This window comes from Arthrobacter sp. ISL-28 (genome assembly GCF_018613875.1).
Lineage (GTDB): Bacteria > Actinomycetota > Actinomycetes > Actinomycetales > Micrococcaceae > Arthrobacter.
Genome location: NZ_JAGGPJ010000036.1, coordinates 1 through 56,094, shown reverse-complemented (window position 1 = coordinate 56,094; position 56,094 = coordinate 1). Strand labels below are relative to the sequence as shown.

56 protein-coding genes and 3 pseudogenes (1 of these 59 only partly in view) are annotated in these 56,094 nt (G+C 65.1%); 27 read left to right on the top strand and 32 right to left on the bottom strand.

Features of this window, described 5'->3' with window-relative positions; genetic code table 11:
- Both J7E80_RS20810 and J7E80_RS20805 read right to left on the bottom strand, forming a co-directional pair.
- Positions 1 to 6, bottom strand: partial view of an acyl-CoA dehydrogenase family protein gene (locus tag J7E80_RS20810; protein ID WP_215054116.1) — the start only. 1,287 nt of this gene lie to the left of the window's left edge; 6 of the gene's 1,293 nt are visible here — the first part of the coding sequence; it begins with the start codon at positions 4 to 6; its stop codon lies off the left edge, out of view.
- Positions 7 to 23: 17 nt separating this feature from the next.
- Positions 24 to 848, bottom strand: coding sequence for an SDR family oxidoreductase (locus J7E80_RS20805; protein WP_215054115.1), 825 nt, complete (start codon positions 846 to 848; stop codon positions 24 to 26).
- A gap of 125 nt (positions 849 to 973) precedes the next feature.
- Between J7E80_RS20805 and J7E80_RS20800 the strand changes: the two genes are divergently transcribed.
- Positions 974 to 1,675 carry a TetR/AcrR family transcriptional regulator gene (locus J7E80_RS20800; RefSeq protein ID WP_215054114.1) on the top strand — a complete coding sequence of 234 codons (702 nt, stop codon included), beginning with the start codon at positions 974 to 976 and terminating at the stop codon, positions 1,673 to 1,675.
- A gap of 326 nt (positions 1,676 to 2,001) precedes the next feature.
- On the opposite strand, the gene J7E80_RS20795 is transcribed toward J7E80_RS20800, so the two are convergent.
- Both J7E80_RS20795 and J7E80_RS20790 read right to left on the bottom strand, forming a co-directional pair.
- Positions 2,002 to 2,949, bottom strand: a complete 948-nt coding sequence (locus J7E80_RS20795; protein WP_215054113.1) for a zinc-binding dehydrogenase — start codon at positions 2,947 to 2,949, stop codon at positions 2,002 to 2,004.
- A gap of 127 nt (positions 2,950 to 3,076) precedes the next feature.
- Positions 3,077 to 3,529 (bottom strand): MaoC family dehydratase, encoded by a 453-nt coding sequence (locus J7E80_RS20790; RefSeq protein ID WP_215054112.1) that lies wholly within the window; start codon positions 3,527 to 3,529, stop codon positions 3,077 to 3,079.
- Between the two features lie 848 nt (positions 3,530 to 4,377).
- Between J7E80_RS20790 and J7E80_RS20785 the strand changes: the two genes are divergently transcribed.
- Entirely contained in the window at positions 4,378 to 4,881 is a 504-nt protein-coding gene (locus tag J7E80_RS20785) for a MarR family winged helix-turn-helix transcriptional regulator (protein ID WP_251037183.1), read from the top strand.
- 347 nt (positions 4,882 to 5,228) lie between these two features.
- Here J7E80_RS20785 and J7E80_RS24035 read toward each other — a convergent pair whose 3' ends face one another.
- The 23 genes from J7E80_RS24035 to J7E80_RS20675 all read right to left on the bottom strand — a co-directional run bounded on the left by J7E80_RS24035 (position 5,229) and on the right by J7E80_RS20675 (position 27,431).
- Entirely contained in the window at positions 5,229 to 5,357 is a 129-nt protein-coding gene (locus tag J7E80_RS24035) for a hypothetical protein (RefSeq protein ID WP_311380901.1), read from the bottom strand.
- A gap of 139 nt (positions 5,358 to 5,496) precedes the next feature.
- Positions 5,497 to 6,582, bottom strand: a complete 1,086-nt coding sequence (locus tag J7E80_RS20780) for an MBL fold metallo-hydrolase (protein WP_251037170.1) — start codon at positions 6,580 to 6,582, stop codon at positions 5,497 to 5,499.
- A gap of 159 nt (positions 6,583 to 6,741) precedes the next feature.
- On the bottom strand, positions 6,742 to 7,065 hold the full coding sequence (locus J7E80_RS20775) for a hypothetical protein (RefSeq protein ID WP_215054111.1): 324 nt from the start codon (positions 7,063 to 7,065) through the stop codon (positions 6,742 to 6,744).
- An 87-nt stretch (positions 7,066 to 7,152) separates the two neighbouring features.
- Positions 7,153 to 8,058: a 3-methyl-2-oxobutanoate hydroxymethyltransferase gene (gene panB / locus J7E80_RS20770; RefSeq protein WP_215054110.1), complete on the bottom strand. Its 906-nt coding sequence runs from the start codon at positions 8,056 to 8,058 to the stop codon at positions 7,153 to 7,155.
- A 2-nt stretch (positions 8,059 to 8,060) separates the two neighbouring features.
- Complete coding sequence (gene panD / locus J7E80_RS20765; protein ID WP_215054109.1) at positions 8,061 to 8,489, bottom strand: aspartate 1-decarboxylase; 429 nt, start codon at positions 8,487 to 8,489, stop codon at positions 8,061 to 8,063.
- 14 nt (positions 8,490 to 8,503) lie between these two features.
- Positions 8,504 to 9,127: an adenylate kinase gene (locus tag J7E80_RS20760; RefSeq protein WP_215054131.1), complete on the bottom strand. Its 624-nt coding sequence runs from the start codon at positions 9,125 to 9,127 to the stop codon at positions 8,504 to 8,506.
- Between the two features lie 89 nt (positions 9,128 to 9,216).
- Positions 9,217 to 10,038, bottom strand: coding sequence for an enoyl-CoA hydratase/isomerase family protein (locus tag J7E80_RS20755; RefSeq protein WP_215054108.1), 822 nt, complete (start codon positions 10,036 to 10,038; stop codon positions 9,217 to 9,219).
- Entirely contained in the window at positions 10,035 to 11,270 is a 1,236-nt protein-coding gene (locus J7E80_RS20750) for a CaiB/BaiF CoA-transferase family protein (RefSeq protein ID WP_215054107.1), read from the bottom strand. The genes J7E80_RS20755 and J7E80_RS20750 overlap by 4 nt, the downstream gene beginning before the upstream one ends.
- 2 nt (positions 11,271 to 11,272) lie before the next feature.
- Positions 11,273 to 12,772, bottom strand: coding sequence for an aldehyde dehydrogenase family protein (locus J7E80_RS20745; RefSeq protein WP_215054106.1), 1,500 nt, complete (start codon positions 12,770 to 12,772; stop codon positions 11,273 to 11,275).
- 64 nt (positions 12,773 to 12,836) lie between these two features.
- Entirely contained in the window at positions 12,837 to 13,613 is a 777-nt protein-coding gene (locus tag J7E80_RS20740; protein ID WP_215054105.1) for an enoyl-CoA hydratase, read from the bottom strand.
- Complete coding sequence (gene mmsB / locus J7E80_RS20735) at positions 13,610 to 14,536, bottom strand: 3-hydroxyisobutyrate dehydrogenase (protein WP_215054104.1); 927 nt, start codon at positions 14,534 to 14,536, stop codon at positions 13,610 to 13,612. The genes J7E80_RS20740 and mmsB overlap by 4 nt, the downstream gene beginning before the upstream one ends.
- A 76-nt stretch (positions 14,537 to 14,612) precedes the next feature.
- A complete protein-coding gene (locus J7E80_RS20730; protein WP_215054103.1) occupies positions 14,613 to 15,677 on the bottom strand; it encodes an enoyl-CoA hydratase/isomerase family protein in 1,065 nt (354 codons plus the stop codon).
- 2 nt (positions 15,678 to 15,679) lie between these two features.
- Complete coding sequence (locus J7E80_RS20725; RefSeq protein ID WP_215054102.1) at positions 15,680 to 16,816, bottom strand: acyl-CoA dehydrogenase family protein; 1,137 nt, start codon at positions 16,814 to 16,816, stop codon at positions 15,680 to 15,682.
- A gap of 126 nt (positions 16,817 to 16,942) precedes the next feature.
- On the bottom strand, positions 16,943 to 17,878 hold the full coding sequence (locus tag J7E80_RS20720) for a cytochrome b/b6 domain-containing protein (protein WP_215054101.1): 936 nt from the start codon (positions 17,876 to 17,878) through the stop codon (positions 16,943 to 16,945).
- 47 nt (positions 17,879 to 17,925) lie between these two features.
- Complete coding sequence (locus J7E80_RS20715) at positions 17,926 to 18,900, bottom strand: electron transfer flavoprotein subunit alpha/FixB family protein (protein WP_215054100.1); 975 nt, start codon at positions 18,898 to 18,900, stop codon at positions 17,926 to 17,928.
- A 15-nt stretch (positions 18,901 to 18,915) separates the two neighbouring features.
- Positions 18,916 to 19,689 (bottom strand): electron transfer flavoprotein subunit beta/FixA family protein, encoded by a 774-nt coding sequence (locus J7E80_RS20710; RefSeq protein WP_215054099.1) that lies wholly within the window; start codon positions 19,687 to 19,689, stop codon positions 18,916 to 18,918.
- A 225-nt stretch (positions 19,690 to 19,914) separates the two neighbouring features.
- Positions 19,915 to 21,036, bottom strand: a complete 1,122-nt coding sequence (locus J7E80_RS20705; RefSeq protein ID WP_215054098.1) for a thiolase family protein — start codon at positions 21,034 to 21,036, stop codon at positions 19,915 to 19,917.
- Positions 21,033 to 21,287 carry an OB-fold domain-containing protein gene (locus tag J7E80_RS24755; protein WP_396020825.1) on the bottom strand — a complete coding sequence of 85 codons (255 nt, stop codon included), beginning with the start codon at positions 21,285 to 21,287 and terminating at the stop codon, positions 21,033 to 21,035. Before J7E80_RS24755 ends, J7E80_RS20705 begins: the two co-directional genes overlap by 4 nt.
- Positions 21,288 to 21,409: 122 nt before the next feature.
- The gene (locus J7E80_RS20695) at positions 21,410 to 23,011 is read right to left on the bottom strand and encodes an AMP-binding protein (RefSeq protein WP_215054096.1); all 1,602 of its coding nucleotides are present in this window, start codon (positions 23,009 to 23,011) and stop codon (positions 21,410 to 21,412) included.
- On the bottom strand, positions 23,011 to 23,493 hold the full coding sequence (locus tag J7E80_RS20690; protein WP_215054095.1) for a Zn-ribbon domain-containing OB-fold protein: 483 nt from the start codon (positions 23,491 to 23,493) through the stop codon (positions 23,011 to 23,013). The genes J7E80_RS20695 and J7E80_RS20690 overlap by 1 nt, the downstream gene beginning before the upstream one ends.
- Entirely contained in the window at positions 23,490 to 24,659 is a 1,170-nt protein-coding gene (locus J7E80_RS20685; protein ID WP_215054094.1) for a thiolase family protein, read from the bottom strand. The genes J7E80_RS20690 and J7E80_RS20685 overlap by 4 nt, the downstream gene beginning before the upstream one ends.
- Positions 24,656 to 25,789, bottom strand: coding sequence for a hypothetical protein (locus J7E80_RS20680; protein WP_215054093.1), 1,134 nt, complete (start codon positions 25,787 to 25,789; stop codon positions 24,656 to 24,658). The genes J7E80_RS20685 and J7E80_RS20680 overlap by 4 nt, the downstream gene beginning before the upstream one ends.
- Positions 25,790 to 25,838: 49 nt before the next feature.
- Complete coding sequence (locus J7E80_RS20675; RefSeq protein ID WP_215054092.1) at positions 25,839 to 27,431, bottom strand: class I adenylate-forming enzyme family protein; 1,593 nt, start codon at positions 27,429 to 27,431, stop codon at positions 25,839 to 25,841.
- Between the two features lie 131 nt (positions 27,432 to 27,562).
- On the opposite strand from J7E80_RS20675, the gene J7E80_RS20670 reads away from it, so the two are divergent.
- Both J7E80_RS20670 and J7E80_RS20665 read left to right on the top strand, forming a co-directional pair.
- On the top strand, positions 27,563 to 28,741 hold the full coding sequence (locus J7E80_RS20670) for a CaiB/BaiF CoA-transferase family protein (RefSeq protein WP_215054091.1): 1,179 nt from the start codon (positions 27,563 to 27,565) through the stop codon (positions 28,739 to 28,741).
- A gap of 1 nt (position 28,742) precedes the next feature.
- Entirely contained in the window at positions 28,743 to 30,014 is a 1,272-nt protein-coding gene (locus tag J7E80_RS20665; protein WP_215054090.1) for an acyl-CoA dehydrogenase family protein, read from the top strand.
- A gap of 755 nt (positions 30,015 to 30,769) precedes the next feature.
- Here the strand turns inward: J7E80_RS20665 and J7E80_RS20660 are convergent.
- The 4 genes and pseudogenes from J7E80_RS20660 to J7E80_RS20645 all read right to left on the bottom strand — a co-directional run bounded on the left by J7E80_RS20660 (position 30,770) and on the right by J7E80_RS20645 (position 33,836).
- Positions 30,770 to 31,521 (bottom strand): annotated as a pseudogene (locus J7E80_RS20660) (SDR family NAD(P)-dependent oxidoreductase).
- A gap of 233 nt (positions 31,522 to 31,754) precedes the next feature.
- On the bottom strand, positions 31,755 to 32,240 hold the full coding sequence (locus J7E80_RS20655) for a hypothetical protein (protein WP_215054089.1): 486 nt from the start codon (positions 32,238 to 32,240) through the stop codon (positions 31,755 to 31,757).
- Positions 32,241 to 32,262: 22 nt separating this feature from the next.
- Positions 32,263 to 33,060 carry an enoyl-CoA hydratase/isomerase family protein gene (locus J7E80_RS20650; RefSeq protein ID WP_215054088.1) on the bottom strand — a complete coding sequence of 266 codons (798 nt, stop codon included), beginning with the start codon at positions 33,058 to 33,060 and terminating at the stop codon, positions 32,263 to 32,265.
- 5 nt (positions 33,061 to 33,065) lie between these two features.
- Entirely contained in the window at positions 33,066 to 33,836 is a 771-nt protein-coding gene (locus J7E80_RS20645; protein ID WP_215054087.1) for an SDR family NAD(P)-dependent oxidoreductase, read from the bottom strand.
- 160 nt (positions 33,837 to 33,996) lie between these two features.
- Here J7E80_RS20645 and J7E80_RS20640 point away from each other — a divergent pair, with 160 nt between their 5' ends.
- From J7E80_RS20640 to J7E80_RS20605, 8 genes are read left to right on the top strand one after another with little or no spacing between them, the layout of a single operon-like run.
- A complete protein-coding gene (locus J7E80_RS20640; RefSeq protein WP_215054086.1) occupies positions 33,997 to 35,145 on the top strand; it encodes a thiolase family protein in 1,149 nt (382 codons plus the stop codon).
- Positions 35,142 to 35,921 carry an enoyl-CoA hydratase/isomerase family protein gene (locus J7E80_RS20635; RefSeq protein WP_215054085.1) on the top strand — a complete coding sequence of 260 codons (780 nt, stop codon included), beginning with the start codon at positions 35,142 to 35,144 and terminating at the stop codon, positions 35,919 to 35,921. The genes J7E80_RS20640 and J7E80_RS20635 overlap by 4 nt, the downstream gene beginning before the upstream one ends.
- 13 nt (positions 35,922 to 35,934) lie before the next feature.
- Positions 35,935 to 37,086, top strand: coding sequence for an acyl-CoA dehydrogenase family protein (locus J7E80_RS20630; protein WP_215054084.1), 1,152 nt, complete (start codon positions 35,935 to 35,937; stop codon positions 37,084 to 37,086).
- A gap of 40 nt (positions 37,087 to 37,126) precedes the next feature.
- The gene (locus J7E80_RS20625; protein ID WP_215054083.1) at positions 37,127 to 37,888 is read left to right on the top strand and encodes an SDR family NAD(P)-dependent oxidoreductase; all 762 of its coding nucleotides are present in this window, start codon (positions 37,127 to 37,129) and stop codon (positions 37,886 to 37,888) included.
- Entirely contained in the window at positions 37,888 to 38,673 is a 786-nt protein-coding gene (locus tag J7E80_RS20620; protein ID WP_215054082.1) for an enoyl-CoA hydratase/isomerase family protein, read from the top strand. The genes J7E80_RS20625 and J7E80_RS20620 overlap by 1 nt, the downstream gene beginning before the upstream one ends.
- A complete protein-coding gene (locus J7E80_RS20615) occupies positions 38,670 to 39,746 on the top strand; it encodes a phosphotransferase family protein (RefSeq protein ID WP_215054081.1) in 1,077 nt (358 codons plus the stop codon). The genes J7E80_RS20620 and J7E80_RS20615 overlap by 4 nt, the downstream gene beginning before the upstream one ends.
- A complete protein-coding gene (locus J7E80_RS20610; RefSeq protein ID WP_215054080.1) occupies positions 39,743 to 40,558 on the top strand; it encodes an enoyl-CoA hydratase/isomerase family protein in 816 nt (271 codons plus the stop codon). Before J7E80_RS20615 ends, J7E80_RS20610 begins: the two co-directional genes overlap by 4 nt.
- A gap of 43 nt (positions 40,559 to 40,601) precedes the next feature.
- Positions 40,602 to 41,339 carry an SDR family oxidoreductase gene (locus J7E80_RS20605; RefSeq protein WP_215054079.1) on the top strand — a complete coding sequence of 246 codons (738 nt, stop codon included), beginning with the start codon at positions 40,602 to 40,604 and terminating at the stop codon, positions 41,337 to 41,339.
- Here the strand turns inward: J7E80_RS20605 and J7E80_RS20600 are convergent.
- Positions 41,291 to 41,932 carry a TetR/AcrR family transcriptional regulator gene (locus J7E80_RS20600; protein ID WP_215054078.1) on the bottom strand — a complete coding sequence of 214 codons (642 nt, stop codon included), beginning with the start codon at positions 41,930 to 41,932 and terminating at the stop codon, positions 41,291 to 41,293. The two genes, J7E80_RS20605 and J7E80_RS20600, sit on opposite strands and share 49 nt — an antisense overlap.
- Positions 41,933 to 42,104: 172 nt before the next feature.
- On the opposite strand from J7E80_RS20600, the gene J7E80_RS20595 reads away from it, so the two are divergent.
- The 15 genes and pseudogenes from J7E80_RS20595 (at position 42,105) to J7E80_RS24750 (ending at position 56,092) form a co-directional block, all read left to right on the top strand.
- Positions 42,105 to 42,974 (top strand): branched-chain amino acid ABC transporter permease, encoded by an 870-nt coding sequence (locus J7E80_RS20595; protein WP_215054077.1) that lies wholly within the window; start codon positions 42,105 to 42,107, stop codon positions 42,972 to 42,974.
- Positions 42,971 to 44,908 (top strand): branched-chain amino acid ABC transporter ATP-binding protein/permease, encoded by a 1,938-nt coding sequence (locus J7E80_RS20590; protein WP_215054076.1) that lies wholly within the window; start codon positions 42,971 to 42,973, stop codon positions 44,906 to 44,908. The genes J7E80_RS20595 and J7E80_RS20590 overlap by 4 nt, the downstream gene beginning before the upstream one ends.
- Positions 44,905 to 45,633: an ABC transporter ATP-binding protein gene (locus tag J7E80_RS20585; RefSeq protein WP_215054075.1), complete on the top strand. Its 729-nt coding sequence runs from the start codon at positions 44,905 to 44,907 to the stop codon at positions 45,631 to 45,633. The genes J7E80_RS20590 and J7E80_RS20585 overlap by 4 nt, the downstream gene beginning before the upstream one ends.
- A 64-nt stretch (positions 45,634 to 45,697) precedes the next feature.
- Positions 45,698 to 46,891, top strand: coding sequence for an ABC transporter substrate-binding protein (locus J7E80_RS20580; protein ID WP_215054074.1), 1,194 nt, complete (start codon positions 45,698 to 45,700; stop codon positions 46,889 to 46,891).
- 830 nt (positions 46,892 to 47,721) lie between these two features.
- A pseudogene (gene panD, locus J7E80_RS20575) lies at positions 47,722 to 48,145 on the top strand (aspartate 1-decarboxylase).
- 43 nt (positions 48,146 to 48,188) lie between these two features.
- A complete protein-coding gene (locus J7E80_RS24030) occupies positions 48,189 to 48,431 on the top strand; it encodes an ABC transporter permease (protein ID WP_251037168.1) in 243 nt (80 codons plus the stop codon).
- A gap of 103 nt (positions 48,432 to 48,534) precedes the next feature.
- On the top strand, positions 48,535 to 48,744 hold the full coding sequence (locus J7E80_RS24025; RefSeq protein WP_251037167.1) for an ABC transporter permease: 210 nt from the start codon (positions 48,535 to 48,537) through the stop codon (positions 48,742 to 48,744).
- 6 nt (positions 48,745 to 48,750) lie between these two features.
- Positions 48,751 to 49,542, top strand: coding sequence for a tyrosine-protein phosphatase (locus J7E80_RS20565; protein WP_215054073.1), 792 nt, complete (start codon positions 48,751 to 48,753; stop codon positions 49,540 to 49,542).
- Positions 49,543 to 49,620: 78 nt separating this feature from the next.
- The gene (locus J7E80_RS20560) at positions 49,621 to 50,061 is read left to right on the top strand and encodes a TetR/AcrR family transcriptional regulator (RefSeq protein WP_215054072.1); all 441 of its coding nucleotides are present in this window, start codon (positions 49,621 to 49,623) and stop codon (positions 50,059 to 50,061) included.
- Between the two features lie 577 nt (positions 50,062 to 50,638).
- Positions 50,639 to 51,297, top strand: a pseudogene (locus J7E80_RS20555) (GntR family transcriptional regulator).
- Complete coding sequence (locus J7E80_RS20550) at positions 51,290 to 52,810, top strand: MmgE/PrpD family protein (protein WP_215054070.1); 1,521 nt, start codon at positions 51,290 to 51,292, stop codon at positions 52,808 to 52,810. Before J7E80_RS20555 ends, J7E80_RS20550 begins: the two are co-directional and overlap by 8 nt.
- The gene (gene prpB / locus J7E80_RS20545) at positions 52,811 to 53,764 is read left to right on the top strand and encodes a methylisocitrate lyase (RefSeq protein ID WP_215054069.1); all 954 of its coding nucleotides are present in this window, start codon (positions 52,811 to 52,813) and stop codon (positions 53,762 to 53,764) included.
- Positions 53,745 to 54,881, top strand: coding sequence for a bifunctional 2-methylcitrate synthase/citrate synthase (locus tag J7E80_RS20540; RefSeq protein WP_215054068.1), 1,137 nt, complete (start codon positions 53,745 to 53,747; stop codon positions 54,879 to 54,881). Before prpB ends, J7E80_RS20540 begins: the two co-directional genes overlap by 20 nt.
- A 471-nt stretch (positions 54,882 to 55,352) precedes the next feature.
- Complete coding sequence (panD, locus tag J7E80_RS20535; protein ID WP_215054067.1) at positions 55,353 to 55,778, top strand: aspartate 1-decarboxylase; 426 nt, start codon at positions 55,353 to 55,355, stop codon at positions 55,776 to 55,778.
- Positions 55,779 to 55,816: 38 nt separating this feature from the next.
- Positions 55,817 to 56,092 (top strand): hypothetical protein, encoded by a 276-nt coding sequence (locus J7E80_RS24750; RefSeq protein WP_396020822.1) that lies wholly within the window; start codon positions 55,817 to 55,819, stop codon positions 56,090 to 56,092.
- Positions 56,093 to 56,094: the final 2 nt, after the last annotated feature.

The window sequence follows — 56,094 nt, the reverse complement described above, 5'->3', positions numbered from 1 at the left end:
TGTCATGTATTGTCCTTTCGAAATCATGCTGTGCCGCCGGCGCACAAAAGACCGCCGTCAAGCGTGATGATCTGGCCGGTGATCCAGGCCGCGTCGGAGGATGCGAGGAAGGCCACGGCGGCGGCAATGTCAGCCGGTACGCCGAGCCGGCGAAGGGGATATTGGGCAGCGACTTCGGCTTCCTTGCCTTCGTAGAGTGCTTTGGCGAACTGTGTTTTGACGACCGCCGGAGCAACCGCATTGACACGGATGTCCGGTCCCAGTTCAACGGCCAGGGTGCGGGTCAGCTGCGCGATCGCGGCTTTACTTATGCCGTACATGCCAATGCCGGGGGACGGCGTCTGCCCGGTAATGGAAGACAGATTAATCACTGAACCGCCGTGCTTGGAGAAGTCCAGGCCTTCGTACTGGTAGGCGTCCTGGATCCATGCGAGCGTGGCTAGGACATTGACTTCCATGATCTTCCGAGCAGCACCCAGGTCAAGGTTCATAAGCGGGCCGTAGGCAGGGTTTATGCCGGCGTTGTTCACCAGGGTGTCCAGCCGGCCGAACTCGCGGGCTACTGTTTCCAGCACCTCTCGCCGATGGTCGGCATCGTCGGCCTTTCCGGCCACCGGCACGACCGATCCTTCCGGAAAGGCCGCTGCAGCCTCTTCCAGGGGGCCTTTGTTCCGGGCCGTTATACAGACCCTGGCGCCTTCGGCCACGAGACGTTCGGCGATCGCGAGGCCGATGCCCCGGCTTGCACCGGTGACAATGGCAGTTGTCCCCTGAAGTTTTCCGGCCGAAGCGCTTTCCGGGACATGCGCGTTGCGCCCGACACCGCCGGAGGTCGTGAATTCAGTCATGGTGCGCCTTTCAACAGGGCCTGGGCGGTCGGATCCGTTTGGGTCCGGGAGGACAACCCGGAAAAAGATTTACCGAGCAAACGATTGGTAGATCCAGCTTTGAGCACTAAACTTGAACTGTCAAGGTGGTTTTTTACATTATTACGGGCGGAGCAGCACGGAACGGCCGGATGCAGGGCGGGGGGCGTGCGGGGGCCCCGGATGGCAGCCGCGGAGTGAAGTTTTCGGTTTCCACGTGGCGGGACTATCAAGAGTCCGTCCTGCCTCCGTTGCTGCAATCGGCGCAGGAGTGCTTCGTCCAGCACGGATACCACGGAACAACGACCAGGACCCTTGCCTCGCGTTCAGGCTTGTCCGTTGCCGGCCTCTATCACCACTACCCGTCCGAGCAGGCGATTCTGGTGGCCATCATGCAGCGGGCGATGGAGGACCTTTACCTCCGGAGCCAGGGGGCATTGGCAGAAGCAGGAGATCGCGTCGAAGACCAGCTCCGGCTGCACATCGAGTGCCTCGTTCTCTTCCACGCCTACCGAAGCGATCTGGCGTTCATTGCGGCCAGCGAAATCCGCAGCCTGGAAGAAGAGGCCCGTGCAGCGCACATTGCCGCTCGCGACCGGCAGCAGATCATGCTCGACGGCATTGTAGGAAGGGGGGTCTCGGAGGGGTTTTTCAGCACAGAATTCCCCAAGGAAACCAGCCGGGCCCTGGTCACGATGTGTACCGATGTCTCGCAGTGGTACAACAACGCAGGCCAGCTGAAGCCCGAGGCTCTTGCCCTCCGGTATATCGCCATTGCCCTCAGCTCCCTGGGGCTGGTCCGCCCCTAACGCAGATTGTGGTGATGCACCACGTGCACAGCCGCTGCCCGGCGTCGGTGGCGGCCGGCACCTCGTAGGTGGTGGGGGTCCGCCGGAGCGGACGGGTGACCGTGATGGTCCCCCGCGGCACCTTGCAAGAGAACCGGGGTATCGAGATTTACCATCCGATCGTGAATGTGCGGTTGAAGCGCCGGACCTTGCCGCGGGTCCGGGGCGGCCGCATTTCGGGTGCTGCCCCGGCGCTCCCTCCCCGGAAGAACAAGGGGAGCCCCGAGGCATCGCACCGGACATGCGGCTGCATGCAGAGCCCGATTACCGCAACGAGCGGCGCTGCTTCACTCTCCGTCAAATACCGCTACGAGACGGCCCGTGACCTCGCCGCGTTTGAGGCGGTCAAGGCCGTCAGGGATGTCATCGAACCCGATCTCGGCAGCCCGGACGGTGAGCTCACCGGATGCCATCAGGTCAATGACCTCCTGCAGGTGCTGCGGGTTGCCCCTCACCGTGGATCCCCGCAGTTGGATTGCACGCGAGACAAGATCGACCGAATTGAACGTCACCTCGGCCTTGCCGAGGCCGACAAGCACCACGATGCCGTCAGCCCTGACGGCGCGGATCGCTCCGGACGTCGTCGTTCCGAAGCCCGCGAAATCGATCACGACGTCCAGGTCCATCCCCTCGAGTGCCGAAACATCCTCGAAAACCTCCGTGACGCCGTTCGCCCGGGCATCGTCCCATGACGACTGCTTTGGCTCCACGCCGTAAACCGTCGCACCCAAAAGGACGGCGATGCGGGCTCCCGTCATGCCTAGGCCGCCGAGGCCGACGATACCCACCCGGTCCCCGGCTTTGACCTCTCCATGAACCTTGACCCCGGTATAGGAGGTGAGGCCGGCATCCGTCGCCGCAGCGGCCTGCGACCAGCTCAAACCCTCGGGCAGGCGCACAAGCCTCTGGGCGGTCACCAGGATGTACTCGGCGTAGGCGCCGTCCCGGCTTACGCCAGGAGCGTCATCACCGGAGATTGCACTCGCCACGGCGTCCCCGACCGAGTAGCCCAGGACACTCTCGCCGACTTCGCTGATGATGCCGGATGCCTCATGGCCCAGGATGACCGGCAGCGGGATGGCAAGGGGAATCACTCCCTCGATGTAGCCGACATCGCTGTGGCAGAGCCCTGAGGCCTTGACCTTCACGACGACCTGACCGGGGCCCGCCTTCGGGACCGGCACTTCCGCTTTGCGCAGCGAGCCGTGTACCTCGTCAAGCAGCCATGCCTTCATATCATTCAGCCTTCCATTTTTGCGGCACCGGCATCAAAGGATGACAGCGTTGTTTGTTTACCAGGGTATCCAGCCGGCCGAAGTGGCCGGCTACTGTTCCAAGGCGTTTGCCTTGGCAAGACGGGGGCTATGCGGCGAACACGAAGATGGCCTGGAGCACGCAGGCCGGTTTTTCCGCTCCCTCGATCTCCACGGTGACGTCTATCCTTGCCTGCACTGCGGATCCCTTGGGCGTCGCTGCTGCCAGACTCGCGGTCGCGCGGATCCGCGAATCCACGAGCACGGGCGATGGGAACCGCACTGCGTCGGCGCCGTAGTTAATTCCCAGAGTCAGCCCTTCGACGCTGTAAATATCGCTCAAAAGCTGCGAAACCAACGAGACCGTGAGATAGCCGTGCGCGATTGTGCGCCCAAAGGGGCCACTAGCGGCTTTGACTGGGTCGGTGTGGACCCACTGGCAATCCCCGGTCGCCTCGGCAAACCGGTCGATCTTCTCCTGGTCGATACGCACCCACTCACTTACCCCCAGGGCTTCGCCTTCTGCAGCAGTGAACTCTTCCAGACTCTTGAATACTCGCATGCTTGGTCTCCTATGTTATCGGTGGGCTGATTGGTGGACAGCGCGGATCAAATTCCGACTCGCGTACAGGTGCGAGCTATGCCGCAAGGGAAGGGAAAGTGCTGCGGTTAAATACGTGAAGCCCTTCATGGACGCAGATGCTCTCCGGGCACAGGCCACGGACGGCTCTGGTACACCGGCGGACGCTTCCTGGGCGGCCGGCTTCCGGGCCCGGGAGGCCGGGCGTGCGGAGGGAAGACAGGGTTCCCCGGCGGCCAATCGCACCACGATGGTGCCGGCATCCACCGGCGCAGGAGTGCTGGAAGAAAGTTCTGCTGGAGAGGACCGACTCGATAGCTTTCTCTGGCATGAGTTTGCTCCTGTTTCATAATGCCGGTGGCGACAGTACGGCGTTTCACCGCGGACCGGCAACGGAAGTGACATGGCCGCTAACCGCCCCGAGGCAGCTTCCGGAACGGGCCGCAGAACCTGCCCGGGCAAGGAACAAACCATGGCCACCTTCACTGCAGACTCCATTCTTGTTCTCGCCGGATCCGCCCACGGCGGATCCGCGCCAAGCGCCGCTGCACGGCGGAGCGGCAATGATCGTGAGCATAGCCGATCACAAGGAAAAATAAAACAACCGTTTGGTTTGGTTACCATGCCGCGCTGCCCTCCCGCTTGGAGGCAAACCCGGACAGCAGCACGCCGGGCAGGCGTGAAAAGCGCGGAGGGCTCTCCCGGTGGGGTCCCGGAATGATGCAGCCTCCTGCACAAACTAGGAAGTGCAAGTATTCCGTGTGAAAATTATGCGTGGGGTCGGTTTACGAGAGTGCGGAGTGAATGTGTCTGGATCTGTTCCACTGCCAATGGACCCCATCGCGGAAGCACGGCGTCACTGGCAGGAGCGCGGATGGTTGGAGGCTGCCGAGGGCATGGCAGCGGTGACGTCCATCATGCGGACCCAGCAGATCCTACTGGCCCGCATCGAGACAGTCTTGAAGCCGCATGGACTGACGTTCGCTCGCTTTGAACTGCTGGCCCTGCTCAGTTTCACCAGGGAGGGGGCCCTGCCCATGGCCAAGGCCAGTGCCCGCCTGCAGGTGCATCCGACCAGCGTCACCAACAGCGTGGACCGGCTGGAGCGCGCCGGGCTTGTCATGCGCGCCGCCCATCCCGCCGACGGCCGGACCAAGCTGGTGGAAATCACCCCGCAGGGACGAGCCGCGGTGGAACAGGCCACGCTGGAGTTGAACGCCCAGGTGTTCACGAGTCCCGGTTTCAGCGCGCCGGAAGTGGACGGCCTGAACCAGGTGCTGGGCCGGTTCCGCCACGAGGCGGGCGATTTCGTGGAGACGCGTTTCGCGATCTAGTTATACTGCCCGGGGACGTTGCCTGGGTGGAGGTGATGACTGGCTGGACCTTGACCCAAAGTCCCACGCCAATGCCGCTTTGGCTCCCCGCCAACGGTTAAGCATCGCGCGTCTCATCGTGGATCACGGCTGGCCGGTGTCCCGGGCAGTTCAAGCTCCTGACCTGCGGCCAGACGGCGGTTGCCCGTGCAGGCCCGCTTCCGGTGCTTTCCCGACTCCGGCGCTGCCTGCTTCGCGGGGCTGCCCTCCGGGGGTACGGCGGATGGGGCACCCACAACGTTGCGGCAGGGGATGGCCCGGGTGACCATCCTATGCCCGGCCGCAAACCGGGGTCACCCCCGGTTCCTTTACAGAGACCGCTGTTCCGCGCCGTTGTAGGCACGGAGCGGGCGGACCGGTGAGTCCGGATCGGACTGTTCCATAATGTGCGCGGGCCAGCCGGTGATCTTGCCGGCGACGGACAGCGGGGTGGACATCTGCGGCCTTTGCGCTCACCGGCACTGAACTTGGCGGGCTGGGCCGGGTCAGGCAGTTCACCGTTTCGGAGCAGATAGGCGACGTCCCCGAAAAATGGGGTTGGCTTCACCCGGTGGTTGGGCGCATGTACGTATCTCGCTACCGCAGGGTTCCCAGGATCGGGATGCTCGGATACCCGGGTACCCAGAGGCATGGTTCCGTGACGGGTACGTCGATGTCGTGGCCCTGTGAGCGCAGGTACACCACATGGCTGGCTGTTTCGGAGACCGCTAGGCGCAGCGAGAAGGCCTGCAGGGATGCCCAGCCCCGTGACCAGGTCAGGTGCCGGGCGATGTCCCAGACGGTGCCGGGCCGGTGGCTGTCCAGGACCCGCAGGACCTCGGCGGAGCGGTCGCGGTTGTGGACGGTGAGCTGCGCGGCCCGGCGCTGCATGCCGCGGAACCGGTACTCGTGGGCCGGGCAGACCTCCATCTGGTCCTCGAACGCGATCAGGTCCAGGGACTGGTAGTAGTCCGCCAGCGGGTTGGCCAGCCCCGGCAGCTCCAGGGCTATGTGCGGGGAGATGCGCGGCAGGACATGGTCGCCGCTGAAGATCAGGCCGTGGGGCTCATCGACCAGGCAGATATGCCCCGGTGAATGCCCGGGGGTGGTGACCACCTGCAGGTTGAGCCCTTTCCCGGGCACTAGGCTGCCGTCGGTGAGCCGCAGGTCCGGATCCGCGAGGTTCAGCAGATGGGTGAGGCTGGACTGGCTCATGGCCACCTCGGCCAGCCGGTCCGCCGGCACGCCCCAGAGCGTCAGTTCCTCGCGGTGCATGTGCAGGACAAGGTCAAGGTCCTCACCGGCGCTGAGCCGGGGCACTTCCTTATCGCCCAGGGCCACCCACGCCCCGGATACCGTTCGCAGACGGGCGGCCATGCCCAGATGGTCCGGGTGGAAGTGGGTGGCGAGGATGCCCGTCAGGTCCGTCAGGCCAAGGCCCGCCTGCCGCAGGCCGGCGGTCAGATGATCCATGCCGGCGTCACTGTCCCAGCCCGGGTCGACCAGGACCGCGTCACCGTCGCCCAGGAGCAGGTAGCTCAGGGTGTAGCGCATGGGATTGCCCGGGAACGGGACGGGGATGGACCACACGCCACCGCCAATATGTTCTACCGGCGGCAGCACCTTGTTCTGCCACGCTTCCTTTTGGGCGTGGCCGGTCAGGGTAATCGGCGGCAGGCTCATCAGTTCCTTTCAGATACGTACAACAGGGGAGGGCCTTAGCGGGGTCCGGTCCTTTCACGCTGGCCTCGTGCGCGCGGGTCCGATTGGCTGCATCTGCTCTCCTCCGGGTGGATGACGGGCACGGAAGGGACGGGTGCGAGGTGCTCACGATGTAAGAGTTCACCGGGCATCTTCTGGCCGGGGTGCGCTCTGTTGACGGACTTCGGCTGCCTCTGCCGCCGTCCCGGAAGCGGCGTGTCCGTCCCATCGTGAACGCGGATAGAGGCTGGTCCAGATCTCAAACCCGCAAGCGGCATCGATGAATTTCCGCTGGAATGCCCCCTCGGGGGCAATCCATAGGCCGGATGCGTCAGGCATTGCGGCATCAACCAACCCAGCGTGGTACACCTCGCCATCGAGCCGGACCTCGACGGTCTCGCCGGTGAGGGACTGCCATTGGTCGGTGCGATACATGCCGGCATGACTTACGCTCTGGGACTCCATGGTCACCGTCTTCCTCTTCTAATTGTCGGTACTTTGCAGGCAGGGCGCTTCTGTCCAACCAGGACCTGTCTGGCCGGAGAAACCTGCCTAGAAGGAATGCTCCGGGCCGGGGAACTGCCCGGAGCGCACGTCCTGGGCGTAGGCCTTCGCGGCATCGCCAAGCGTGGTCCGCAGGTCCGCGTACTGCTTGACGAACTTGGCCATCTTCCCGCCGCGCAGCCCGGCCATGTCCTGCCACACCAGCACCTGCCCGGTGGTGGCATTCCCGGCCCCGATCCCGATGGTGGGAACCTCGACGGCGGCGTCCACGGCCGCGGCCGCTTCGGCCGGGACCATTTCCATCAGCACACAGAACGCGCCGGCGCCGGCCAAGGCCTTGGCGTCCTCGATCAGCCCTTGGGCGTCCTCCCCGCGGCCCTGGACCCGGTAGCCGCCCAGGGAATGCTCGCTCTGGGGGGTGAAGCCGATGTGCGCCATCACCGGGATCCCGGCCTGCACCATGGCCTGCACGGTGCCGGCATAGAAGCTGCCGCCCTCGATTTTCACCGCGTGCGCCAGGCCCTCCTTGAGGAACCGCACGCCCGTGGCGACGGCCTGCTGGGCGGAGACCTCGTAGCTGCCGAACGGCAGGTCCGCGACCACCAGCGCGCGCCGGGCCGAACGCGCCACCGCCCGGCACAGCGGCAGCAGCTCCTCCACCGTCACCGGCAGGCTGGTTTCGTTGCCGAAGACGTTGTTGGAGGCCGAATCGCCGACCAGCAGGACCTCGATCCCGGCCTGGTCGAAGATCTCCGCGGTGTACTGGTCGTACGCGGTGAGCATGGCGAAGCGCTCCCCGCGGAGCTTCGCGTCGCGCAGGTCGTGGGTGCGGATTTTCGCCGCAGGCTTCCCGGGCGCGCCGAAGGCTGTGCCTGCGCCTGCTGCCGGGCCGTTGCCGTACGGGGCAGCAACTTCTGCGGACGTGCTCGGATCAGGGCTGGTGCTTGTGGACATGGTCAGGTCTCCGGGGAGTTGTGCAGCGCGAAGGGCGGGCGCATCAGCCCGGGACTGATGGCTTCGGCGGGGTCATTGCCGCGCCGGACAATCGTGTTGTGCCGGTCCACGTGGACCACTGTAGGGTCGAAGTTCCGGGCCTCATCTGCGCTCATCTGGGCATAGGTGATGAGGATGATGGTGTCGTTCTCGTGGACCAGGTGCGCGGCGGCCCCGTTGACGCCGATCACGCCGGAGCCGCGTTTCCCGGCAATGGTGTAGGTCTCCAGGCGTGCGCCGTTGGTGACGTCCACGATCGCCACGAGCTCCCCGGGCAGGATGTCGGCCGCGTCCAGCAGGTCCAGGTCCACCGTGACAGAGCCGACGTAGTGCAGGTCTGCGTGGGTGACGGTGGCCCGGTGGATTTTGGACTTGAACATGGTACGGGTCATAAGGTGCCTGGCCATTACATACCCCGGGAGGGCCCGGCGGCGCGGTATACGGGCGAGGGACGGCGCGGTGCGGCCGCGGTGCGGGTGCTGATCGCCTGAAAGAGGCGGTCAGTGACTGCCTCTATTGCCCCGGTGCCGTCGACGCTGGCCAAGATGCCGGGCTTGGCGTACTCCGACACCACGGCTTCTGTCTGCTCGTGGTACAGGCCAAGGCGGCGGCGGATGACGTGCCGGGTGTCGTCGGTGCGTCCTGCTGCCCTGGCGCGGCCAAGAAGCCGTGCGGTGAGTTCTTCACGGTCCGCTGCCAGTTCCAGCACCATGTCCAGGCCCTGGCCTTGGGCGTCAAGGATCTTATCCAGGTAGTCGGTCTGGGCGGCCGTGCGGGGGTATCCGTCCAGCAGGAAGCCGTTTTGGGTGTCGTTGCCGCTGAGGCGCTCGTGGACCATGTTGTTGGTGGCACCGTCCGGGACGAAGCCGCCGGCGTCGATGTATTTCCTGGCCTCAAGGCCCAGCGGCGTCCCGTCCTTGACGTTGGCGCGGAAGATCTCGCCGGTGGAGATGGCGAGGACACCCAGGCGTTCGGAAATCCGTGCGGCCTGCGTTCCCTTGCCCGAACCAGGGGGCCCGATAACCAGCATTTTCATTCAAATCCCTCTTGCTGTCATTGTTTCGTACCATTCAATCCGGGTGGAAAGACAGGGATCCGGCACGGCCCCTCACTGCAGGCCTATGCCGGGCGGACCCCGCCATTCCAGCGGAAATCCGGCTCCCGTTTTGCGAGAAAAGCTCCGATACCTTCTTCCGGTTCCCCGCTGGCTGCCATCTGGTCCTGCCAGTAGCCGCTGATGGCCGGGACGGCCGGATCGTTCACGGCGATGGCGTCGATGATCTGCTTCATAGCCTGGGTGGAGAGCTGGGAGCGGGTGGTGAGCCGGGCGGCGAATTCCTGGATTTCGTCCCGGAACCCGTCCGCGGGGACCACGCGGGCGAGCAGGCCAAGACCGTGCGCTTGGGCGGCGGTGATGAAATCGCCCGTGAGCAGCAGGTATTTTGCGGTAGCGGGCCCGGCAAGGCGGACGAGGCGCTCGATGCCCGAAAGCGGGTAGACGATGCCGACCTTGGCGGGGGTGATGCCGAAGGTCGCGGTCTCGGCTGCGATGCGGATGTCACATGCGCCGGCGATCTGCCAGGCCCCACCGATGCAGTAGCCCTCGATTGCGGCGATGGTGGGTTTGGGGAAGGCGGCCAGGGCCTTCTCGGCGGCGGTGACGTGGCCGCCGTCGTGCGCCCCGCTGGCCGGGTCGCGCAGGATGGCTTTCAGGTCGGAAATGTCGGCGCCCGCGGAGAAGTTCCCGCCCGCGCCGCGCACCACGACCACCTTCACGCCCGGGTCCGCGCCCAGGCGTTCCAGCAGGGGCGCGAACTGCTGCCACATATCCTGGTTCAGCGCATTGCGGCGCTTCGGATTATCGATCACGATGCTCGCCACCGCGCCGGCGTGTTCGACCCGCAGTGCCGCTGTCATGGTTTCCTGCGCTGGCCCGGTCATGCCCGGACCCTGTCGGGGGCGGGTGTTTCGCGCACGATGCCGGTGGCGAGGAGTTTTTCGATCTGGTCGGGAGTCAGGGCGAGGTCTTCCAGGATCTTGCGGGTGTCTTCGCCCAGGGCGGGAGGGGCCTTGCGGACCGGTGTTGGTTCGCCGTTGACGGAGAGCGGGCCGCGCAGCAGGGGCAGTTCGGTGCCGTCGTGGCGGTTCATGGTGCGGATCATGTCCAGTGCCTGGACCTGGGGGTCGGCGAAGGCTTGGGCGTAGGTGTGGATCGGGCCGCAGGGGATTTTCGCGGCGCGGAAGGCTTCCAGCCATTCCAATCCGGGGCGGGCGGTGAGGAGTTCCTCCAAGCGCCGGGCGAGGGCTTTGCGGTTTGTTGAGCGGTCCCGTCCGGTGAGGTAGTCCGGGTCCTGGGCCAGGGCCGGATCCCCCGTAAGGGCGCAGAGCTGGAGCCATTGTTTGTCGTTGCCGACGGAGATGATGACCGGGATGTCGGCGGTTTTGAAGACTCCATAGGGTGCCAGGACCGGGTGGTCGTTGCCCTGGGGGACGGGGATCTCGCCGTTGCTGAGGTAGCGCTGGCCCTGGAACGCCGAGAGTGCCAGGGCTGATTCCAGCAGCGAGGTCGAGATGTCCAGTCCCGCGCCGGTGCGGGTGCGGCCGGTAAGGGCTGCGGCGATGCCGTAGGCGGTGAAGATCCCGGCGCACATGTCCACGATCGGGACGCCGAAGCGGTACATGTGCTCGGCGTCTTCGCCTGTGACGGACATGAGTCCGGACATGCCCTGGGCGACTTGGTCCAGTCCGGCGGTGCGGGCCAGGGGCCCGGTGGTGCCGAACCCGGTAACGGAAGCGATGATCAGTCCGGGGTTCGCGGCGCGCAGTTCTTCGGGGTCCAGCCCCATCGTCACCAGGACTCCGGGGCGGAAGTTTTCGATCAAAACGTCCGCTTCCAGGGCCAGTTTGCGCAGCAGGTCCTTGCCTTCGGGGGTGTAGAAGTCCACGGCGGCGGAGGACTTGCCGCGGTTGACGGAGTCGAAGTAGAGGCTGTGTTCGTTTTCGAACGGGGGCCAGGACCGGGACGAGTCCCCGCCCTTAACGGACTCGACCTTGATTACGGCTGCTCCCAGGTCTGCCAGCAGCGCTGTAGCGTAGGGGCCGGCGAGGGCGCGGGTGAGGTCCAGCACGGTGGTTCCGGCCAGCGGGCCCGTCGGCGTTGTTGTCGTGTCCATGGTCAGCCCCTGAGCTTGACGTTGATCTGCTTGGTCTGGGTGAACCCGGCCAGCATGCCCTCCAGGGAGACCTCGCGGCCGATGCCGGACTGCTTATAGCCGCCGTAGGACTGGCCCACCAGCTGCCCGCCGCCCTGGTTGACCTGCACCCAGCCGGCCTCGACCCGGTGCGCGGTGTTCAGCGCGTTGTCCAGGTTGCGGCTCCAGACGTAGGCTGCCAGGCCGTAATGCGAATCATTGGCCATGGCAACCACCTCATCGATGTCCTTCCAGCGGATCGCGGCCAGGACGGGTCCGAAGATCTCCTCCTGCGCCAGCCTGAAGTCGTTACGGACACCTCCGAACACGGTCGGCAGGTGGTAGTAGCCCTCCGTCAGCGGCCCCTCGGCCGGTGCCGAACCGCCGAGGGCGACGTGGAGCCTCGGGTCGTTGCGGCCCTCATCGAGGTAGGCGGAAATCTGGCGGTGCTGGCTGGCATTGATGATCGCGCCCATATCGGTCGCCTCATCCAGGGGGTCTCCGACCTTGAGCGCGCCGAGTTTGGCCACGAGGCGTTCGAGCACCTCGTCGTAGATGTCCTCGTGCAGGAACAACCGGGATCCGGCGGTGCAGCTCTGGCCCTGCCGGGTGAACCGTGAGGCGGCCAGCAGCCCGTCGATCAGCTCGTCATCGACTGCGTCGGGGAACACGATGGAAGGGTTCTTGCCGCCGAGTTCCAGGGACACATGAGCCAGCCGCTCCCCGGCCTGACGGGCAACGCCGCGTCCGACCTCGGTGGACCCGGTGAAGGAGACCTTGTCCACGCCCGGATGGGTGGACAACGCCTGACCGATCACGCTGCCGCGGCCCGTCAGTGCGTTCAGGACCCCGGCCGGCAGGTGCCGGTTGCAGATTTCGGCCAGCAGCAGGATCGTCAGCGGCGCGTCGTCGGCGGCCTTGAGGATCACGGTGTTGCCGGCCGCCAGCGCCGCGGGGATCTTGAACCCGGCGATCATCAGCGGCGAATTCCAGGGCAGGATGGCCGCGACGACGCCGAGAGGTTCCAGCCGGGTGTACTGCAGCTGGTTATCCCCGGCCGGCAACGTAGTGCCCTTGACCTCGCCGGCGATACCGGCGAAGTAGCGGAAAAGCGCCACTAATGTGGCGACTTCGGGGCGGGCCTGGGTGCGCAGGGCGTTCCCGGTGTCCAGTGCGGTCAGCCGGGCGAACTCCTCCGCCCGGACCTCGATGTCGTCCGCGATTCTTGCCAGCGCCCGGGCGCGTTCGGTGAAGTGCACCGCCCGCCAGCCCGGGAACGCCCGCCGTGCCGCCGCGACGGCGCGTTCGACGTCGTCAACTCCCGCGGAGGGCACCAGGGCGATCACCTGCCCGCGGACGGCCGGGTTCTTCACCTCGCGCCACTCACGGGTGCGCGCCTCGGTCCATGCGCCATCGATCCACATCAGTTGTTCGAACCCGTCCAGGATGGCACCGGTCCGAGGGTCAACACTTACTTCGGTCATGGTTCCTCGTTTTCACAAAAGGGGTGAACGGCTCGGTTCTTGCGGGCGGGCCGTTACGGCTGGGTCAGCGGTGGGTGAATTCCGGGGGGCGCTTCTCGATGAAGGCAGCCATGCCTTCTTTCTGGTCAGCGGTGGCCCAGCAGGAGTGGTTCAGGCGGCGCTCGAAATGCACGCCTTCGGCCAGGGTCATCTCGTAGGCGGCGTTGACGGCTTCCTTGGCCAGCAGCGCGATCGGTTTGGACATGCCCGCGATCGCCGCGGCGGTCGTCATGGCGTCCTCCATCAGCCCGGCGGCCGGGACGACCCGGGCCACGAGCCCGGCACGCTCGGCTTCGGCTGCGCCCATGGTCCGGCCAGTAAGAACCATCTCCATGGCCTTGGACTTTCCGATCGCCCGGGTCAGGCGCTGGGAGCCGCCCATGCCCGGAATCACGCCGAGCCTGATTTCGGGTTGTCCGAACTTGGCGTTGTCCGCGGCGATGATGAAGTCACAAATCATGGCCAGTTCGCAGCCTCCGCCGAGAGCGTGGCCGGCGACGGCGGCTATCAGCGGGGTGCGGACCCTCGCCAGCTCATCCCAGGCCGCGAAATAGTTCTGGGTGTACATGTCCATGTAGCTGCGCGGTGCCATTTCCTTGATGTCCGCCCCGGCGGCGAAGGCGCGGTCCGAGCCGGTGATGATGATCGCCCCGATCTCCGGGTCCGCATCAAACTCGCGGGCCGCGGCGAGCACCTCGTTTCCCAGTTGGACGTTGAGGGCGTTCAGCGCCTCCGGCCGGTTGAGCGTGATGGTCCCGACGCGTCCTTCCTGCTTGACCAGGATGGTCTGGAAGGCGCTCATGCCAGTGCCTCCACTGCCGGGGCCTCCACGCCTGAGGCGGCCCGGATCTCGGTGATGATGCCGGAGAAGTCCCGGCCGGCGCCTTCGCCCTGCGCGAAGTTCCGGTAGATCTCCTCGGCCAGGGAACCGAGCCGGGCCTGGACCCCGGTTGATTCAAGGGCCTGGACAGCCAGGCCGAGGTCCTTGGCCATCAGCGCGCCGGCGAAACCGGGCTGATAGTCGCGGTTCGCGGGACTCGCCGGCACCGGTCCGGGGACCGGGCAGTTGGTGGTCAATGCCCAGCACTGACCGGACGCGGCCGAAGCGACATCGAACAATGCCTCATTCGACAGGCCCAGCTTCTCGCCCAGGACGAAGGCCTCCGACACGGCAATCATCGAGATTCCGAGGATCATGTTGTTGCAGACCTTCGCGGCTTGCCCGACGCCGGGTCCGCCGCAATGCACGATCCGGCCACCCATCGCGGCCAGGACCGGTTCCGCGTCTGCGAAGTCCTCCGCGCTGCCGCCGGCCATAAAGGTCAGCGTGCCGTTCACCGCCCCGCCCACACCTCCCGAGACGGGGGCGTCCAGGCTCCGGTGCCCGGCCGCGGCGGCCAGTGCGTGGGCGGCCCGCGCGTCCTCCACCGCGATGGTGGAGCACTCCAGGAACAACGAACCGGGCTTGGCGGCGGCCAGCAGCCCGTTCTGGCCCTGGTAGGCGGCGAGCACGTGGCGTCCCGCCGGGAGCATGGTGATGACGACGTCGGCGCCGGCCGCGGCCGCGGCGGAGGACTCCGCCACCTGGATGCCCTGCGTGCGGGCCTGCTCCAGCGCCTCGGGCGCCAGATCGAAACCGGACACGAGGTGGCCGGCCTTGACCAGGTTCGCGGCCATCGGGCCGCCCATGTGGCCCAGGCCGATGAAAGCTATCTTCTTACCCATCAAAAACTCCTTTTTCCTCGCGCAATGGTGCTGGGCAGTGGTGGTGCGCCGTTGTGGCTCGTGCGGTTCGTGGCGTTCAGACGCTCGTGCCGGAATCAACCGTGGCCAGGCGCAGTTCGCGCGGCCCCAAATCGGTGAAGTAGCTGGCAACGTCGGCGGCCGAGACCGCCTCCAGCGTGTCCGGTGCCCACTGCGGCTTGCGGTCTTTGTCGATCACCTGGGCCCTGATCCCCTCGGCCAGGTCTGGTGCGGAGAGGCAGCGCAGCGACACCCGGTATTCCTGCTCCAGGGTTTCGGCCAGGTTTCCGGAGGTCCGGGCGCGGCGCAGCGATTCCAGCGTCAGCTTCAGCGCCGTGGGTGACTTCGCCAGGATGGACTCCGCGGCGGCCTGCGCGGCGGGAACCCCCGAGGCGCGCAGCGCGCCGACGATCTCCTCGACCGCGTCGAAGGCGTAGCACCCGTCGATCCAGGACCTTTCCGCGGCCAGGGCCGACGGCGGGAAGGAGCCCCCGCTGGGGGCCTGCACGGCTTCGGCCGCCCGGCTCACGGCCAGGTTCCTGATCAGGGCAGGAATTGCGCTGCTGTCCACGAAGTAGTCGGCAAGGCCCAGGGCGATCGCGTCGGCCCCGGAGAGGGTGGCGGCGGTGAGCGCGGCGTGGGTGCCGAGTTCGCCGGGGGCGCGTGAGAGCAGGTAGGTGCCGCCGACGTCGGGGACGAAGCCGATGGAAGTTTCCGGCATGCCGACCTTGGTGCGCTCCGTCACCACCCGCAGCGAGCCGTGGGCCGAGACCCCGACGCCGCCACCTAGCACCAGGCCGTCCATGACGGCGACGTAGGGTTTCGGGTAGTTCGCGATCCGGGCGTTGAGCCGGTACTCGTCGGCCCAGAAGCGCTCGGTCCCGGTCCCGTGGTTCACCGCGTCCCGGTGGATCGCCACAATGTCCCCGCCGGCGCACAGTCCGCGCTCCCCCGCACCGGTGAGCAGGACCGTCGCGACGGTCTCGTCGTGTTCCCAGTCGTCCAGGGCGGCGGCGATCTGTGTGACCATGGGGTGGGTGAGGGCGTTGATGGCCTTGGGCCGGTTCAGGATGATGTGTCCCAGGTGGCCGTCCCGGCGCAGCAAGATGTCATCGTTGTCCATGGCTAGGCCCCCGCCAGAATACGACCGACGACCAGGCGCATGATCTCGTTGCTGCCTTCGAGGATCTGGTGGACCCGCAGGTCGCGGGCGATCTTCTCCAGTCCGTACTCGGACAGGTAGCCATAGCCGCCGTGGAGCTGGATCGCGCTGTTGGCGACGTTGAACCCTGCATCCGTGGCGACCTGCTTTGCCATGGCGCAGAGCTTCATGGCGTCGGGCGATCCGCGGTCCAGCGCGTCCGCTGCCCGCCAGAGCAGCGTCCGGGCGGTCACGAGCTCGGTTTCCATGTCGGCCAGCTGGAACAGCAGGGATTGCTGGTTGATCAGCGGGCCGCCGAACGCCTGGCGTTCCTTGAGGTAGGCCACCGATTTGTCCAGGGCGGTCTGGCCGCCGCCCAGGGAACAGGCCCCCATGTTGATCCGGCCCCCGTTGAGGCCCTTCATCGCGATTCCGAAGCCGCTGCCTTCCTCGCCCAGGCGGTTGGTAACCGGAACCCTGACGTTCTCGAAGACCACTTGGCGGGTCGGCTGGGCGTTCCACCCCATTTTTTTCTCGTTGGCACCGAACGACAGGCCCGGGGTGTTCGCCGGGACCACGATCGCCGTGATGCCGCGGTTTCCGGTGTCGGCCGTGCGGGCCATCACAATGTAGAAGCTGGAAGACCCCGCGCCGGAGATGAACTGCTTGACGCCGTTAAGCACGTAGTCGTCACCGTCGCGCGCCGCCTTGGTGCTCAGCGCCGCAGCATCGGAGCCGGCACCCGGCTCGGTAAGGCAGTAGCTGCCCAGCGCCTCCATCGAGGCCAGCTGCGGCACCCACTGTGCGCGCTGCTCATCGTTGCCGAACGTATCGATCATCCACACCACCATGTTGTGGATGGAGATGTAGGCGGCGATCGTCGGATCGGCCTTGGCGAGTTCCTCGAAGATCATCACCGCGTCGCTGCGTGTGAGTCCGGAGCCGCCGAACTTTTCCCGGACGTAGATGCCGCCCATGCCCAGCGCGCCGGCTTCGGCCAGCACATCCACCGGGAAATGCTTCGTCTCGTCCCACTTCGCGGCGTGCGGGGCCAGCGCCCCGGTGGCGAAGTCCCGCACCATCGCAACCAGCGCCTGCTGGTCCTCGTTAAGTTCAAACATGGGGGTCCTGTCGAAGATGTGGATTCTGGTCTCAATATAGTAGGAAGTCCTACTAATTACTAGGACCTCCTACTATTTTTCTGGTGATCCCGGATTACGGGCCCGCGGGGTCCGGGCCTCCCGCGGTTACTTGCTGACTTTGCCGGTGAGGGAGGCGATCGGGCGCAGGAACAGCGGCCGGGCCAGGAACCAGGCGGCGACCATGACGGCCAGTGAAGCGGCGAAGATCCAGAACCCGGTCCAGCCGGCGCCGTCGTGGGAGGCGTACATGTGGTTCAGGTTGCGCAGCGCACCGGTGGTGAACACGAGCGCCACGTGGGTGATGACGAAGCAGACGAAGTACAGCATGACCGGGAAGTGGATGGCCCGGGCCACCTCGATGGGGTAGATCCGGCTCAGCGTCGTGACGTTCTTGGGCCAGGCCCCCGACATGCGCAGGCCGGTGGCCAGGGCCAGGGGCGCGGCGATGAAGACGATGGAGAAGTAGGCCAGCACCTGCAGGGAGTTGTAGTTGATCCAGCCGTTTTCGGTGGGCCAGTTAAGGGAGGCGTATTGGAGGGCGGCGGACGCGGCGTTGGGAAGGACGTCCCAGCTGGTCGGCACGATCCGCATCCATTGCCCGGTGGCCAGCAGCAGGATGATGAAGATGATGCCGTTGAGCACCCACAGCGCGTCCAGGCTCAGGTGGAACCAGAGGTTGAGGCTGATCTTGGCCGGTTTACCCTGGGTCCTGATCAAACCGGTGTTGTTCCGGGTCCAGTGCTCCTTGGGCCTGGCTGTGGTGCGCACCAGCCAGCCGGAACGGATGATCAGCACCAGGAAGAACGCGTTGAGGAAGTGCTGCCAGCCCAGCCAGGCCGGCAGGCCCGTCGGGGCGGCGGCGGGCAGGTCGACGTGTCCCGGGTAGGTGGCCAGGAAGTCCTGGACGGCCGGGAGCGTCCGCATCCATTGGGCGATGAGCACGGCAGCTGCCAGTGCCGCCACGGTTATGGCGACCGCCACGGCCAGTCTGGCCCGTTGGTTCCCGGGCTTGGTTGCCGGGTTCTTGGAAGTCGTCGACATGACGGGTTGTCCTTTTCCTGGGTGCGGGGCCGCTTCGGCCGGAGCGGCTAGTTGGAGCGGGCCTGGATCGCTTCGATCAGCTGGGGGACGACGGTGAACACATCGCCTACAATGCCGAAGTCGGCGACGTCGAAGATGGGGGCGTCCTCGTCCTTGTTGATGGCCACGATGGTCTTGGCGGTCTGCATGCCGGCCCGGTGCTGGATGGCTCCGGAGATCCCCAACGCCACGTACAGCTGCGGGGACACGGTGATGCCGGTCTGGCCGACCTGGGAGCTTTGTTCGATGTAGCCGGCGTCCACGGCGGCCCGGGAGGCGCCGACGGCGGCGCCGAGCGCGTCGGCGAGCTGCTCGACGAGCACGAAGTTCTCCTTGGAGCCCAGGCCGCGCCCGCCGGAGACCACGGTGGCGGCCCCGCGCAGCGCCGGCCGTCCCGACCCGGACCCGGCGGGGTGCACCGCGTCGATCCTGGCGGCGTTCCCGGCGTAGATGTCCAGCGCGACGGTCGTGACCGACGGGGTCGCCGCGGGGGCGCGCTCATCGAGGGCGCCCTGGCGCAGGGTGATGACCGCCGGTCTGGACTGCACGGTCGCTTCAACGGTGTAGGCGCCGCCGAAGACCGAATGGACGCCGACGGCGGACCCGTCCCCGGCCGCCCGGACGTCCACGACGTCGGCCAGCAGCCCGGCGCCAGTGCGGACCGCAAACCGGGCCGCGGCCTCGCGGCTTTCGACCGAGTTCGCCACGACAACGGCGGAGGGTTCCAGCGCCCGGGCCGCGGACGTGAGCGCCTCGACCTGGGCGGCCGCCAGCAGTTCGCCCACCTGTGCGCTCTCGGCCAGATAGACCTGCTGCGCGCCCAGGGTGCCCAGCTGCGCCACCAGGGCGGCGCCGGTTCCGGGCTGCGTTGCCACCACGGCCACGGGCGTGCCAAGCTTTGCGGCCGCGGCAATCAGGCCCGGGGCGCTGGTGGCGAGGGCGCCCGCGGGCGAAAGTTCAATCAGTGCCAGTACATTGGCCATGTCAGTCTCCTCGAATCAGATCAGGCGGCCGGCGGCCAGGAACCCGGCGAGCTCGGCGGCCGCGGTTCCGTCGTCGACGATTTTCTTCCCGGCAGTGCGTGCCGGCCGCTCGGAAATGGTGAGCACCGTGGAAATGCCGCTTCCCGCGCCGGCATCCAGGCCCAGATCCGCCAGGGTCAGCGTGGCCAGGGGCTTGCGCTTGGCGGTCATGATGCCCTTGAAGTTCGGGAAGCGGGCCTCGGCGGACCGCTCGGTCACCGACACGATGGCCGGCAGCGCCGCGCTCACGGCCAGGCTCCCAGCCTCCACGCTGACCTCCCCGGAGACTGTTTCCGCGGTGAGCTCCACGGTATTGAGCGAGGAAAGCAGCGGCAGCCCGAGGTGCTCGGCCACCATGGCCGGCACCACACCGCCGCGGCCGTCGGTCGATTCGTTGCCGGCGAGGACCAGGTCAAAGCCGGTCCGCTGCACGGCAGCGGCCAGGACGGCGGCCGTCACCGCGATATCGGCGCCCTTCAGGCGCTCGTCCACCACATGCACCGCGGAGTCCGCCCCCATGGACAGGGCCTTGCGCAGGGCCTGCACCGCGGCGGCCGGCCCCAGGGTCAGCACCACAATCTCGCTGCCCTTGTTCGCATCCTTGTAGCGCAGCGCCACCTCAAGGGCGCGTTCGTTGATTTCGTCGGCGACGCTCTCGCTTCCGTCGCGGTCAAGCAGTCCCGTCGCGGGGTCGAGCCTGCGCTCCTCCTCGGTGTCGGGCACCTGCTTCACCAGAACAGTGATCTTCACGGGATTTTCCTCCTGCTGGGGACTTCGAATGGAACGCTGGGGACAAACTTACTAGGAAGTCCAACTAAATACTAGGGCTTCCTAGTAAGTTAGTTGGACTCCCCCTTGCGGTGCGCAGGCCGCCGCGGGGGCAGAACCGGGCTCTTGGCCGGGCCCCTGCGTCGCCTCGCCCCGGAAGGGCCGGCGGCCTTACGGTCCGACAGTGGACGGCTGCCCTTTGCGCAGTCACCGGGACAGGACGGAGACCACGCAGGCATTTCCGTCGACGCCGCCGGCTCCGCCGCCCATCGTCTCAAGCAGGCCCAAGGAGGCGCCCTTGACCTGGCGGGCACCCGCATCCCCCCGCAGCTGCCAGACGATTTCTGCGAGCTGCGCCGTGCCGGTCGCGCCCAGTGGATGGCCACGGGACAACAACCCTCCCGAGGGGTTCACCGGCTGGGCGCCGGACAATGATGTCCAGCCCGACTCGACCAGTTCCCCGCCGCGCCCCACCGGGGCCATTCCGAGCGCTTCGGTAGTGACGATCTCACCGATGGTGAATGCGTCATGCACCTCGAGAACGTTGATGTCGCCGATCCCGACGCCGGCTTTCTGGTATGCCAGCGCGGCAGTGTCGCGGATCAGCTCGAAACCCCACACATTCTCGCTTCGGTGGTCCCACGCCTGGCCGGTGGCCATCGAACTGGACATCACCTCAATGTCCCGTGAGGTGCGGCGCCGGCTTCCGAGAACCGCTGCGCCCGCCCCATCGGAAATGGCACAGCACTGCAGGAGGGTGAGCGGGTCTGAAATCATGGGCGAGGCGAGGACCTGTTCGATGGAGACATGACGGCCGTGCTGGGCCCGCGGGTTCATGGTGCCATTTGCATGGTTCTTGACTGAGACAGCCGCCAGCTGGGCATCTGTCACTCCGTGGACCTGCTGGTACCGGGTCGCGCCCATGGCATAAAGCGCCGGCAGCCCCAGCCCGGCGCGTCCCTCCGGGTCCCGTTGCTCTACAGGAATCGCTCCCGAGAACCGGGAGGTGAGGTGTTCGACCCCGACAACGAGGACGGTTTCATAGCGTCCCTGGTCGATGGCCACCGTGGCCTCGTGAAAGGCCTGGGTGGAGCTGGCGCAGGCATTCTCGTAGATCGAGATGGGAAGCCCTGAGATGCCCATCCGGTGAAGGCTGCGCTGGGCTATCCCTGGCTCGCCGAAACAGGTCCCCACGAATACCGCATCGACCGATTCGACCCCGGCGTCCCTGAGGGCCTCGGTGACAGCCGTCCAGACCAGCTGGTTGGTGCTGAGTTCGGGCTGCTTGCCGAACATGGAGGTGCCGACGCCCCAGACAGATGCGCTCATGTTGAAACTCCCAGTTCTCTTACCACGACATCGCCCTCGGCCGATTCGCCGACGAGTTCCACCCGCCGGCCCACGTCAAGCCGACCCGTCGAACCGGCCACATGGGCCAGGATCCGCGGGCCCTCGTCAAGATCAACATAGGCCAGGCTCCAGGGCGGGACCCGGCCGTCCAGAGGGACACGGAAAACAGTCGATGACCATACGGCACCCCCGGGGCCGAACTCCGCAGCCTGCAGCTGCCCGTGGCACAACGGACACCAGGGTGCGGGGAGCCCGACCGGATGGCGGCACTCGGTGCACCTGAATCCGGCGATTGTCGCCGACGGGCCCAGCCGCGGCCGGGCGTCGGGGAGCGGGGGTACCGGTCTGTTACTCAACTGATCCCCCTGCGCCGGTCGGACCAGTACGGTTCTCGCAGAATCTTCTTGTCCACTTTCCCGAAGGCGGTCTCGGGAAGCGAGGACACGAACTCGATGCTCTTAGGGCGGGCGTATGCCGCCAGGAGGTCACGGCACCAGGCCAGAAGGCCTGCAGCGTCGATGGTCTCATCCCGGGGCACCACGACCGCATGCACCGCCTCCCCCCAGTCCTCGTGCGGGATGCCGATCACCGCAACGGCTGCTACCGAAGGATGGCGAGCGAGCACGTCCTCAACCTCCCGGGAATAGACGTTCATTCCCCCGGAAATGACCATGTCGTTCTTGCGGTCCTTCAGGTAGAGGTAGCCGTCCTCGATCATGCCGATGTCACCGGTGCGGATCCAGTTCCCCAGGAACTTGTCGGCCGTGGCGGCTGGATCGTTGAGGTACTCCTGGAGCACATAGGCCGAACGGAGGCATATTTCACCGGTTCCGCCCTCGGGGAGCGGATTGCTGTGCTCATCGACGACCTGCAGATCTGCCATGATCGACGCCCGGCCGCAGGAGGTGAGCAGCTCAGGGCGCGACAGGTCGTGGTCGGCCTTCGTCAGCCTTGTACCCCAGTTAGGCATTTCAGTCTGGCCATACAGCTGGACAAAGACCGGTCCGAACAGTTCCAGGGCCTCTTCAAGACGTGAGGGCGATATCGGGGCCGCGCCGTACACGATTGTGCGTACTCCGAGTTCCCTGACGGGACGGGTGCGGAGAGCATCGATGACCCGATAGATCATCGTCGGTACGAGGAAGGTCCACGTGATAGCTCTTTCGATGAAGAGGTCCACCGCGGTCTCGGCGTCGAAGCCGTCCGTGATCACGCAGGTTGCGCCGCGGAGAATGGCGCTCTGGGCAAAGAGGCCGGCTGCATGCGCCATCGGCGTCATCAGCAGCATGCGTTCGTCCTGGCTGATCTCGCCTTCGAGCATCTGGGCGGTATGAAGGGCCACCGTGGACCTTTGGGTGTGCAGGACGCCCTTCGGCTTGCCGGTGGTCCCGCCGGTGAAGTAAAGCGCTGCCGGGGCATCAGCCGTGAGCGGGAGATATCCGAGTGGATCGACGCGGCCCGGGGGCAGGTCCTCCAGCGCCAGGGCGCCAGCGGCCGGAGCGCCGCCGCCGGTAATCTGCAGCACTGTAGGTGACAGCGGGAGGGATGAGGAGAGGGCGACCGCCTCCAAAACCAGGGACGCGTCAGTTATGACAACCTTCGCGCCGCTGGCCTCAAGGATGTAGCGGACGGAATCTGACGGCAGCATGTAGTTCACCGGTGACTTGACCGCGCCAAGACGCGCGATCGCGATATCCGCCACGATGAACTCCACGCAGTTGTGCGTGTAGAGGGCGACCGTGTCACCGGGTCCGACCCCACGGCTTCTGAGCTGCGCCGCCACGGCGGCCGCCCACCGGTCGAGATCAAGGTAACGATACGTTCTGCCGCCGAACTCGACTGCGACCCGCTCCCGGTTAGCCGACAGGGCGTGATCGAACGCCGAACGCATCGTGTCCCGCGCGCTCCCACCCGCTGTCACCGTCGCGGTCGTGGCGGCCGTCACCCCGGTCATCAGGCCTGCTCGACCGCGAAGTGCTTGATGTCGGTGATCGCTGCCGTGCGTTCATCCGACCACACTGCCCGCACGCGCAGGCCATCGCGGAGCACGGCACGCGCCGCGTCGGAGTCAGAAAGATCGACGCCGCCGATGAAGTGCATCAGCAGGGAATGGGTCCCGTCGATCTCGACGGCGCCGACGACGTACGGTGCTTCGGGGCCGCCCTCGAAACCCTGGTAGACGATCGTCGCCGCCCGCAGGGTTCCTGTTGGCTCAAGCTGGACCCAATTGGTGATCTTCTCGTAGCAGGCTTCGCAGTAGTCCTGCGCCGGCACATAGCTGCGCTGGCAGGATTCGCAGCGGGTTCCCCACAGCTCCTGTTTCTGGAGCCCGCGCATGAAACGGCTCCAGGCCCGTCCGAGCTTTACGCGGTAGTCGATCTTCCAGTGCACGTCATGGACGAGAGCTGCTTCGGTGGTGGTGTCGGTGGCGGTCATGCGGAGACCCTTTCCATAATGGTCGCGGTGTGGAATTGAAAAAAGGTGCCGCCCGTGCTGTGGGCAAGCCCCCGCTTGGCTCCCTCCGCCTGCTGCGTAGGGGACTGCCCCATCAGCTGCAAAGCGACATGGGCGATGGGTGCCATCTGGCCGGCAACACCGGGATTGGCGCAAAGCGGCCCGCCCGAGAGATTGGTGGGGATGTCGCCGCCATGGCTTGTGGCTCCTTCTTCGAGCAGGCCTGGTGCTTCCCCCCAGCCGCAGATCAGGAAGGCTTCCTGGAGCAGGTACTCCATGGGCGCATACGGCACGAAGAGCTCCAGAACATCGAGGTCGCGGCGTGCATCGATGATACCGGCCTCGCGGTAGACCTTCCGGGCGAGATGTTCGACGACCTCGAACTTGGAGAAGTCGCGCCGCTTGCCTCCAAGGTAGCCGTCGCTGATCGAACTTGCTCCCGTAATCCTGACAAGGGGATTCGGGGATTCCTCGACGGCCAGGCTCTCAGCGGTCACGACCAGGGCAATGGCGCCAGAGGATACTGGGCACACCATCCCGAGCCGTAGCGGCGTGGAAACCATCCGCTGGGCGTGCTCGTCGGCAAGGCTGCTCGTGATGTGAGCGAAGGGGTTGTGGTCGGCGTGCCTTCTGTTCTTTGCGCCCACGGCCATCAGCTGATCATCGGTCACACCGTAGCGCTGCTGGTACGCTCCCGGGAAGAACGCGCCCATGTGCACGGCCCCCATGCCCAGCGGCTGCTCCATAATCATCGGTGAGTTGGTATTGATGACCGCCTGTAGGTCGACGGGTCCGTCGAAGGTGTTCGGGGCGATGCACAGTACACGCTCGGCATAGCCGGCCCGCACCAGGGCTGCCGCCTGGTTGGCAAGATGGCCGCCGGAGGTTCCCCCGGTGCTGATGGGGATGATGTTCGTGTACTCGGGCAGCCCCAGGAACGGTGCAATGGTGAGCGCCGAGACGCTGGAGGCCTCGAAACCGGCGATGTCGCCAATGATGACGGTGTCGATGTCGCTGCGCTTAACCCCCGCATGCTCGAGGGCGAGGTCGGCGGCCTGGCGGCATAATTCGTCTTTCGACAGCGGCTGGCGGCGGGGCGAGGTGGCGGAGGTGAACCCGACACCGCTGATGACGGCGTGATCTTTCACAGCGACTCCAGGATAAGAACGGACGAGGTGGAGGAGGTCAGGCCCATGAGGTTGTCGGCCGCATGAACCAATGCGTTGTGCCCGGCCGTGCGCTCCCTGGCAAGTTCGGCGCCTTCGATGATACGAAGCAGACCGTTGGCGATGCCGGGGTGGTTACTGCGCACTCCGCCGGTGCGGTTACGCTCGCTTGCGGCGAGGTGGCGGATCTGGAGTGCCTCGGCGAGCTCGTCGGTCATGGCCGGCGTCAGGTCTGTCATCTCGGCATAACCGATCTCTTCAGCCCTCCGCCCGGACCGGCGGTAGGCGTCCCGGGCGGCCTTCCCGGCGGCCCCTGCAGGGTTGGTCAGCCACGATGTGCGGCCCGGACTCGGCGAGACCGCACTGCCCCACCCGGTGACCCGGGCCAGCGGATCAGGGCACCGCCGCCCGGCCACGCCGGCAGCGATGACGATGGCGCCGATACCTGCGGAGGACGCGGGGAGCATCAACTCATTCAGCGGTGCCATCGCCACGGGCGCTGAAGCGACGGCGTCGATTGTTGTCGCCGCCCGCTGGGCGCGTCCGGAGGCGGCGCCCCGGTTGATGTCGGCGGCGGTGGATTCGACCATCTTCGCCCAGCTCACCCGCCCGACATCCAGGCGGTTGGCCGCGTGCAGGCCCAGGACCGTGTTGGCGGTCAGGCCCACGGGGCGGCTGGTGTGCGCGTCGAACGTGTAGCTGCTTACGTGCTCCTGCAGCCCGCGCACAGCGGCCTCGCTCGTGTATCCCACTTCAGGGGCGCTGCTGGCGACGACGATGGCGATGTCGGCCTGGCCCGATGCCAGGCCGGCGGCAGCTACGAGGAAGGCAGCTGCCCCGTCGCCTTCGACTCTCAACTCGTCGTTGAGATAGCCGGCGGCCGCCGGCGCCGTCAGGGCGTTGGAGATTGATCGCGCGTCGTAGAGGTCAAGTGAGCTCGTGATCGACAGCGCAACCTGGTGGCGCTTGATGCCGGCGTTGCGCAGCGCTGCCGAACAGGCCTCGAAAACCGCTTCATCGAGCTGCAGTCCCGAGTCGTCTTCAAGCTTGAGCCAGGAACTGCCCGCTATGTAGAGCTCATCCTGAACACTCGGGGAGGAATAATGTGGCATGGGGGTACGCCCAATCGTGGATTGTAGGAACTTTTCGATGTCGCATCGCTCATTTGGTGCCGCCATCGTTTTGTGGTTCGGCTTGAGCAAAAGAGAGGCTGTCGCGCAGTTCGTTCTTTCGGATCTTTCCCGCGGGAGATTGGGGGAACGCCTCGCTGCGGATTTCGACGGAGCGGGGAACCTTATAGGCTGACAACCGCGAACGGGCGTGCAGCGTGATCTCCTCCGCCGTGACGGTATGCCCTTCGATCAACCGGACGATCGCGTGAACGGTTTCGCCCCAGAGCGGGTGCGGCCTGCCGATTACCGCGACCTCGGAGACCGCAGGGTGGGTCGAGATGGCGTTCTCCACCTCGATGGAGAAAATGTTCTCACCGCCGGAGATGATCATGTCCTTGGCCCGGTCGGTAATCCAGAGGTAACCTCGCTTGTCGCGGTAGCCCACGTCGCCGGTGTGGAACCAGCCTTCGGCCAAGGCTTCAGCCGTCTCCTCCGGGCGGTTCCAGTATTCGCGCATAATGCTGCCGCTACGGAGCCAAATCTCCCCCGTAGCGCCCGTGGGCACCGGTTCGCCCGACCCTGTTGCACGAATGCCCACTTCGAAGCCCGCCATCGGCCGGCCGGCAGAGCGGAGCAGGTCCGCGTCCAGGAGCCGGTGATCGGCCCCGTCCAACACGGTGACCATGCCGCCTGCCTCCGTGAGTCCGTAGGCCTGGACGAAGTCGGCCTCGGGGGGGAGCACGTCGAGCAGGCGGCGAAGCAGGCCTTCGGACATGGGGGCGGCGCCGTAGCCGAAGAACCGCAGCGAAGCAACGCGTTCCGGGCTGAACTCCGGGTGCTCGATAAGCTGCACGGCCATGCTGGGCACGGCTGAAATTCCCGTGAGCCTGAATTTTTCGATCGCGTCCAGAACTGCCTTCGCATCCCACCGAGGAAGGTAAGCAATGGCGCCCCCGCTTAGATGGGTCAGTGTCAAGGCGACGAAGGCGCCCACGTGGAACAGCGGCACCACCTGCAAGGTTGCCCAGTCGGGAGTCGGCCTGATCGATTCGGTGATGCGATGCCAGTTGAGCATCACACCTTTCTGGGTCATCACAACCCCTTTGGGCCGGCCGGTTGTCCCGCCCGTATACATCAGTACGGCCATGTCTTCTTCGCGCAAATCCACTGATCCGCCGGAGTCGGAACCTGCCTCCAACAGATCGTCGTAGTCGAGGTCGCCGGCGAAGTCCCCGTCGCCGACTCGCACAACGGTGTGCAGATCCGGAAGATCCGCCCGGCAGCGTTCGATCAGGCCCGCATAGTCGCCGTCGGCGAAAACAACCTTCGCTCCTGAATCCGCCAGCATGTACCGGATGTCGTCCACATGTGCCCGGCTGTTCAAAGGATTGATCACCCCTGCCCCCATCAGGCCTGCGTGCCACAATTCACCGTATTGATGGCGGTTTCCGAGGAGCACGCCGAACCGGTCGTACTTGTCCAATCCGAGATCAGCACGCATAGCATCGGCGAGCTTCGTAACCCGCGAACGGTTCTGGGCGAAGGTGAATTCGCTTTGCTTGCCCAGGTCGATCGTGGCTCTGCGCTCCGAATGCAGGTCAGCCACGCGGATAAACTCCCGTGGGAAGATCAACTCGTCCATGAGGTGATACCCAGCCCTTTCTGTGTGCACCTCACACTAGATGTGTCCGCTAAGATAAGTCAACCTACCGTTTGGTTTGGTTGTATGCTGGGATGGGCAGACCGCCAACGAAAAGAAGAAGGGCGCAGACGATGACGTCAAGTAAAGGGGGTCCCCTGACTGGATTCCGCGTACTCGAAATGGCGAGCCTTGGCCCCGTGCCGTTCGCGGCCATGATGCTGGCGGACCTGGGAGCCGACGTAGTGCGCATCGACCGGCCCGCGTCAGCTGCCGGCCTGGACACCGGCGATCCGACCGAACAGATCCTCTTCCGAGGCCGGCCCTCGGTCTGTGTGGATGCCACGGCTCCGCGAGGCCGCGATCTCGTGCTGGAGCTGTGCAGCCGATCCGATGTGCTGCTCGAAGGCAACCGTCCGGGAGTCATGGAACGCCTGGGGCTCGGCCCAGAGGAGTGCCTGAAAAGCAACCCGCAGCTTATCTATGGCCGGGCTACCGGATGGGGCCAGGACGGCCCTCTGGCCCCGCGCGCCGGCCACGACATCAACTACTCCTCCCTCACCGGGGCGCTGCACGCGACCGGCGAGGCCGGACGGAAGCCTGTTCCTGCGCTCAATCTCGTCTCGGACTTCGGCGGAGGCGGCACGTTCCTGATGATCGGCGTGCTGTCAGCCCTCCTGGAGCGTGCCGGAAGCGGAGCCGGGCAGGTGGTCGACGCCGCGATGATCGACGGAGCGAGTTATCTCATGACGTCGATCTACTCGATGCTGAACTCCGGCGAGTGGAACCTGGCGCGCGGATCAAATCTCATTGACGGTGGAGTGCCCTTCTACGACACCTACCGCTGCTCCGACGGTGAACATGTCGCGGTCGGGGCGCTGGAACCCAAATTCTGGGCGACTTTAGTGCGCACTTTGGAACTGCCGGTGGATCCGGCCACCCAGTGGGACCGTTCCACATGGCCGGATGTCCGGGCACTGCTTGAGCGGACCTTCGCTGCGGCGCCGCGTGACGCGTGGGTGGCACGGGTGGAGGGTACCGATTCGTGTTTGACGCCGGTCCTCTCCGTGGCTGAGGCGCCGAACCACCCGCACAGCATCGCCCGCGCTGCGCACCGGTCAAGAACGCCCGGATCAGTGGAGCCCGCTCCCGCTCCGCGCTTTTCCAGGACTCCCGGCTCCATCGGCACGGCGCCGCAGCGAGTTGGCGAATCCACGACAGCCGTGCTGCGGAGCTTCGGGTTTAATCCCCAGGAAATCAACCGCTTGGAGGCGGACAACGTCGTCTTTCAGGCGAAAACAGAAAGCGAGTGACATGGATTTCACACCTAGCGTCCGCTCTGAGGAGCTCAGTGCGCGCCTGAACGATTACATGACGGAAGTCATTTACCCGGCCGAAGCGGTGTTTGACCGCGAATCTGAGGAACTGGCCCTCCGTGGTACACCGTGGGCGCCGCGTCCGGTAATGGAGGAGTTGAAGGCTGAAGCCAAGGCCCGCGGGCTGTGGAATCTCTTTCTGACCCCGTCCTTCGGCGGCACACTCAGCAACAGCGACTATGCGCCCCTGGCCGAGATCAGCGGCCGCAGTCCGCTGCTGGCTCCCGAAGCGATGAACTGCTCGGCCCCGGACACGGGCAACATGGAAGTTCTCGCCCATTTCGGGACGGACGCACAGAAAAAGCAGTGGCTCGAACCGCTGCTCGAGGGAAAGATCCGCTCGGCGTTCGCGATGACGGAGCCGGACGTCGCCTCATCCGATGCATTCAACATCGCCACGCGCATCACCCGTGATGGCGATGAGTACGTCATCAACGGGCGTAAGTGGTGGACATCAGGGGCACTCAGCCCTTTATGCAGGATCCTGATTGTCATGGGCAAGACGGATCCGGATGCCTCCCGGCACGAGCAGCAGTCGATGGTGCTGGTTCCGATCGACACGCCCGGCGTCAAGGTCGTCCGCCACCTCAACGTCTTCGGCTACGACGACGCAGGCCATGGCGGTCACGCGCTGGTCGAGTTTACCGACGTCCGGGTGCCCGCTGCGAACCTTATCGGCAAGGAGGGGCACGGCTTCGCCATCTCGCAGGCGCGGCTGGGCCCGGGCCGCATCCACCACTGCATGCGCGCGATCGGCATGGCGGAACGGGCGCTTGAACTTCTGTGCGCCCGCGCGGACGGCCGGACGACCTTCGGCCAGGCCGTCTCCCAGCAGGGGGTCATACGGGATTGGATCGCCGAGTCCAGAATCAAAATAGAGCAGGCCCGCCTGCTCGTCCTGAAAACAGCGTGGCTGATGGATAAAGTGGGCAACAAGGGTGCCCACACGGAAATCCAGGCGATAAAGATCCTGGTACCGGCCATGGCCGAATGGGTACTGGACAAGGCGATCCAAGTCCATGGCGGCGGTGGCGTCAGCCAGGACTTCCCACTCGCCGCGCTGTGGGCGCAGACACGGACCCTGCGGCTGGCCGATGGTCCCGACGAGGTGCACAAGGCTTCTCTCGGGCGCCGGGAACTGCATCGCCAGCGAGCACTGCGGGACGAGCGGACCCGGAAGGTGCTGGAACAGGATGCGGTTACCCGGTGAACGGTGAAGCCCTCTTGGGGCTGGGGGCCGCCGCACCGTCCACCTGAGCCCAGAGGCTCCCGTATCCGTCGCGCGTCTGGCTGCGGCCGGCAGGGCATCCTCGTGAAGGGTATTTTGCCCGGCCCGCCAGCGTTTCCCGTCCCTGTCCGGTGCCCCGGGGGACCGGGCGCGGCATAGGGGGGTCCATCCCCCGCGTAGCCGGGGAACTCCCGGAGCCCTCCGCCGCGGTCCTGGCTTCCCGTGGAACCCGGCAGACCGGAGCAACAGCCCCTATCTTGCCTGGTGATGCGCGAGCTCAATCAACCAATCAATTGGTTGACACTTGCCGTAGTGGGCTATAGGTTGAACCCGGAAGGCAAGGGAGCCGCACAGAAGGGGCCTGCAATGAATCCTCCCAGGACTCTGCGGAAGTTGCCCCTGCATTCCGGCTCGGGCAAAGGCTTGGGTTACCGCTCAGCAGGGGAGGCCGTGCTTCCTATCGATTACGGGCCCTCCCCCTGATGGCAGCAGGTACGCGCCAGGACGTAACAGGGTCCGGGCGGCCGGCTGGGGACAGGCGCCGGCCACGTGCTGGAACTGCACCAGGCGCACGACAGCCGGCCCGGAAAACACCGCCCAAGCCAGGGAATTTCGCTTCCTGGCCACCCATGTTGAGCCGAGGCGCACCCTTGAAACCGGACAGCGCCCCAGTCCCGGCAGCGGGGTTTTTCGAATGGGGACAACCCCGGGGCCGTTGCCGGGAGGTGCCCAAGCCGTTACCGGGAGGTGTAGGCACCGTCAACGGCGTACTGGGAACCGGTCACGAAGCTCGCCTTGTCCGAGAGGAGGAACAGGACGATGCTGGCCACCTCCTCGGCCGTGCCCAGCCGTCCGATCGGATGCAGTCCCACCAGGCCGTCGTAGGTTTTCTTGGGCAGGCCCTGCAGCAGCGGCGTGTCGATGTAGGCCGGGTGGACCGAGTTGATGCGGATGCCCTGGTCGGCGTAGCCAAGCGCAGCAGCCTTGGTCATGCCGGAGACTCCGTGCTTGGCCGTGACGTAGGGAACCGCTCTGGCCGCGCCGACGAGTCCCAGGATCGAGGAGTTGTTCACAATGGCCCCGCCGCCGGACTTGAGCATTTCGGGAATCTGGTAGTACATGCCGTAGAACACGGAGTGCAGGTTTACGTCATGAGCCTGCGGTAGCCCTCGATGTCGATGTCGGCAAGCAGTCCGTTCGGGCTGGCGATGCCGGCATTGTTGAAGGCGAGGTTCAGGGCGCCGTATTCGCTGACTGCGGCGTCCACCGCCGCCTTGACGTCCACCGGGTTTCCCACGTCACCGGCGACGGCGGTCTCCTTGCCGCCGGCAGCGATGATCTTATCGACAACCGCCTGCGCGCTCTCGAGCCGGAGGTCATTGACCACGACGCTGGCACCCTCCGCGGCGAGGGCGAGAGCGACGGCCTCGCCGATGCCCGATCCTCCGCCGGTCACGACGGCGGTTTTTCCTGCGAACTGCTCATCCATTGTTACTCCTTCGTGGCCGTTTCCCGGCCCTGTCGCCGGCCGTACCTTTTGGGCCGGACCTTACTTCAACAACCCCATCTGCCGGGAGCCAGGAACCTGCTGTATGGGTTTACCCGGGCGTATGCGCGGGGAACCGATTGCGCAGGCTCTGCCTGATCCGGTGTTCTCCCCGGCGGCCGCCGGGGAGAACACCGGACCGAATCCATGGGGCAACATATGCGCATAACCGTCCGCTACGTGCCGGACTTCGGTTCGATCTGGCCGAGCGTCAGGTAGAAGCCTGGAACGGGCTTTTCCACCGTCACCTCCTCGATCCTGTCAAAGCGCTCCGCCCAGTCCGGGGTCAAGGTGAGTCCGTCCATACGGATCCCGACCCGCAATCCATGCTCCTTGGCCCTGTCCAGCGAGGACTCCATGTCGCTGACGCCGAAAATCAGGCGGTAGAAGCCCTCCCCGTACTTGTCCAGATAGGCGAACTGGATCGGGGCCTTCTCACGGTCATAGGGTGTCAGGAACTCGATGCCTGCATGCCAGTCGATGACGACCCGGAACCCGAGTTCGGTGTTGTCGAATGGTCCCTCGAAGTTCAAAGACAGCACACTGGCGACCCGGGCGACTGTGGCCTCGAAGTTCTCCTCCCGCACGATGAAGGCGATGTGATCGATCCGGCCGCGGTTCTGGGTCAGGGGCGGATATACCGTTGATTCCGGTTCGGACATGTCACTTCCCAACGTGGGCCCCTTACTCATGGCTAAAGCTCGGGCGCCGGCGTTCAAGGAAAGCCAGGCACCCCTCCTGTGCATCGGCAGAAGCCGCGGCTTCGGTGAAGGCGCGGCCTTCCGCAGCCAGGCCTTCGGTGAGGGAGCCGGCGCTCTCCCCGCCTCGAAGTGCGCGTTTGGCGGCCTGGACGGCCACCCGCGGGAGCTCTGCCAGCGAATTGGCAAGCGCCATGGCCTCGTCGCGAAGCGATTCGGCGGCACAGACCCGGTTGATCAGGCCGAGTTCAAGGGCGCGCTGGGCGGAAATCGGGCGGCCGAGGAAGATCATCTCCGCCGCCACCTGCGGAGGGATTCTGCGGCTCAGACGCTGCGTTCCGCCGGCACCGGGGATGAGTCCCAACCGCACTTCGGGAAGAGCGAACTTCACCTTCGGCGCGGCCACGACGAGGTCCGTGAGGAGGACAAACTCGAGGCCGCCGCCGACCGCGTCTGCCTGGACCGCACTGATGGTGGGCTGCGGGAGGCCAGCCACCCGCGCGAAGAGCGCCCGCACGCGCTCGGTATGGCTGTGGAACTTTTCCGGATCAGCCATCCTGGCAGGCAGCTCCGTAATGTCTGCGCCGGAGAGGAAAGCTGCACCGCCAAGCGCGGTGAAGACGACTGCCCGGACCGACCGGTCGGACTCCAGGGCTGTGACGGCTTCTTCCAGCTCACCGATCACTGCCGTGGACATCGCATTGGCGGGCGGGTTGTCTATGGTGATGACCGCAACGGCACCGATGAGCTCCACCCCAACGGCAGTCTTTGGCCCTTCACTCACGCCGATCACCGTGACGGAAGCCGGGTACCGGCATCGAGGCGGACAACTTCCCCATTGAGCATTGTGTTCTCCATGAACTGCCCGACCAGGGACGCAAAATCCGAAGGACGGCCCAAACGCCGGGGGAAAAGGCTCAGATCCGTCACAGCGGTGCGGAGCTTGTCGCTCACGCCCGAGAGCATCGCTGTGTCCATGATTCCCGGTGCGATCGTCATCACCCGGATGCCCCACTGGGCAAGGTCACGGGCGAGCGGCAGCGTGCTGGCAATCACCGCGCCCTTGGAGCCCGCGTACGCAGCCTGTCCTACCTGCCCCTCATATCCTGCGATCGAGGCGACATTCACGATCAGCCCGCGCTCGTCATCGGCTCCAGGCTCGTTGCGCGTCATCAGTTCAGCGGCGCGGCGGCTGACATCAAACAATGCGACCAGATTCAGATTGACAATACGTTTGTAGGCGTCAAGAGGGAACAGTGTGCCGTCCTTGGCAACGACCCGGTGGCCTTCGCCGGTACCGGCGCTGTTGACGCAGAGATCGACCCGTCCGAACCGCTCGGCAAGCTGGCCGAACGCCGACTCGACCTGCTCGGGATCGGTGATGTCTGTTGGGATGAACAGCGCCGCGTCGCCGAGTTCGGCGGCGAGCTCTGAGCCAGGCGAGCGGTCAAGGTCGAGGATGGCTGCCCGGCCGCCTCGTTCAATAAGCATGCGCACCACCCCGGCCCCGAGGCCGGACGCCCCGCCGGTGACGACGCCGACAGAATTCGAGATTTCCATATTTATTCTCCTTTGAACGGCTGGATGGTTCCCCACGAGGTCCGAGTACATCACGGCCACAGGTGTATGATGAAGTAGTCGACCAATCGGTTGGTTGAATGCTATCATGGGGATATGCCCGCGACGAGAATAAGTGAAGCCCTCAAAGGAGTGATGTGACATGCGCGATGCAGTAATTGTTGAGGCCGTGCGAACGCCCGTTGGACGTAGGAACGGAATTCTGGCTTCCGTGCACCCGGCCGACTTGTCGGCCCATGTCCTGGAGGCGCTGGCCGCGCGTTCGGGGGTGGACCCGGAGTTCGTGGACGACGTGATCTGGGGCTGCGGGGCGCAGGTCGGAGACCAGTCCTTCAACCTGGCCCGCAGTGCAGTTCTGGGAGCCGGCTGGCCGGAATCAGTCCCGGCGACAACCATCGACCGCCAGTGCGGCTCGTCGCAGCAAGCGGTTCACTTTGCCGCCGCAGGTGTTATTTCCGGCCAGTACGACCTCGTCGTGGCCGGCGGCGTCGAATCGATGTCGCGCGTGCCGCTCGGGTCCTCTGCAGCCGGCGGCGCCCCTTACGGGCCCCGCGCCCTCGCCCGCTATGGAGGAGAATTTCCCCACCAGGGAATCGGGGCGCAGGAGATCGCGGACCGGTGGGCGCTCAGCCGCGAGGATCTGGACGCTTTTTCCCTGAGCTCCCACGAGAGGGCCGCGGCAGCACAGGACGCGGGCCGTTTCGACGGCCAGATCGCCGGGTACCGCCTTGAGGACGGGACGGTGGCCGACAAGGACGAGGGCATCCGCCGGGGTGGAACGGTTGAATCCCTGGGGGCGATCCGCTCTGCGTACCGCCCGGGGGGTTCGATCACCGCGGGTAACTCATCGCAGATCAGCGACGGCTCGGCCGCACTCCTGATCACCACCTCCGCACGTGCTGCGGAACTCGGCCTCACGCCGATTGCCCGCATCCATACCGCCGTGGTGACCGGGTCTGACCCGAGGATCATGCTCACCGGCCCGATACCGGCAACGGCCATGGCCCTGAAGAAGTCCGGCCTGAGCCTCTCTGACATCGGTACCTTTGAAGTGAATGAGGCATTCGCGTCCGTTGCCCTGGCGTGGCTGGCCGAGACGGGAGCCGACAGTTCACTACTCAACCCTGACGGCGGCGCGATCGCGCTGGGACACCCGATCGGTGGCTCAGGAGCACGGCTCATGACCACGATGGTCCACCGGATGCGCGCCAACGGGACCCGCTTCGGCCTGCAGACCATGTGCGAAGGCGGAGGCATGGCGAACGCCACCATCCTGGAGCTGATGACGTGAGCGGAACTGCCGGGCGGATCGATCTCGAGCGCCGCGGGCCAATCTCGATTCTGACAATCGACCGGCCGGCCAAGCTGAATGCGTTCACCCTGGAGATGGTGCGGGAACTCGAGGACGCCACTGTGCAGCTTCAGCACGATCCGTCCGTGCGCTGCCTCGTGGTGCGCGGCGGCGGGGACCGGGCCTTCTCCGCAGGAGGGGATCTTGAATCCTTGCTGCCGGCAACGGTAGGGGCAGGCATCGACACCGTCAGCCGGGATCCCACCCGGCGGTTCTTCAGCGAACTGTTCATACCCGTGATCGCCGCGATCCGCGGTATCTGCATCGGAGGCGGTTTGGAGATCGCGCTCGGATCGGATCTTCGGGTCGCCGCCAGCGATGCGCGCTTCGGACTGGGTGAAGTGGCGTGGGGCCTCATCCCGGGAGCCGGAAGCCATATCCGTCTGCCCCGCCAGATCCCCTACGCCATCGCCATGCAGCTGATCCTGCTGGGACAGCCGATCACGGCCCAACGCGCCTATGAGGTCGGGTTGGTGAACGAGGTCGTTGAGCCCGGCGAGGAGTTCGAGCGTGCGCTCGAACTCGCTGAAAAGATTTCGCAAAACGCTCCAGTCGCTGTACGGACGGCGAAGGAAGCTGTCGTGCGCGGACTGGCCCTAACCGATGGCTTCGTCATCGAGCACGCCCTTAATACCCGGGTGTTGCGCAGTGATGACGCCGCAGAGGGACCCAGAGCTTTTAAGGAACATCGCGTACCCGAGTTCGTCGGGCGCTGAGAGGGGAAAAACTGTGGAGAAGGAACTTCTCGAGGCCGTCGCAGAGACGGTCAGTGGCCTGACAAAACGCTGGGACCGCCGGTACTATCTGGAAAAGTCGGCCGCCCATGAGGCGCCGACGGAACTGTATGCCGCGATGGCTGATGCGGGCCTGTTCGCGCTGGGGGTCCCGGAGGAACATGGCGGGGCAGGCGGGGGCGTCACGGCCGTCGCGGCCGTGATGGAGGCGATGAGCCGCGTCGGGATGCCCCCGATGATCTACTCGCTGACCTCGTTCTCGCGCCAGGCGATCATCCGCTTCGGCACACCGGAGCAGATCGAGACCCATGTGAAGGCGACACTCACCGCGGAGCGCACCTTCTCGTTTGCCTTGACGGAACCGGAAGCGGGCACCAACAGCTTCGCGATCTCCACCACGGCGACGCGGCGCGATGACGGCAGCTATGTGCTCAAGGGCCAAAAGGTTTTCATCTCCGGCGCAGACCAGGCCGACCATATGATCGTGGTGGCACGCACCACGCCGAGCGACCGTGTGGAAAACAAAAGTGACGGACTGTCGCTCTTCGTTATCGATGCGAAGTCCCCTGGGCTCAGCATGAGTCCGCTCAACATCGAGTGGCACGCGCCGGAACGCCAGTTCACCGTCTACTTTGACGACGTCATCATTCCCCCGGAGGGGCTCATCGGCGAAGAAGGCAAGGGCGCGGCGTGCCTGTTCGAGTCGTTGAACACGGAACGTGTCGTAATTTCCGCCTGGACGCTCGGTCTTGGCCAGTTCGCGCTGGCGAAGGCTGTGGAGTACGCGAAAGTGCGCGCACCCTGGGGCGCGCCCATCGGCCAATACCATTCGGTATCGCACCCGCTGGCCAAAGCGAAGGCCCAGCTGGAGGCGGCGCGCTTGATGACATACCAGGCAGCTGCGCAGATCGATCAGGGGCTGCCGGCCGGAGACCTGTCCAACATGGCGAAGCTGCTGGCCTCGGAGGCAGCTGACGCGGCCGTTGACGCCGCGCTGCAGACCCATGGCGGGTCGGCATTCGACGCCGACACCGACATCGTGACAATCTGGCCGATGGTGCGCATTCTCAGGATCGCGCCCCTGAACAACGAGATGATCCTGAACTACATCGCCGAGCGCGTGCTCGGCCTTCCCCGCAGCTACTGATTCGCCGGAGCTGATTCGATGACGAAACGGAGATAGACACATGAATCGTGACAAACTTTTCGACCTCAGCGGCCGCGTGGCCGTCGTGACCGGAGGAAGCCGCGGCCTGGGGCGCGAAATTGTCCGCGCCTACGCGGCCGCCGGCGCCGACGTGGTCATCGCCAGCCGCAAGATCAACGACTGCCAGGCCCTCGCCGACCAGGTCACGGCGGAGTTCGGCGTCAGCTCGCTAGCGGTGCGGTGCCACGTCGGGCATTGGGATGACGTCGGCCAGCTGGCCGAGCAGAGCTACGACCGTTTCGGCAAGGTCGACGTGCTGGTAAACAACGCCGGGATGTCGCCCCACTACTCGTCCCTGGGCGAAATCAGCGAGGAACTCTACGACAAAGTCTTCGCCGTGAACCTCAAGGGGCCCTTCCGGTTGAGCGCACTGATCGGGGAACGGATGATGGCGGCGGGGGGCGGGTCGATCATCAACATCAGCAGCGCATCCGCGAACCTCCCCACTCCCGAGGAGGTGCCCTACGCTGCGGCCAAAGCCGGCCTCAACTCGCTGACCCAGGGCATGGCACGCTCCTTCGCGCCTCTGGTGCGCGTGAATACGATCGTCGCCGGACCGTTCCTGACGGACATCAGTGCGGCATGGGATATGGAGGCCTTCGAGCGCAATGCCCAGACCAAGATCGCGTTGCGGCGGGCCGGTGACCCGGGAGAAATCGTCGGAGCCGCGCTGTACCTTGCCTCGGACGCCTCGTCGTTCACGACGAGCGCTCTCATCAACGTAGACGGTGGCTACCGCTGATGGGAACGATCCTGATCGACCGGCCCCTCTCCGGTGTCGTACGGCTCACCTTCAACCGGCCCGAACGGCTGAACGCCGTGGACGCTGCATTCATCTCCGAGTTCCGCGCCGCGATGTCCGACATCGCCACGACGCTCACGGACCGGGTGGTCATCCTGCGCGGAAGCGGGCGGGGGTTTTGCTCCGGAATGGACCAGACCCACACCGGCTATGAACACCTGACCGCGGAGGGCGACCTTGACGGGCTCCTCCAGGCACAGCAGGACGTGGCCCACCTGGTGCTGGAGATCAGAGCTTTGCCACAGCCAGTCATCGCCGCGGTGAAGGGCGCGGCGGTCGGCGCTGGTTTCGCGTTCGCACTCGCCTCGGACATCCGCGTGGCCGGAGAGTCGGCCGGCTTCGCAATCGGAGCCAACCGGATCGGGCTCTCGGGCGCCGACATGGGCATGACGTGGCTGCTCCCCCGGTTCGTAGGAGCATCACGGGCCGCGGAATGGCTGCTCACCGGACGAAAGGTGGGCGCAGCGGAAGCTGACGCTGCCGGCCTGGCGTCCCGTGTGGTACCCGACGAGGAGCTGGATGCCGCAGCCCTGGACACCGCGGAGCAGATACTCCGCAACCAGGACTTCGCCGTGCGCTTGACCAAGCGGGCCATCTGGGGAAGCGTGGTCACGGCCGATCTGCTGACCGCCATCAATTTTGAAAATCAGACCCAGGCGCTTGCGGCCGGCCAACTGATCCGGTCCCTGCGTGAAGTAGCCCGTGAGACAGCAGGAGAACGATGAGTGAGTACATGCTTGACGCCGATCCGGAGATCGGCGATGTCCGGCCGGGAGACGAGCTGGACTGGGCCGCACTGGAGCGCTACCTCCAGGAGACCGTCGGCGACGGGCTGACCGGCCCGATGACCGTGCGCCAGTTCCCCCACGGCTCGGCCAACCTCACGTACCTCGTGACGTTCGGTGAGCGGCGGCTGGTCGTGCGGCGCCCGCCGCACGGAGAAGTCCCGGCCGGGGCGCACGACATGGCGCGCGAATACCGTGTGCTCTCGCAACTATGGCGGTCCTACCCGCGGGCCGCCCGTGCGCTTGCGTTCTGCAACGACCCCGCGGTGATCGGGGCGGAGTTCCTGGTCATCGAGTACCGCTCCGGTGTTGTCATCCGCGACTCGCTCCCGGAATCGATGAGGGCTGTCCCTGGTGCCGCCGACGCCGTAAGTGCCGCGTTCATCGAAGCCGTGGCCGAGCTGCATCTGGTTGACCCCGAGACGTGCGGGCTTGGCGAACTGGGCCGCCCGGAGGGCTTCGCGGAGCGGCAGGTACGCGGCTGGCTGCGGCGCTGGCAGGCCTGCCGCCCTGACGACGCCGATCCGACGATGGACGAGGTCGCGGCACTGCTCGCCCGCGACGTGCCTGAACCTTCCCGGGTTTCGCTGGTTCACAGCGACTTGAAACTCGATAACTGCCAGTTCCTGCCCGGTGATCCGACGCGGGTGCACAGCATTTTCGACTGGGACATGACGACACTGGGTGATCCGCTGATCGATCTGGGGACCGCGCTGTCGTACTGGCCCGAGGCCGGCCCCGCCGGGGAGGCGGCACGGGCGCTCTGGCCGGGCCAGGACCAGCTCGGACTCTGGAGCCGCTCCCAGCTGCGCGAGCACTACGCCGGGCTTTTGGGCATCGACGTGAGCCGCATCGCCTGGTACGAGGCATTCGGATCATGGAAGACCGCGGTGGCCCTGCAGCAACTCGCGAACCGCGCCCTTCAGGGACATACCCGCGACGCCCGCCTGGCCTCCTATGCGCCGATTGTGCCGGTCGCCGGGCGCGCGGCGATGGAGCTGCTCCGGTCATGAGCGCCCAGAACCAGCCACCGCAACGGCTCTTCGAGACCACGACGCTCTCGGTCACCCGCCACGACCCGGTCGTGGTCGTGGCGTTGGACCGTCCTGATGCCAGAAACGCCGTGAACGGCGTGATGCTCGCCGAACTCGCCGAGGTGCTGGCCGCGATCGCGGCCGACCCGGAAGTGCGGGCGCTGCTGCTGACCGGCAACGGACCCGTATTCTGTGCGGGCGCCGACATCAAGGACGCGTACTACGACGATTCGCCCGAGGCTCAATCCGCCCGTGTCGACCTTGGATACTCCGTGGTCCGGGCACTGCGCGATCTGCCGTTCCCGACCGTCTGCGCGATCAATGGCGCCTGCGTGGCGATCGGCTTGTCACTGGCCCTCTTATGCGACGTGCGGGTTGCGGCCGAAGACGCGAAATTGATCTTCGGCTTCGCCCAGATCGGAATGGTGCCCGACTTCGGGGCCGCGAGCCTGCTCGGTTCGCTGCTCGGTCCGCTGAAGGCACTTGAACTCGTGGTGCTCGATGAACCGGTCGACGCCGGCCGTTCCCGGGAGCTTGGCTTCGTGAGCAGGGTGACACCGGTCGAACAGTTGCGGCCGGTGGCCTTCGAGCTGGCCACCCGCCTTGCCGACCGCTCGGGGGCGGCGACGCGGCTGACCAGAACGGTACTGCGCGACTTCGCCAGCCTTCCCTTCGAGAAAGCTTTTAAAATTGAAGCCGAGGTGGTCAAGGACCAGATCCGGAGCCCTGACTTCCTCGAAGGACTGACGGCCGCCCGGGAACGGCGAACACCCCGGTTCAGCCAGCGCTGAACCGATTACCCCTTAACAACCTTGACTTGGAGAATCCCAGACCATGAGCAGCATCGCTTTCGACTTTACCGGCCATACCGTGATCGTCTCCGGCTCCGCGCGGGGGATCGGGCACGGCCTGGTTACCCAGTTCGCCGAGGCCGGGGCCGACGTCTATGCCGTCGACGCGGATGGGGCGGCACTGGACGCCGCTTCATTCCCCGCATCCGTTCGACGCCGCATCGTCGACGTCACCGACACCGCTTCCGTTGACGCGGTAGTGGCGGACGCTGTCGCGGCGACCGGCCGTGTCGACATCATCGTGAACAACGCGGGAATTCTGCGCGACGGCATGGTCTGGAAGATGAGCGACGAGGACTGGAATCTGGTGTTCGCGGTGCACCTGGGCGGAACGTTCCGGTTCACGCGCGCGGCCACCCCCCACATGCGGGCCCAGGGTTTCGGACGCGTCATCAACGTCACAAGCTATTCCGGACTTCGCGGAAACATCGGGCAGGCGAACTACTCTGCTGCGAAAGCAGGGATTATCGGCTTCACCAAGACGACTGCGAAGGAGCTGGGCCGGTTCGGGATCACCGTCAACGCGATCTCACCCAGCGCCAGCACCCGGATGATCGGGGGGATCCCCGAAGACCAGCTCAAGGCCATGACCGCGGCCATCCCGCTCGGCCGGATCGCGGAACCCGAGGAGATCTTTCCTGCCGTTGCATTCCTTGCCTCCGACGAGGCCGCCTACGTGACCGGAACCGTGCTGGCGGTCGACGGAGGTACCTCGATCTGAGCAGGGACCGCGCCGTCTGCACCGACGGCGCGGAGCGCTGTCTGCACGAAGGCACTCACGACAGCCTCCCAATCGCGGTCGTCGTCGCGGTACCACTCATAAGTCCAGTTGAGCATCCCGAGCACAGCGCGGGTTGAAAGCTCCGAATCCACGCGGGAGACGAAAGTCCTGTTGTGCTGTCCTCGTTCGATGAGGTTTTGGAGGTAGCGGCCGTAGAGCCGGCGCTGCTCAGCAACCACCATCCGGTGTTCCGAGGTCAGCATCCGTGCCTCGTGAAGGTAGACGCTGAGCTTCACCCGCTCCCGGACCAGGAGATCCAGATGCGCGCGGACAAATGCCGCCAGCTCAGCCGCGGGGTCGGCATTCAGGAGGCTCAGCTCTTCGACGATCTGCATGCTCGCCCGGTGGGCATCTTCGACAACCGCGAACAGGAGGTCCTCCTTGGTGCGGATGTAGTGGTACAGGCTGCCTTTCAGCAGTCCTACCTCATCCGCCACTTCCTGGACCGAGGACGCCGCATACCCCTTCTCAAAAAAGACCTTGGCCGCCGCGTCGATCAGCTCGGCCTGCCGCCCTGTCGCTTCGTTCTTCACGGATACCTCAACTACTGGTCGTCATGTCGGAAGCTCGCATGGGCTGATTCTAGCCGTCAGTTCAACCAACCGGTGGGTTGAATATCGGGGGTGATCGAGGATAGGCTGACCGCGTTAGACGCAGTTGTCTACGCGATTGCCGCGTACTAAGAGCTAGAGGAGTGATCTGATTGTGATCGAGGTACTCGCATCCGGGATCTTGCTCGGTGGGCTCTATGCTCTGGTCGCTTTGGGTTTCGTCCTCACTTTCCTCGCAACCCGCACTGCCAACTTCGCCACGGGCGAGCTCATGGCGCTCGGCGCCGTTGTGGCCCTCGGGATGGTGGGGTGGGACGGCATTCCAGCCTGGCTTCGGGTCACGTGCGCCGTGATCGTCATGGGCATCGCGGGCGCCATCATCTACCGCCTGGTGATCGTTCCCTTCGCCCAAACCCACGATGACTACCGCTGGCTCATCGCCACCCTCGGACTGGGAATGATCGTGGTCGATATCATACTGAACTCCCAGGGTCAGGCGATAAAAAAGCTTGACTACGCGTACAGCGAGGGTTTCATCTCTCTCGGCGGGGCCGGACTTGCCCGGCAGGGGCTGATCATCTGCGCTCTGGCGATCGTCCTCACCCTCGGCATCGCGGCCGTGATGCGCTGGACGCCCGCGGGGACGATCGTTCGGGCCGTAGCCGAAGACGATGAGACAGCTCAACTGATGGGCATTTCGACTCGGCTGGTCGGCTACGTCATGTACGCGCTGGCGACGGCGATAGTCGCCCTCGGCGGAATCCTGTGGGGCGCACAGGTTGGGGTCACACCCAGTTTTGGCGTGCCGCTCATGATGGGAGCAATCGGGGTGGCCATCATCGGCGGCCTCGATTCCATCACCGGGGTGCTTGTAGGCGGCTTGATCTACGGGGTCGTTAGCCAGCTCGGCCAGCAGCTGGCAGGTCCTGCACTTGGAAGCGTGGCCGGCCTCCTGATTGTGCTGGTCGTGCTGGTAGTCCGTCCCCAAGGCCTATTCGGGCGTGCAATTAAGGAGAAAGTGTGACCACGAACAAATCACGCCCGCGCCGGCCAGGTCGGCGCGGCCCGTTATCCACCGCGTGGTTCGGGTTCATTCTGCTCGTGGTCTTCCTGGCAGTCTGCGCCCCGGGAATCACCGGGGCAGGCCCGTCCATTTCCTACATGCAGACCGTCGGCTTCTGCTTCGCGTTGCTGATCGCTGCCGTGGGACTGAACATTCTCACCGGCAATGCGGGCCTGGTCTCGGTAGGTCAGGGTGCGTTCTTCGCAGCTGGAGCGTACGCCGCCGCCTGGGGACTGGAGGAGACAAAACTGGTCTGGCCCGTGGCCGTGGCCCTGGGCCTTCTGGTGGCGGCCTTGCTCGGTGTTGCAATCGCATACGCCTCGCTGCGGCTTAAGGGGCCGCTCGTGGCGATCGTGACGTTGGTCTTCGCTATCGTCCTGGCCCGGCTGATTACGGATGTCGAGACCTTCGGACGGCTGTCGGGCTATCCGAATGTCCTCCAGAACGGCAAGATGCTGGTGGACAATCCAAGCATCGGCGGCTTCGAAATTGCACGGCCCTACCTGCCTGGTGTCGCTCCGTTGGCTGTGGTGGTGCTCGCGGTCGTGGCCGTTTTAGTGCTCATGTTCGCGCGAAATCTAGTGAACTCAAGCTGGGGCCGCTCCCTGGAATCCGTGCGGCTCGGAGAGACCCTGGCATCGCACCTGGGAGTGCCGGTGCTGCGCACCAAAGTCACCGCATTCGTTCTCGCCGCTGCACTGGGCGCACTGGGCGGAACGGGGTACCTGCTCATCTACGGGCGCCTCCAACCGGAATCATTCGGGTTCGATCTGGGAATCGACCTGCTCCTGGTGGTACTCGTCGGGGGGATCCGCACGACCATAGGACCAGTGCTCGGGGTCGCCTTCCTGGCAGCGCTGGAATTCTCTCCTCTGGCGAACGCCTTCGTCGAGTTTCAGCGCGACACGTTCGACGCGGTGTGGCTCGGGGCAACCGGAATCGCCGGTCTCGTCCTGATCCTGGTTCTTCGCTTCCTTCCGGGCGGCATTGTCGGAACAATCATGCACGCCGTGTCAGAACGCCAAGGCCGAGTGGCGGACGGAGCCGCTGACCGAAGCAGCGAAGCCGGGGCGCCGTCGCCTCCCCTGCGCGTGTCAGAGGAGGGAAGGGCTGTGCTCAGTGTCGAAGGTGTGGAACTCTCGTTCGGCGGCGTGAAGGCGGTCGACGGAGTCGAACTCAGGGTCGAGCGCGGGTCAATCCACGCGCTGGTCGGTCCCAACGGGGCAGGCAAGACGACACTGCTCAATATCGTCAGCGGGATCTACCGGCCAAGCCTGGGATCAGTTTACGCCGGGGGAAAAGATGTCAGCGGACTGCGCCCCGATCGAATCCGGGCTTTCGGAGTCGCGCGGACCTTCCAAGTCCCCACCTTGTTCGATGACCAGACGGTGCGGGAGAACGTGGTGCGGGGAATGGCGGTGCTCTACCGCCACAGCCTCTTCGCCGTCGCGTTCAACTCCCCGAAGGTCAGGCGCAACGAACGCCAGGCGCACGAGTCGGCCGACCGGATCCTGGAATTTCTTGGACTGGAAAACGACGCCCATCTTCGCGCGGGCGAACTTCCCTACGGCCGCCGCCGGACCCTTGAAATCGGGATGGCGCTGGCCGGCGAGCCGATGCTGCTGCTCCTGGACGAGCCTGCGGCCGGCCTTAACCAGACGGAGGGGGCAGAGCTGGCGGACGCGCTCGTGCGGCTGAGGGATGCAGGACTGGCGATGCTGCTCGTCGAGCACCACATGGATCTCGTCGCGAAAGTGGCGTCCGAGGTGACGTGTATGGATCAAGGAAAAGTCATTTTTCAAGGAACCCCCAGCGATTTCACCCGGGACCTCGCAGTGCGTGAGGCCTATCTGGGAAAGCAGGCCGCCGCCGGAACAGAAAGGACGGGCGTATGAGCAACCACGAAAGTATAGTGCTTTCGGCACAGGGACTCACCGCGGGGTACGGCCGGGGAACCGTTTTACACGGAATCAATTTCGAGTTGCGAGAAGGTGAAGTCGTCGCGATTCTAGGGTCAAACGGTGCCGGCAAGACCACTTTCGTGCGCACCCTTGCCGGCCAATTGAAGGCCCGCGCAGGCGACATCACGCTCCTCGGCCGGCCGGTTGCCCGCTCCAGCGTCCGCAACCGCGTCCGAAGCGGGCTGATAGTGGTACCCGAAGGACGCCGTCTTTTCCAGCGGCTCACCGTTGCCGAAAACATCGCCCTCGGCACACGCCAAGGCAAACGCCGTCCCGGAGGTGGAGAGCTCCTCGAACTTGTGCTCTCCACGCTCCCGGACCTTTCCCGGTTGTGGAAGACGAGGGCAGGCCTTCTCTCCGGTGGCCAGCAGCAGATGGTCGCGATCGCCCGGGGTGCCGCCGCCAACCCCAGAGTGCTCCTGCTGGATGAACCGACCCTCGGGCTGAGCCCCAAACTCAGCGACGAAGTGTTGGATCTCGTGGCCGTCCTGGGCCAGGTGAGGAGCCTCTCGGTCGTCCTGGTCGAACAGCAGGCGGACCGGGCGCTTGCCATTTCGGACCGCGGCTATGTCATTGACCGGGGCACTGTTGCCATCACCGGCCCCAGCGCCGTCCTGCTGGCCGATGACGCGGTGAGGTCAGCGTACCTGGGGCTATAAGCACCGGCGTCACCGTAGACGCCGGTCATTACGAGAACAGCGAACTCAGAGAAGAGGAAATGTTGTGCTGAAAAAAAGATTGTTCGGTCCAGCCGCCGTGGCGCTGGTGGTCGTGGCCACCCTGGCTGCCTGCGGCAACGGAAGCGGGGCCGGCAGCACGCCGTCCCAAGGCGGTATCCCCGTTCGCATCGGCATCATGGGCGGGGAGAGCAGCAGGCTGCCGGCCACCTCGTTTGAAGCCATCAGGGGGGCCGAGATGGCGCGCGGGGACCTGTCAGGTCTTGGGCTCGATGTGACCTTCATTCCGGTCGATGACCGCGGTACCCCCGAGGGTGCGGCGCAGGCTGCCCAGCGCCTGATCAACAATGACGAAGTGGATTTCATCCTCGGCCCCGGACTGAGCGGGCAGGTTCTCCAGGTCCGTGATCTGGTGCAGACCGTGGGGCGGCCCTGGTGTCTGTCCCTCGCCGCGGGAGACGACCTGGCCAAAAAGACCGATGCCGGCAACTGGGCATTCCAGACCGCGGCGACCGCTGCCCAGGCCATCGAGGTGTTCGCCGACGGGGTGGTAGAGCCGGACGACACAGTGGGTCTGCTCGCGTTCACCGACACTTATGGCCAGATTTTCACCCGGAGCATGGAAAAGACGTGGGCTGACCGCGGTCTCGGGGATATCGCCGTGACGTCGTTCGACCAAGGCGCCGCCGATCTAAGCGTTCAGGCCCGCACTCTGCGGGACGCGGGCGTCGATACGGTGATTATAGGCGTGCACGGCGGCGATGACTTCGTGCCGATCCTTCGTGCTTTCGACCAAGCGGACTTCCACCCGAAAGCGATCTACACCACCGGAGCCATTGTGGGGTCATTCGCCAAGGTGGCGACGCCGGAGCAGCGCTCTGCCATCAAGTTCGCGGTTCCCGCTGTGCTGACCGGGCCGGAGGTGGAGGCGTTCACTGCCGAATACGTCTCAACCTATGGCGAAGACCCGACGTACGGTTTGGCTGCACAGATGTCGTACAGCTGCGTCGATGCCTATCTCAGGGCAGTCAAGGAAGCCGGCACTGCCACTGACTACACCGCGGTGCGTGATGCTATGGAGAAGACCGCTTCGCTGGACATCTTCGGCACTAAAGTCACCGCACCGTTTTCGGCTGAGGACCACCGCCTGTGGGATTTCGAGAGTTCTCCCTGGGGCCTATACGGATTCGACCCATCATCTGGAGCGATTATCGAAGCACAAAAGCTCGAGTACAAGTAGACCGCCACCGATAGAGAAGTACCGGCGGGTTCATCCCGCCGGCACTTCGGCAAGCCGAATCTCGACTACTCGACCGGTCCACGTGCCACTTCACGGGTTTCGACACGGCCATTCACCCTGTTACTTGTTCGGTCAGCAGCGTCACCGGCTGGCCGCCCACATCATGGAGCATGGCCGGATCAAGTTCCCTTATCCGCCCCCTCAGCGCCTACAACGGCATGAGCAGCAACCCCTGGGAGACGCAGGCAGCGCCTTTCCTCTAATTTGCGGTGAGGCGCCGGATGATCACCCGGATCATCATCTACTCGCAACGCGCTCGGCGTCTCACCGCGTACCTTCACAGCCAGCAGTCAACTGAAAAAAATAGGTAAGAACGTGGATCTTCACTTGCAACCAGATTGGCAGCGGGCCTTGGGGCTGCACGTCGAAATTCGACGCAAAGGAAAGACCATCCGGACGGGAACAGTAGAGGCTGTGATGCCAGACAATTCCCTTCTGTGGGTCTCTGCGGCAGGGGTGTATTCCCGAGAAATAGTGGAAAGGGCGGACGGAAGCGAAATATATGCCCGATATCCATGGGATACCCCCGCTCCTCTGGAGCAAACCCGAGGCAGCTGAGATTGGGTAGTACTCACCACGAGAAGATAGCCGCACTCTCCGAGTACTCCAATCCCGCATCCTCGCCGATGTCGATGAAATCGGAGCCACCGCACACGGTCACTGACGGCCGCTTCTGTGCCATAACGACTCATGGCGCAGAACCGGCCTTTGTCGCACGCACGGAGACGCCTTGTACGAGCCTAGAGAAGGGTTTGATTTTCATGCCGCCTATGAAGCGCACAATGTTCAAGTCAAAAATCCACCGCGCCACGGTCACCCACGCCGACCTGCACTACGTCGGCTCCGTCACCGTCGACCTGGACCTGCTGGACGCATCCGACATCCTGCCCGGCGAACTCGTAACCATCGTCGACGTCACAAACGGTGCACGCCTTGAAACATACACAATCGCCGGGAAAAGGTTCCGGCGTGATATGCATCAACGGGCCGGCGGCACACCTCATCAATGAGAATGACACGGTCATTCTCATTACCTACGCTCAGATGACCACAGAGGAAGCCAGGGCCTACGCCCCCAAAATCGTTCATGTGGACGAAGACAACAAGATCCTCCAGCTCGGCAACGACCCGGCCGAAAGCATCACACCCGGGTTGAAGCGCCCGCCCTTCGCTCTAACGACGCAGGTGAATTGATTCATGGGGATGACTGATGAATTGGGCACTAGAGCCTCCGCCAATGCCTCGGCGACCCGTCGACCAGGTCCCGAAGCGAGTCTTCCGTCCCCGACCGCGCCAGGCCAGCAACATCGCCCCGCGCTGGGTCTATACCGGCTGCCGGGCTGTTCTGAATGTGCTGCGCTCCATTCCGGAACTCATCTATGCCCTCATGTTCGTCTCCGCGGTGGGCCTGGGCCCGTTTGCCGGCATCCTGGCAATCGTGCTCGGATCGGTCGGGTCGATCGACAAGATCTACGCCTAGGCGATGGAATCGGTGGAGTCAGGACCTGTCCAGGCCCTCAAGGGGTCGGGGCCAACAAGCGCCAGATCATCACCTATGCGGTCCTTCCGCAGGCCGCTCCCTGTTGGTTAGCTACACGCTCCTGCTCTTCGATGGCAACGTCCCCGGTGCCACGATCCTGGGCTTGGTGGGTGCCGGCGGTATAGGCCTGGAACTGACCACCGCGATGCGCATGTACGACTACGGACACCTCTGCGCCATCATCATCAGCATCATCGTCCTGGTCAGCATCATCGACCGCGTCAGCGCCTACATCCGCGCCAAGCTCAGTTAGGAACCCGTGCAGGAACCCCACACCCAGACTCTTGACTCGCCCGAATTCGACCTAGCCCCCGTCAACCTCCGCGACCTGGGCGGGCTGCCCGTAGTGGGCGGGCAGACACGGCGCGGTGTGCTGCTGCGCAGCGACGACGTGTCCGTCATGCCCGCCGTCTTCGCCCAGCAGATGGTCGCCGACGGCGTCCGCCAGGTCATCGACCTCCGCTCGGCCGAGGAGGCGCTCTTCACCGGCCGGGGACCCCTGACGCTGCCAGGCGTAAACTACTATCATCTGGCCCTGACGGCGTCCGTTGCCTCCCCGCAGGACATCAGCAAGGAACTGATGTCCTCCGCCGCGACTGCGCAGCAGGTGGGTGCCTGGTACGCGAACCTCGTGGAAACCCAGGCCCGCCAGCTCGCCCTCGGCGTGACCTTGATTGCTTTGGGCGAAGGCGCCACCGTCTTCCACTGCGCGGCCGGCAAGGACCGGACGGGAGTCTTCGCCGCCGTTGTGCTCGCTGCCTTGGGCGCCTCGGTGGAGACCATTTCCGCCGACTATGCCATCACAGCCACCCGCCTGCCACAGCTGTTCCCGCGGCTGCGGGCAATCCTCGGGGGCCTTATCCCTGCCTCGGCGATCGACTCGGAAGCCGAGCCCGGTGCCGTGATGGGCGCGCATGCCGAGTCGATCGACGCGATGCAGCAGCTGCTCACCGAACGGTATGGCAGCGTCGTCGAGCCCGTGCGCCGGGCCGGCCTGAGTGACGCGACAATCGAACAGCTTCGCGACAGGCTGGTAGTCGCTAATGGCTGAGCCCGTACGGAGGGCGCTCCTCAGGTAGCTGCCCGCAGACCACCCGGACGGCCGCGGGACGCCACGCTGGAATTCGTAGTGCTGGCGGCAACAGTGGACCTGCTCCTGGAGCGCGACACACGCGACGTAAGCATCGCTGCCATCACCGAGAGATCCGGCGCCAGCCGCGCCGCGGTCTACCGTCGCTGGTCCAGTCGGGAAGAACTGCTCGCGGCTGCGCTGGACAGCGTCCGAACCGGTATCGAGCCGACTCCCTCCGGCAGCAGCCTGGAGAAGATCCTGGCCGCTTACGAACGGGCCGCCGTGGCCCTGGACAGCCGGGTGAGGACGCTCGTAAAGAAACGTCTCGCCTTGGGCCTGGAGAACGAGGCGCTGCGGGCGCTGTCCTGGGACCGGCATGTTCCCGGCGTCGTGAGCCAATCGCGAACGAAATCCGCCTCGCAGCCAACTATCGGTCGGCAGCAGACAATGGCCGGATTGCGCTACTCCAACGCCCAATTGAAGTACACCCTTCCCTGACGTCAGGTGGACGCGCAGGGGCTGTCAGAATAGGGTCCGATTCCTCCTACTCTGACGATGACTCGAGAAACTCTTAGATTGCAGCCTGACACTTCTTGATTCGTCCCCCGCGGCGGCCCCACCTCCTCGCGTATGACGGTCCTCCGACGCGCCACCCGGAGCCACGTCGCTACCGCATGGCCGGATTCAAGGGGAAGATGGATAGCCGAAGATGCTCACTTCACTCCCCCTTGATGAGCTTCTCAGACGACGGCGGCCCGCGCTTCGCGAGGACTTGTCCGGGTGCTGCCTGTCCTGCCGCTCTGCGGTCGATGTACGCCCGGTTTACAGTCAGAACGTGCGTTTGCCCTGATCGGAGAGGGCCTAGCCGCTGGCGGCACACCTTAGCCGGCAAGTCTGCGGTCAGCTGTGTAGCGCTCATGCTACCCTCAGCGGGCTTTTTCTGGGGCGGCCTATACGTCAACAGGACAGTCTCATGTTTACGCGGAATTCCCCCACGTCTAAATCATGTATACATAGTCGAGCGATTTCGCGCGATCATTGCGCATATCTAGCGGTGGTGTATACAATTCACACTGTGCGTGCCAGTGAACGGGCTTACAGGAGCCTCCGTGAAGACATCGTCGAGTGGCGCCTTCTGCCGGGAACTGTTCTGGCTGAAGTCGAACAATCGGAACGTCTTGGCCTCTCCCGAACGCCACTCCGGGAGGCTCTCGGCAGGCTAAGCGCCGAAGGTCTCACACAGACTGCTCGGGGCCGTGGGGTGGTCGTCACCGATATCTCACTGGACGATATCGATGAACTGTTCGAGCTGCGTGAAACGCTCGAAGTAAAGGCTGCCGCGCTGGCCGCCCAGCGAGGTGAACGGGCTGTCTTCGCCCAGCTCCACGCCGAACTGCTGGCGGCTCCCGAACTGCTCGCCGGCAACGATCCTGCCCGGCACGACTATTACGCGCTGGTGGGCAGGTTGGATGAGGCCATCGACGCCGCTATCTCTAACGCTTACCTTGCCCAGGCCATGAGCAGCTTGCGCGTCCACCTTGTCCGGGTCCGGCGGCTGGCCGCCGATGACGTCGGCCGGCTCACAGCCGCCGCCGCGGAGCACGCCGCCATTGCCGAAGCTATCGCTGCGGGGAACCCCCGGCTTGCCGAGGCGGCTACCACCGTTCATTTACACCGCAGCCTTTCCCATATCAAAGCCACCCACACGCCCCAATGAAGGAACACCATGGTTAAGCTCAACCACGTTCGCGTCTACAAAAGCGACGAAAACCTACCGCGCGAGGACCAGTTGGCCCACAAGATCGCCTTGGTCGCCGCGGACCCCGTCGGCGTGACTGATGACGTCACGGAGATGGTGATCAACCGGATCATCGACAACGCCTCCGTCGCCATCGCGTCACTGAACCGTGCCCCGATCGTGGCCGCCCGGGCGCAGGCCCTCACCCACGCTCCCTCCACCGGCGGGAAGGGCGCGAAGGTCTTCGGGATCGGTGAGCGCGTCTCAGCCGAATGGGCGGCGTGGGCCAACGGCGTGGCCGTCCGGGAACTGGATTACCATGACACGTTCCTCGCGGCCGATTACTCCCACCCGGGTGACAACATCCCCCCGATCCTGGCCGTGGCACAGCACACGGGTGCCAGCGGTGCCGATCTGGTCCGCGGGATCGCGACCGGTTACGAGATCCAGGTGAACCTGGTGAAGGCGATCTGCCTGCACAAGCACAAGATCGACCACGTGGCGCACCTCGGCCCGTCCGCGGCCGCCGGCATCGGGACCCTGCTGGGACTGGATGTGGAAACGATCTTCCAGTCCGTGGGCCAGGCGCTGCACACCACCACCGCCACCCGCCAGTCCCGCAAGGGTGAGATCTCCACCTGGAAGGCGCACGCCCCCGCGTTTGCCGGGAAGATGGCGGTCGAAGCCGTGGACCGGTCCATGCGCGGACAGACCTCCCCGGTGCCGATCTACGAAGGCGAAGACGGCGTGATCGCCTGGCTGCTGGACGGCCCGGAGGCCTCCTACGAGGTTCCGCTGCCCACGCCCGGTGAGGCCAAGCGGGCCATCCTTGACACCTACACCAAGGAACACTCCGCCGAGTACCAGGCCCAGGCCTGGATCGACCTCGCTCGCAAGCTGAACAGGGAACACCCCGAAGCCACGGACCCGGCGAACGTGCAGTCCGTCCTGATCAAGACCAGCCACCACACCCACTACGTCATCGGGTCCGGCGCCAACGATCCGCAGAAGTACAGCCCCACCGCCAGCCGGGAAACCCTGGACCACTCCATCCCGTACATCTTCACCGTCGCGCTGCAGGACGGCGCCTGGCACCACGTGGACTCCTACTCCCCCGAGCGCGCCGCCCGGCCCGACACGGTAGAGCTGTGGCAGAAGGTGTCCACGGTGGAGGATCCGGAGTGGACCCGCCGCTACCACTCCCTGGACATCTCCGAGAAGGCCTTCGGCGGTTCCGTGGAAATCACGCTCACCGACAGCAGCGTCATCACCGATGAGATCGCCGTGGCCGATGCCCACCCGCTGGGCGCACGGCCGTTCACCCGTGAGCAGTACGTCAACAAGTTCCGCACCCTGGCTGCCGGGCTGGTGGCGGAGGATGAAATCGAAAGGTTCCTGGCCGCCGTCGAACGCCTTCCCGAACTCGCCGCAGGCGAGTTGGACCAGCTCAACATCACTGCCGCGCCCGGCGTCATCGATCTCTCGGCAGCCCCGAAGGGACTGTTCTAAATGCTGTACTCAAAAATCACGCCGGAACAGAAACGCCTGAAGCTGCAGGAACTGCTGGCCTCCGGAACCATCCAGCAGTTCCCCGGAGCGTTCAACCCGCTCTCGGCCCGGCTGATCGAGGAGAAGGGCTTCGCCGGGGTGTACATCTCTGGCGCCGTTCTCGCCAACGACCTTGGCCTGCCGGACATCGGCCTCACCACCCTGACCGAAGTGGCGACCAGGGCCGGGCAGATCGCCCGCATGACCGATCTGCCGTCCCTGGTGGATGCCGACACCGGCTTCGGCGAGCCCATGAACGTGGCCCGCAGTGTCCAGGAACTGGAAAACGCCGGGCTCGCCGGCTGCCACATCGAGGACCAGTTCAACCCTAAACGCTGCGGCCACCTCGACGGCAAGAACGTCGTGGACCTGGAAACCGCCACCAAACGCATCCGCGCTGCAGCGGACGCGCGGCGGGATCCGAACTTCCTGATCATGGCCCGCACGGACATCCGCGCCACCGACGGACTCAATGCAGCAAAGGACCGGGCCAAGGCACTGGTAGAGGCTGGAGCGGACGCGATCTTCCCCGAGGCTATGCGTGATTTGCACGAGTTCCGTGCCATCCGGGACGCTGTGGACGTGCCCATCCTGGCCAACATGACCGAGTTCGGCAAAAGCGACCTGTTCACCACCGACCAACTGCAGAACGTCGGCGTCAACATGGTGATTTACCCCGTCACACTGCTCCGCAGCGCCATGGGCGCCGCCGAACGGGTCTTGGACACACTCAAGAGCCTGGGAACCCAGCAGGTACGCGTGTTTGAAATGCTCACCCGCGCACGGCTGTATGACCTCGTGGACTACGAGGCCTACAACAAATTCGATTCCGGCGTCTTCAACTTCCAGATCCCTGACATCCGCTCGTTCACGAACGGCAACAAAGGAGTTCAGCATGACCAACCCAGACATTAAGAAGGGCCTCGCCGGCGTCGTAGTGGACTACACCGCCGTCTCAAAGGTCAACGCGGAAACCAACTCACTGCTCTACCGCGGGTACCCCGTCCAGGACCTCGCCGCCAAATGCAGCTTCGAAGAGGTCGCCTACCTGCTCTGGAACGGCGAACTGCCCACGCAGGACCAGCTCGACGCGTTCACCGCCCGCGAAAGGGCCGGCCGGGCTCTCGACCCTGCACTCAAGGCCATCATCGACGCCCTGCCCACGGACGCCCACCCCATGGACGTCTGCCGCACGGCGGCATCGGTGCTGGGAGCACGGCACCCACTGGCAGAGGACGCCTCACCCAGGGCCAACATGAGCAAGGCCATCGACCTTTGGGCGGCCATGCCGGCAGTCGTGGCGTACGACCAGCGCCGCCGGCACGGCCAGGACGTCGTAGAACCGCGCGACGATCTGGGTTACTCGGCCAACTTCCTGTGGATGACCTTCGGCGAAGACCCCGTGGACGAGGTCATCGAGGCCTTCAACGTCTCGATGATCCTCTACGCCGAACACTCCTTCAACGCCTCCACCTTCACCGCCCGCGTGGTCACCTCCACCCTCTCGGACCTGCACTCGGCCGTGACCGCCGCCATCGGAGCCCTCAAAGGTCCCCTCCACGGCGGCGCCAACGAAGCCGTCATGCACACCTTCGACGAAATCGGCATCCGGCCCGAGGAATCCCTGGAGGAAGCAGCCACCCGCGCCAAGGCATGGATGGAAGACGCCCTGGCGCAAAAGAAGAAAATCATGGGCTTCGGGCACCGCGTCTACAAGCACGGCGACTCCCGCGTGCCCACCATGAAGGCCGCACTCGACAAGATGATCGCCCACTACGGCCGACCTGAACTCCTGGGCCTGTATAACGGGCTCGAGCAGGCGATGGAGGAGGCCAAGGCCATCAAACCCAACCTCGACTACCCGGCCGGCCCCACCTATCACCTCATGGGCTTCCACACCCAAACTTTCACCCCGATCTTCGTCGCCAGCCGCATCACCGGCTGGACCGCCCACATCATGGAACAGCTGGCGTCCAACTCGCTGATCAGACCGCTCAGCCAGTACAACGGGCAAGAGCAGCGTTCCCTATAGCTGCAGTATTTGCCGCCAAATTCCTGCGGTGAGGTGTCGATGATCACCCGGATCATCAACTATTCGCAACGGTGACACCTCACCGCCGGCTCGTCGAACACCCGGTACAGCTGTTCCAAATCTGACCCCGCGTGCATATAGGAGCAAACGATGGACCTTCACCTGCAACCAGATTGGCAACGCGCTCTCGGACAGCGAGTAGAAATTTGGAGAGGCGGGAAATTGGTCCGCAAAGGAACGGTAGAGGCCGTCATGCCGGACGATTCGCTTCTTTGGATTTCAGCGGAAGGAAACTCACTTAGACAAATGATTTCCCATCAAGACGGCTACCAGGTTTTCACGCATTTCCTGCCGTCCTCGTCCGAGAACGACTACTAGACACTTCGGGCGAGTCCCGCAACGGGTTGCGTTCATGCCGGGTGTGGTGTGGCCAGCTGCGCGGGACAAAAGTCTCAACCACTGGAGCTTCCTATGAATCGAACAATGTTCAAGTCCAAAATTCACCGGGCCAGCGTCACGCACGCTGATCTGCATTATGTAGGTTCAGTCACCGTGGACCTGGACCTGCTAGATGCTGCTGACATTCTTCCCGGTGAGCTGGTGGCCATCGTGGACGTGACCAACGGAGCCCGTCTGGAGACGTACACCATCGCTGGCGAACGCGGCTCGGGCGTGATCGGCATCAACGGTCCGGCGGCTCACTTGGTGCACGAAAATGACACTGTCATTCTGATCACCTACGCGGCAATGACTACTGAGGAAGCCAAGGCGTACGAACCCCGGGTAGTCCATGTGGACCAAAACAACAAAGTGGTCCAGCTGGGCAACGACCCGGCCGAGGGCCTTACCCCCGGGCTCCTGCGTCCGCCATACGCCCTGAACAACGCCGCAATCTAAACGGAGCCGTAGCGCTGGTACCCAGCGTCGCCCGGGTAGTGGTGGGTGAAGCGCGCACGTTCGACGGCGAATTCGAGCTTCTTCGATCGCGTGGCGTTGAGATGATGGTTGTGGATGATCAGCGCTGTGTGGACATGATGCGCATCTTCCAGGACGACAACCCGGACCTGTGGGCGGAGGACATTGCAGAGGAGGCCCCTACTTCCGACATGGAAAAGCGCAACTCAGTGATCTCCACAAATCCGGTCACGCCTGGCCAACCGCGACGAGTGGCGGGACAGTCGCCTATGACGGTCCTTGGGTTCTTGCGGTGATT

What these genes read in the sequence shown, in the direction of transcription:
- mmsB (WP_215054104.1), bottom strand. Translation starts at nt 14,536, where the DNA reads ATGGGTAAGAAGATAGCTTTCATCGGCCTGGGCCACATGGGCGGCCCG.
- J7E80_RS20730 (WP_215054103.1), bottom strand. Translation starts at nt 15,677, where the DNA reads ATGGACAACGATGACATCTTGCTGCGCCGGGACGGCCACCTGGGACAC.
- J7E80_RS20805 (WP_215054115.1), bottom strand. Translation starts at nt 848, where the DNA reads ATGACTGAATTCACGACCTCCGGCGGTGTCGGGCGCAACGCGCATGTC.
- panB (WP_215054110.1), bottom strand. Translation starts at nt 8,058, where the DNA reads ATGTCCACAAGCACCAGCCCTGATCCGAGCACGTCCGCAGAAGTTGCT.
- J7E80_RS20610 (WP_215054080.1), top strand. Translation starts at nt 39,743, where the DNA reads ATGAGCGCCCAGAACCAGCCACCGCAACGGCTCTTCGAGACCACGACG.
- J7E80_RS24035 (WP_311380901.1), bottom strand. Translation starts at nt 5,357, where the DNA reads ATGTCCACCCCGCTGTCCGTCGCCGGCAAGATCACCGGCTGGCCCGCG.
- J7E80_RS20725 (WP_215054102.1), bottom strand. Translation starts at nt 16,816, where the DNA reads ATGTTTGAACTTAACGAGGACCAGCAGGCGCTGGTTGCGATGGTGCGG.
- J7E80_RS20680 (WP_215054093.1), bottom strand. Translation starts at nt 25,789, where the DNA reads ATGCCACATTATTCCTCCCCGAGTGTTCAGGATGAGCTCTACATAGCG.
- J7E80_RS20775 (WP_215054111.1), bottom strand. Translation starts at nt 7,065, where the DNA reads ATGGAGTCCCAGAGCGTAAGTCATGCCGGCATGTATCGCACCGACCAA.
- J7E80_RS20790 (WP_215054112.1), bottom strand. Translation starts at nt 3,529, where the DNA reads ATGCGAGTATTCAAGAGTCTGGAAGAGTTCACTGCTGCAGAAGGCGAA.
- J7E80_RS24030 (WP_251037168.1), top strand. Translation starts at nt 48,189, where the DNA reads ATGCCTCGGCGACCCGTCGACCAGGTCCCGAAGCGAGTCTTCCGTCCC.
- J7E80_RS20695 (WP_215054096.1), bottom strand. Translation starts at nt 23,011, where the DNA reads ATGACCGGGGTGACGGCCGCCACGACCGCGACGGTGACAGCGGGTGGG.
- J7E80_RS20585 (WP_215054075.1), top strand. Translation starts at nt 44,905, where the DNA reads ATGAGCAACCACGAAAGTATAGTGCTTTCGGCACAGGGACTCACCGCG.
- J7E80_RS20675 (WP_215054092.1), bottom strand. Translation starts at nt 27,431, where the DNA reads ATGGACGAGTTGATCTTCCCACGGGAGTTTATCCGCGTGGCTGACCTG.
- panD (WP_215054109.1), bottom strand. Translation starts at nt 8,489, where the DNA reads ATGACCCGTACCATGTTCAAGTCCAAAATCCACCGGGCCACCGTCACC.
- J7E80_RS20615 (WP_215054081.1), top strand. Translation starts at nt 38,670, where the DNA reads ATGAGTGAGTACATGCTTGACGCCGATCCGGAGATCGGCGATGTCCGG.
- J7E80_RS20550 (WP_215054070.1), top strand. Translation starts at nt 51,290, where the DNA reads ATGGTTAAGCTCAACCACGTTCGCGTCTACAAAAGCGACGAAAACCTA.
- J7E80_RS20620 (WP_215054082.1), top strand. Translation starts at nt 37,888, where the DNA reads ATGGGAACGATCCTGATCGACCGGCCCCTCTCCGGTGTCGTACGGCTC.
- J7E80_RS20780 (WP_251037170.1), bottom strand. Translation starts at nt 6,582, where the DNA reads ATGAGCCTGCCGCCGATTACCCTGACCGGCCACGCCCAAAAGGAAGCG.
- J7E80_RS20740 (WP_215054105.1), bottom strand. Translation starts at nt 13,613, where the DNA reads ATGAGCGCCTTCCAGACCATCCTGGTCAAGCAGGAAGGACGCGTCGGG.
- J7E80_RS20750 (WP_215054107.1), bottom strand. Translation starts at nt 11,270, where the DNA reads ATGGACACGACAACAACGCCGACGGGCCCGCTGGCCGGAACCACCGTG.
- J7E80_RS20720 (WP_215054101.1), bottom strand. Translation starts at nt 17,878, where the DNA reads ATGTCGACGACTTCCAAGAACCCGGCAACCAAGCCCGGGAACCAACGG.
- J7E80_RS20625 (WP_215054083.1), top strand. Translation starts at nt 37,127, where the DNA reads ATGAATCGTGACAAACTTTTCGACCTCAGCGGCCGCGTGGCCGTCGTG.
- J7E80_RS20640 (WP_215054086.1), top strand. Translation starts at nt 33,997, where the DNA reads ATGCGCGATGCAGTAATTGTTGAGGCCGTGCGAACGCCCGTTGGACGT.
- J7E80_RS20605 (WP_215054079.1), top strand. Translation starts at nt 40,602, where the DNA reads ATGAGCAGCATCGCTTTCGACTTTACCGGCCATACCGTGATCGTCTCC.
- panD (WP_215054067.1), top strand. Translation starts at nt 55,353, where the DNA reads ATGAATCGAACAATGTTCAAGTCCAAAATTCACCGGGCCAGCGTCACG.
- J7E80_RS20670 (WP_215054091.1), top strand. Translation starts at nt 27,563, where the DNA reads ATGACGTCAAGTAAAGGGGGTCCCCTGACTGGATTCCGCGTACTCGAA.
- J7E80_RS20745 (WP_215054106.1), bottom strand. Translation starts at nt 12,772, where the DNA reads ATGACCGAAGTAAGTGTTGACCCTCGGACCGGTGCCATCCTGGACGGG.
- J7E80_RS20540 (WP_215054068.1), top strand. Translation starts at nt 53,745, where the DNA reads ATGACCAACCCAGACATTAAGAAGGGCCTCGCCGGCGTCGTAGTGGAC.
- J7E80_RS20755 (WP_215054108.1), bottom strand. Translation starts at nt 10,038, where the DNA reads ATGACCGGGCCAGCGCAGGAAACCATGACAGCGGCACTGCGGGTCGAA.
- J7E80_RS20645 (WP_215054087.1), bottom strand. Translation starts at nt 33,836, where the DNA reads ATGGAAATCTCGAATTCTGTCGGCGTCGTCACCGGCGGGGCGTCCGGC.
- J7E80_RS20715 (WP_215054100.1), bottom strand. Translation starts at nt 18,900, where the DNA reads ATGGCCAATGTACTGGCACTGATTGAACTTTCGCCCGCGGGCGCCCTC.
- J7E80_RS20760 (WP_215054131.1), bottom strand. Translation starts at nt 9,127, where the DNA reads ATGCTGGTTATCGGGCCCCCTGGTTCGGGCAAGGGAACGCAGGCCGCA.
- J7E80_RS20795 (WP_215054113.1), bottom strand. Translation starts at nt 2,949, where the DNA reads ATGAAGGCATGGCTGCTTGACGAGGTACACGGCTCGCTGCGCAAAGCG.
- J7E80_RS20665 (WP_215054090.1), top strand. Translation starts at nt 28,743, where the DNA reads ATGGATTTCACACCTAGCGTCCGCTCTGAGGAGCTCAGTGCGCGCCTG.
- prpB (WP_215054069.1), top strand. Translation starts at nt 52,811, where the DNA reads ATGCTGTACTCAAAAATCACGCCGGAACAGAAACGCCTGAAGCTGCAG.
- J7E80_RS20785 (WP_251037183.1), top strand. Translation starts at nt 4,378, where the DNA reads ATGGACCCCATCGCGGAAGCACGGCGTCACTGGCAGGAGCGCGGATGG.
- J7E80_RS20705 (WP_215054098.1), bottom strand. Translation starts at nt 21,036, where the DNA reads ATGAGCGCATCTGTCTGGGGCGTCGGCACCTCCATGTTCGGCAAGCAG.
- J7E80_RS20690 (WP_215054095.1), bottom strand. Translation starts at nt 23,493, where the DNA reads ATGACCGCCACCGACACCACCACCGAAGCAGCTCTCGTCCATGACGTG.
- J7E80_RS20655 (WP_215054089.1), bottom strand. Translation starts at nt 32,240, where the DNA reads ATGTCCGAACCGGAATCAACGGTATATCCGCCCCTGACCCAGAACCGC.